This window comes from Pacificibacter marinus (assembly GCF_900109555.1).
Lineage (GTDB): Bacteria > Pseudomonadota > Alphaproteobacteria > Rhodobacterales > Rhodobacteraceae > Celeribacter > Celeribacter marinus_C.
The window spans coordinates 114,000-171,515 of record NZ_FNZV01000002.1 but is presented as its reverse complement, the minus strand read 5'-3'; the positions used below and the strand labels follow the sequence as shown (position 1 = coordinate 171,515).

53 protein-coding genes, 1 tRNA gene and 1 pseudogene (2 of these 55 running past the window's edge) are annotated in these 57,516 nt (G+C 52.8%); 32 read left to right on the top strand and 23 right to left on the bottom strand.

From position 1 onward, the window contains the following. The 11 genes from BM025_RS04025 to argE form a co-directional block, all read left to right on the top strand. A protein-coding gene (locus BM025_RS04025) for a 2-hydroxyacid dehydrogenase (protein ID WP_085847808.1) crosses the window boundary here: on the top strand, positions 1–437 show its end. 499 nt of this gene lie to the left of the window's left edge; 437 of the gene's 936 nt are visible here — the last part of the coding sequence; its start codon lies beyond the left edge, outside the window; it ends in the stop codon at positions 435–437. A 240-nt stretch (positions 438–677) separates the two neighbouring features. Then, on the top strand, positions 678–1,703 hold the full coding sequence (locus BM025_RS04020) for an ABC transporter substrate-binding protein (protein WP_085847809.1): 1,026 nt from the start codon (positions 678–680) through the stop codon (positions 1,701–1,703). Between the two features lie 67 nt (positions 1,704–1,770). Further along, complete coding sequence (locus BM025_RS04015; protein ID WP_085847810.1) at positions 1,771–2,625, top strand: ABC transporter permease; 855 nt, start codon at positions 1,771–1,773, stop codon at positions 2,623–2,625. Beyond that, positions 2,625–3,434 carry an ABC transporter permease gene (locus BM025_RS04010; protein ID WP_085847811.1) on the top strand — a complete coding sequence of 270 codons (810 nt, stop codon included), beginning with the start codon at positions 2,625–2,627 and terminating at the stop codon, positions 3,432–3,434. The genes BM025_RS04015 and BM025_RS04010 overlap by 1 nt, the downstream gene beginning before the upstream one ends. After that, positions 3,424–4,545, top strand: a complete 1,122-nt coding sequence (locus tag BM025_RS04005) for an ABC transporter ATP-binding protein (protein ID WP_085847812.1) — start codon at positions 3,424–3,426, stop codon at positions 4,543–4,545. The genes BM025_RS04010 and BM025_RS04005 overlap by 11 nt, the downstream gene beginning before the upstream one ends. After that, positions 4,542–5,543: an NAD(P)H-quinone oxidoreductase gene (locus tag BM025_RS04000; RefSeq protein WP_085847813.1), complete on the top strand. Its 1,002-nt coding sequence runs from the start codon at positions 4,542–4,544 to the stop codon at positions 5,541–5,543. The genes BM025_RS04005 and BM025_RS04000 overlap by 4 nt, the downstream gene beginning before the upstream one ends. Continuing rightward, positions 5,540–6,151 carry a glutathione S-transferase gene (locus tag BM025_RS03995; RefSeq protein ID WP_085847814.1) on the top strand — a complete coding sequence of 204 codons (612 nt, stop codon included), beginning with the start codon at positions 5,540–5,542 and terminating at the stop codon, positions 6,149–6,151. Before BM025_RS04000 ends, BM025_RS03995 begins: the two co-directional genes overlap by 4 nt. A gap of 44 nt (positions 6,152–6,195) precedes the next feature. Next, entirely contained in the window at positions 6,196–6,612 is a 417-nt protein-coding gene (locus BM025_RS03990; RefSeq protein ID WP_085847815.1) for a RidA family protein, read from the top strand. 93 nt (positions 6,613–6,705) lie between these two features. Then, positions 6,706–7,380, top strand: coding sequence for a DUF1028 domain-containing protein (locus BM025_RS03985; protein WP_085847816.1), 675 nt, complete (start codon positions 6,706–6,708; stop codon positions 7,378–7,380). 61 nt (positions 7,381–7,441) lie between these two features. Next, positions 7,442–8,368 carry a LysR family transcriptional regulator gene (locus tag BM025_RS03980; RefSeq protein ID WP_085847817.1) on the top strand — a complete coding sequence of 309 codons (927 nt, stop codon included), beginning with the start codon at positions 7,442–7,444 and terminating at the stop codon, positions 8,366–8,368. A gap of 12 nt (positions 8,369–8,380) precedes the next feature. Beyond that, the gene (argE, locus tag BM025_RS03975; protein ID WP_085847818.1) at positions 8,381–9,565 is read left to right on the top strand and encodes an acetylornithine deacetylase; all 1,185 of its coding nucleotides are present in this window, start codon (positions 8,381–8,383) and stop codon (positions 9,563–9,565) included. Positions 9,566–9,846: 281 nt separating this feature from the next. Here argE and BM025_RS03970 read toward each other — a convergent pair. Then, positions 9,847–9,954, bottom strand: a pseudogene (locus tag BM025_RS03970) (transposase); the annotation flags it as partial. 29 nt (positions 9,955–9,983) lie between these two features. Between BM025_RS03970 and BM025_RS03965 the strand changes: the two are divergent. Beyond that, positions 9,984–10,433, top strand: a complete 450-nt coding sequence (locus BM025_RS03965; RefSeq protein ID WP_085847819.1) for a tyrosine-type recombinase/integrase — start codon at positions 9,984–9,986, stop codon at positions 10,431–10,433. Positions 10,434–10,460: 27 nt separating this feature from the next. Here BM025_RS03965 and BM025_RS03960 read toward each other — a convergent pair. From BM025_RS03960 to BM025_RS03925, 8 genes are all read right to left on the bottom strand, one after another. Next, a tRNA-Ser gene (locus BM025_RS03960) sits at positions 10,461–10,550 on the bottom strand. Positions 10,551–10,662: 112 nt separating this feature from the next. Continuing rightward, on the bottom strand, positions 10,663–11,379 hold the full coding sequence (locus tag BM025_RS03955) for an alanyl-tRNA editing protein (protein ID WP_085847820.1): 717 nt from the start codon (positions 11,377–11,379) through the stop codon (positions 10,663–10,665). Continuing rightward, positions 11,376–13,823: a DUF3772 domain-containing protein gene (locus BM025_RS03950; RefSeq protein WP_085847821.1), complete on the bottom strand. Its 2,448-nt coding sequence runs from the start codon at positions 13,821–13,823 to the stop codon at positions 11,376–11,378. The genes BM025_RS03955 and BM025_RS03950 overlap by 4 nt, the downstream gene beginning before the upstream one ends. After that, positions 13,823–14,854: a cysteine synthase A gene (locus BM025_RS03945; RefSeq protein WP_085847822.1), complete on the bottom strand. Its 1,032-nt coding sequence runs from the start codon at positions 14,852–14,854 to the stop codon at positions 13,823–13,825. Before BM025_RS03945 ends, BM025_RS03950 begins: the two co-directional genes overlap by 1 nt. A gap of 139 nt (positions 14,855–14,993) precedes the next feature. After that, the gene (locus BM025_RS03940) at positions 14,994–16,355 is read right to left on the bottom strand and encodes a cytochrome P450 (protein WP_085847987.1); all 1,362 of its coding nucleotides are present in this window, start codon (positions 16,353–16,355) and stop codon (positions 14,994–14,996) included. An 11-nt stretch (positions 16,356–16,366) separates the two neighbouring features. After that, a complete protein-coding gene (locus BM025_RS03935) occupies positions 16,367–17,590 on the bottom strand; it encodes a hypothetical protein (RefSeq protein ID WP_085847823.1) in 1,224 nt (407 codons plus the stop codon). A 72-nt stretch (positions 17,591–17,662) separates the two neighbouring features. Next, positions 17,663–18,412: a cytochrome c biogenesis CcdA family protein gene (locus BM025_RS03930; protein WP_085847988.1), complete on the bottom strand. Its 750-nt coding sequence runs from the start codon at positions 18,410–18,412 to the stop codon at positions 17,663–17,665. Positions 18,413–18,589: 177 nt separating this feature from the next. Then, a complete protein-coding gene (locus BM025_RS03925; RefSeq protein WP_085847824.1) occupies positions 18,590–21,616 on the bottom strand; it encodes an Rne/Rng family ribonuclease in 3,027 nt (1,008 codons plus the stop codon). 663 nt (positions 21,617–22,279) lie between these two features. Here BM025_RS03925 and BM025_RS03920 point away from each other — a divergent pair. Beyond that, on the top strand, positions 22,280–23,497 hold the full coding sequence (locus BM025_RS03920) for a glycerophosphodiester phosphodiesterase family protein (protein WP_085847825.1): 1,218 nt from the start codon (positions 22,280–22,282) through the stop codon (positions 23,495–23,497). 106 nt (positions 23,498–23,603) lie between these two features. Here the strand turns inward: BM025_RS03920 and BM025_RS03915 are convergent, their stop codons facing one another. The 6 genes from BM025_RS03915 to purC form a co-directional block, all read right to left on the bottom strand. Beyond that, complete coding sequence (locus BM025_RS03915; protein ID WP_085847989.1) at positions 23,604–24,302, bottom strand: HAD family hydrolase; 699 nt, start codon at positions 24,300–24,302, stop codon at positions 23,604–23,606. Between the two features lie 7 nt (positions 24,303–24,309). Next, positions 24,310–25,647: a sigma-54-dependent transcriptional regulator gene (locus tag BM025_RS03910; RefSeq protein ID WP_085847826.1), complete on the bottom strand. Its 1,338-nt coding sequence runs from the start codon at positions 25,645–25,647 to the stop codon at positions 24,310–24,312. A gap of 97 nt (positions 25,648–25,744) precedes the next feature. After that, positions 25,745–27,514, bottom strand: coding sequence for a sensor histidine kinase (locus BM025_RS03905; RefSeq protein ID WP_085847827.1), 1,770 nt, complete (start codon positions 27,512–27,514; stop codon positions 25,745–25,747). Between the two features lie 169 nt (positions 27,515–27,683). Continuing rightward, a complete protein-coding gene (purQ, locus tag BM025_RS03900) occupies positions 27,684–28,352 on the bottom strand; it encodes a phosphoribosylformylglycinamidine synthase subunit PurQ (RefSeq protein ID WP_085847828.1) in 669 nt (222 codons plus the stop codon). Between the two features lie 245 nt (positions 28,353–28,597). Further along, positions 28,598–28,828, bottom strand: a complete 231-nt coding sequence (gene purS / locus BM025_RS03895) for a phosphoribosylformylglycinamidine synthase subunit PurS (RefSeq protein WP_085847990.1) — start codon at positions 28,826–28,828, stop codon at positions 28,598–28,600. A gap of 71 nt (positions 28,829–28,899) precedes the next feature. Next, a complete protein-coding gene (purC, locus tag BM025_RS03890) occupies positions 28,900–29,658 on the bottom strand; it encodes a phosphoribosylaminoimidazolesuccinocarboxamide synthase (protein ID WP_085847829.1) in 759 nt (252 codons plus the stop codon). A gap of 283 nt (positions 29,659–29,941) precedes the next feature. Between purC and BM025_RS03885 the strand changes: the two genes are divergently transcribed. From BM025_RS03885 to bmt, 3 genes are all read left to right on the top strand, one after another. Continuing rightward, positions 29,942–30,247, top strand: coding sequence for a DUF1476 domain-containing protein (locus BM025_RS03885; RefSeq protein WP_085847830.1), 306 nt, complete (start codon positions 29,942–29,944; stop codon positions 30,245–30,247). Between the two features lie 203 nt (positions 30,248–30,450). Continuing rightward, positions 30,451–32,568, top strand: a complete 2,118-nt coding sequence (locus BM025_RS03880) for a phosphatidylglycerol lysyltransferase domain-containing protein (RefSeq protein WP_085847831.1) — start codon at positions 30,451–30,453, stop codon at positions 32,566–32,568. 175 nt (positions 32,569–32,743) lie between these two features. Then, positions 32,744–33,760 (top strand): betaine--homocysteine S-methyltransferase, encoded by a 1,017-nt coding sequence (gene bmt, locus BM025_RS03875; RefSeq protein WP_085847832.1) that lies wholly within the window; start codon positions 32,744–32,746, stop codon positions 33,758–33,760. Positions 33,761–33,798: 38 nt separating this feature from the next. On the opposite strand, the gene BM025_RS03870 is transcribed toward bmt, so the two are convergent. After that, positions 33,799–34,902, bottom strand: coding sequence for a PA0069 family radical SAM protein (locus BM025_RS03870; RefSeq protein ID WP_085847833.1), 1,104 nt, complete (start codon positions 34,900–34,902; stop codon positions 33,799–33,801). 109 nt (positions 34,903–35,011) lie between these two features. Here BM025_RS03870 and BM025_RS03865 point away from each other — a divergent pair, with 109 nt between their 5' ends. Then, positions 35,012–35,707 (top strand): corrinoid protein, encoded by a 696-nt coding sequence (locus BM025_RS03865; RefSeq protein ID WP_085847834.1) that lies wholly within the window; start codon positions 35,012–35,014, stop codon positions 35,705–35,707. Positions 35,708–35,716: 9 nt separating this feature from the next. After that, on the top strand, positions 35,717–36,355 hold the full coding sequence (locus BM025_RS03860) for a DUF1638 domain-containing protein (protein ID WP_085847835.1): 639 nt from the start codon (positions 35,717–35,719) through the stop codon (positions 36,353–36,355). Positions 36,356–36,371: 16 nt separating this feature from the next. Here BM025_RS03860 and BM025_RS03855 read toward each other — a convergent pair whose 3' ends face one another. Continuing rightward, positions 36,372–36,800, bottom strand: coding sequence for a SufE family protein (locus BM025_RS03855; protein WP_085847836.1), 429 nt, complete (start codon positions 36,798–36,800; stop codon positions 36,372–36,374). A 156-nt stretch (positions 36,801–36,956) separates the two neighbouring features. Here BM025_RS03855 and BM025_RS03850 point away from each other — a divergent pair, with 156 nt between their 5' ends. The 3 genes from BM025_RS03850 (at position 36,957) to BM025_RS03840 (ending at position 39,922) form a co-directional block, all read left to right on the top strand. Continuing rightward, positions 36,957–37,457 (top strand): hypothetical protein, encoded by a 501-nt coding sequence (locus tag BM025_RS03850; RefSeq protein WP_085847837.1) that lies wholly within the window; start codon positions 36,957–36,959, stop codon positions 37,455–37,457. A 67-nt stretch (positions 37,458–37,524) separates the two neighbouring features. Continuing rightward, entirely contained in the window at positions 37,525–38,463 is a 939-nt protein-coding gene (locus BM025_RS03845) for a nucleoside hydrolase (RefSeq protein WP_085847838.1), read from the top strand. Between the two features lie 46 nt (positions 38,464–38,509). Beyond that, entirely contained in the window at positions 38,510–39,922 is a 1,413-nt protein-coding gene (locus BM025_RS03840; RefSeq protein ID WP_085847991.1) for a protein adenylyltransferase SelO, read from the top strand. 1 nt (position 39,923) lies between these two features. Here the strand turns inward: BM025_RS03840 and BM025_RS03835 are convergent, their stop codons facing one another. Beyond that, positions 39,924–40,586, bottom strand: a complete 663-nt coding sequence (locus tag BM025_RS03835) for a DUF2238 domain-containing protein (RefSeq protein WP_085847839.1) — start codon at positions 40,584–40,586, stop codon at positions 39,924–39,926. Between the two features lie 82 nt (positions 40,587–40,668). On the opposite strand from BM025_RS03835, the gene BM025_RS03830 reads away from it, so the two are divergent. Both BM025_RS03830 and BM025_RS03825 read left to right on the top strand, forming a co-directional pair. Further along, complete coding sequence (locus BM025_RS03830; RefSeq protein WP_244515439.1) at positions 40,669–41,415, top strand: endonuclease/exonuclease/phosphatase family protein; 747 nt, start codon at positions 40,669–40,671, stop codon at positions 41,413–41,415. 66 nt (positions 41,416–41,481) lie between these two features. Then, positions 41,482–42,756 carry a cation:proton antiporter gene (locus BM025_RS03825; RefSeq protein WP_085847841.1) on the top strand — a complete coding sequence of 425 codons (1,275 nt, stop codon included), beginning with the start codon at positions 41,482–41,484 and terminating at the stop codon, positions 42,754–42,756. 50 nt (positions 42,757–42,806) lie between these two features. Here the strand turns inward: BM025_RS03825 and BM025_RS03820 are convergent, their stop codons facing one another. Then, positions 42,807–43,448 carry a TetR/AcrR family transcriptional regulator gene (locus BM025_RS03820; protein WP_085847842.1) on the bottom strand — a complete coding sequence of 214 codons (642 nt, stop codon included), beginning with the start codon at positions 43,446–43,448 and terminating at the stop codon, positions 42,807–42,809. A gap of 280 nt (positions 43,449–43,728) precedes the next feature. Between BM025_RS03820 and BM025_RS03815 the strand changes: the two genes are divergently transcribed. Both BM025_RS03815 and eno read left to right on the top strand, forming a co-directional pair. After that, complete coding sequence (locus BM025_RS03815) at positions 43,729–44,142, top strand: Fur family transcriptional regulator (RefSeq protein WP_085847843.1); 414 nt, start codon at positions 43,729–43,731, stop codon at positions 44,140–44,142. A gap of 187 nt (positions 44,143–44,329) precedes the next feature. After that, a complete protein-coding gene (gene eno, locus BM025_RS03810) occupies positions 44,330–45,607 on the top strand; it encodes a phosphopyruvate hydratase (RefSeq protein ID WP_085847844.1) in 1,278 nt (425 codons plus the stop codon). A 359-nt stretch (positions 45,608–45,966) separates the two neighbouring features. Here eno and BM025_RS03805 read toward each other — a convergent pair whose 3' ends face one another. Beyond that, positions 45,967–47,061, bottom strand: coding sequence for an anhydro-N-acetylmuramic acid kinase (locus BM025_RS03805; protein WP_085847845.1), 1,095 nt, complete (start codon positions 47,059–47,061; stop codon positions 45,967–45,969). A 70-nt stretch (positions 47,062–47,131) separates the two neighbouring features. Here BM025_RS03805 and tyrS point away from each other — a divergent pair, with 70 nt between their 5' ends. Then, on the top strand, positions 47,132–48,382 hold the full coding sequence (tyrS, locus tag BM025_RS03800; RefSeq protein ID WP_085847846.1) for a tyrosine--tRNA ligase: 1,251 nt from the start codon (positions 47,132–47,134) through the stop codon (positions 48,380–48,382). Positions 48,383–48,527: 145 nt separating this feature from the next. Here the strand turns inward: tyrS and BM025_RS03795 are convergent, their stop codons facing one another. Beyond that, positions 48,528–49,088 (bottom strand): peptidylprolyl isomerase, encoded by a 561-nt coding sequence (locus BM025_RS03795; protein WP_085847847.1) that lies wholly within the window; start codon positions 49,086–49,088, stop codon positions 48,528–48,530. Further along, positions 49,081–49,587, bottom strand: coding sequence for a peptidylprolyl isomerase (locus tag BM025_RS03790; RefSeq protein WP_085847848.1), 507 nt, complete (start codon positions 49,585–49,587; stop codon positions 49,081–49,083). The genes BM025_RS03795 and BM025_RS03790 overlap by 8 nt, the downstream gene beginning before the upstream one ends. 181 nt (positions 49,588–49,768) lie before the next feature. Between BM025_RS03790 and BM025_RS03785 the strand changes: the two genes are divergently transcribed. The 6 genes from BM025_RS03785 to BM025_RS03760 all read left to right on the top strand — a co-directional run bounded on the left by BM025_RS03785 (position 49,769) and on the right by BM025_RS03760 (position 56,624). Beyond that, positions 49,769–50,944 (top strand): phosphoglycerate kinase, encoded by a 1,176-nt coding sequence (locus BM025_RS03785; RefSeq protein WP_085847849.1) that lies wholly within the window; start codon positions 49,769–49,771, stop codon positions 50,942–50,944. Positions 50,945–51,242: 298 nt separating this feature from the next. Continuing rightward, positions 51,243–52,136: a fructose bisphosphate aldolase gene (locus BM025_RS03780; RefSeq protein ID WP_085847850.1), complete on the top strand. Its 894-nt coding sequence runs from the start codon at positions 51,243–51,245 to the stop codon at positions 52,134–52,136. A gap of 239 nt (positions 52,137–52,375) precedes the next feature. After that, positions 52,376–52,678: an FtsB family cell division protein gene (locus tag BM025_RS03775; RefSeq protein ID WP_085847851.1), complete on the top strand. Its 303-nt coding sequence runs from the start codon at positions 52,376–52,378 to the stop codon at positions 52,676–52,678. A 228-nt stretch (positions 52,679–52,906) separates the two neighbouring features. Further along, on the top strand, positions 52,907–53,908 hold the full coding sequence (gene pdhA / locus BM025_RS03770) for a pyruvate dehydrogenase (acetyl-transferring) E1 component subunit alpha (protein ID WP_085847852.1): 1,002 nt from the start codon (positions 52,907–52,909) through the stop codon (positions 53,906–53,908). Positions 53,909–53,929: 21 nt separating this feature from the next. Further along, positions 53,930–55,312 (top strand): pyruvate dehydrogenase complex E1 component subunit beta, encoded by a 1,383-nt coding sequence (locus tag BM025_RS03765; RefSeq protein ID WP_085847853.1) that lies wholly within the window; start codon positions 53,930–53,932, stop codon positions 55,310–55,312. A gap of 13 nt (positions 55,313–55,325) precedes the next feature. Next, a complete protein-coding gene (locus BM025_RS03760; protein WP_085847854.1) occupies positions 55,326–56,624 on the top strand; it encodes a pyruvate dehydrogenase complex dihydrolipoamide acetyltransferase in 1,299 nt (432 codons plus the stop codon). 92 nt (positions 56,625–56,716) lie between these two features. Here BM025_RS03760 and cysE read toward each other — a convergent pair whose 3' ends face one another. Further along, on the bottom strand, positions 56,717–57,516 hold the 3' portion of the coding sequence (gene cysE, locus BM025_RS03755; RefSeq protein ID WP_085847855.1) for a serine O-acetyltransferase. Its footprint extends 13 nt past the window's final position; only the last 800 of its 813 coding nucleotides appear in the window; its start codon lies off the right edge, out of view; the stop codon is at positions 56,717–56,719.

Here is a 57,516-nt window from a genome sequence, read left to right as displayed (position 1 = left end):
AACCTCAAGCCCTATCAGGGGTAACCGTCCACTGTGGCGATGATGCCCTCGACGCACTACTGAGGGATGCTGATATCGTGGTTTGTATGCTGCCTTTAACGCCAACGACCCGCGAACGTCTTGACGCGAGCAGCTTTGCCGCAATGAAGCCGGGAGCTGCTTTTATTAATGTGTCACGCGGCGAAGTCGTGGCGGAATCCGCACTCATAGAGGCGCTGCGCTCTGGCCACCTGTCAGGCGCGACATTGGACGTTTTTCAGACTGAACCGCTTGGGTCTGACCACCCTCTTTGGTCGATTCCTAATGTCCTCATTACCCCGCATCTTGCTTCCGTCGCGCTGCCCAAAAGTGCCGCACCACAAATTGCTGCCAACATTAAAGCTATCCAAAACGGCGATGCATTGAGCAACGAGGTTTCCAGAGTGCGTGGATATTAGGCACTCTAAATATACCTTTGTGATTGCGCTCTTGCACCGCAGCGCCAAGTATAGGTATTTCTATTTAAAATCACAATGTTAAGCTCCTAGAGTGGTAAAAACTTTGTAGAGGATTGAAATTTGTGATTTTTATAAACGTCGTCATTCACACAGGCTCAGGTTAAGAGACGGCCCCTCCTCGGATAGGCAGTCACCCCAGTTTCGAAAGACGCAATGTCACTTACCCAACCGGAGTTTAAAATGAAAAAACTACTCTTAACCGCCGCTGCGATAAGCATGTTTTCCCCTGCCGCATTTTCTGAAACATTGACAGTCAGCAGCTGGGGCGGAAGCTTTCGCGACTTGATTGATCAAACCATTGCTAAGAAATTCACTGAAGAAACAGGCGTCGAAGTCGAATTCATCACTGGCGGCACCATCGACCGCCTGAACCAAGCAAAGCTGAACCGGGATATGCCGGAAAGCGACGTCACTTTCACCACATCACACATTGGTTGGCTTTATACCAATGACGGGTTGTTTGAAGAGTTGGACATGTCCAAAATTCCAAACGCAGAAAACCTTGTGGAACAAGCCAAAATCAGCCCTGCTCACATCGGCGCATGGGCATATGTCTACACAATCGGCTATCTGCCTGATTCAGTGCCAGAAGGTATGACATTCGACAGCTGGAATGACCTATGGTCGCCAGAGTTAGAAGGCAAAATCGCGGCACCTGATTTTGATCCCTCGCACATCATTTCAGTCGCAGCAAAGCTTGAAGGCGTCGACATTGAAAACTGGCAGGATGCTTCCGAAAAGTTATTGGCCCTCAAGCCTAACTTTAAGGCCTTTTACACCAATGATGCGAACTCTCAGCAATTGCTGTCAACAGGCGAAACACCTGTGCAAATCATGCTCTCTATGAACGCTTACCACATGCAATCAGAAGGCTTAGACGTGCAGATTGCTATTCCCTCCGAAGGTGCTGTTCTGGGGGTCGATACCATGGGCATCACAGCAGGCACGGATCAAGAAGAGTTGGCATACAAGTTCATCAACGCGGCTCTAGACCCTGAAGTTCAAGCACAAATAGCTGAAATCAAAAAAGGCAGCCCGGTTGTATCAAACGCCGTACTCCCTGACGAGATCGCAGCGCTCCCTGGCATTTTCACGACGCCCGAACAGTGGGAAAGCGAAACGCTTATTATCCCGCATGATCTTCGTGCTGAAAAAACAGCCGAATGGCGCCAGTGGTTTTCGGAAAACATGATTTCCAACAACTAAGACTGACCGATACGACAGCCCAGCAGTCTAAACTGCTGGGCCCCCTCAAACAGAGTAGCCTTTTTTAATGTCGAAACGCCCTTTTCTTGGATGGTTTTCCCTACCCTCGGTCTTGATTGCATTTGCGATCGCCGCCTCTTTTATTGCGATCGTGCAATACAGTTTCAGGGCCTATGTACCCGGATCTCTCGATCCTGGCGGTTTCACTTTGGATAACTTTACGACGCTTTGGAAAACTGTCTACGGGCAAGCTTTTTTGAACACTGTATTGCTCTGTTTATGGACCGCAATATTCACCTTATTGATCGGCTATCCGCTTGCCTATGCAATGGTGCGCGCGCAATCGGTGAAGCTTCGCAGTGCCATTCTGTTGATCTCACTGACCCCGCTATTCCTAGGCGAGATTGTACGAACCTATTCGTGGATTATCGTGCTGGGCAATCGTGGCTTTGTAAACGCGACGCTCATGCAGATGGGGTTCATTGATGCCCCCATCAACTTTATGTTTACCATGACAGGCGTTGTCATCGCTTTGGTGCATTTTACATTGCCCATTGTGGTGGTGATGTTGGCCGCCGCCTTGTCCCATATCGACATGAACCTTGAGCGTGCCGCGACCTCTCTTGGCGCTGGCCGTGTGCGCGTCTTTGCAAGCATCACCTTGCCCCTGTCCATACCCGGTATCGCCGCTGCCACGTCAACTGCATTTGCCTGGACATTCTCGGCGTTTGCAACGCCGCAGATGATTGGCGGCGGCAAGGTACAGACCATTTCCACATTGGTTTACCAAGTTGGCTTTGCGTCGTTCAACTTCCCGCTCGCGGCATCGCTGTCGTTGGTCGGGCTGCTGTTCACCATTGCAGTGCTTGCAATTTTTAATACCGGCATTCGCCGTTTGGAAAAATTCGGAGCACATTCATAATGAAAAAGTCTCTCTTTGATCATCTGCTAGACTGGAGTGGTCGGGTCCTTTTGACCATGATCCTCGGCTTTGTGCTGCTCCCCTTTTTAGTGGTTTTTATCGCCTCCTTTAACGACAGTGCAATCCTATCCTTCCCACCCAAAAACTGGTCTTTGCGCTGGTATTCTAATGCTATTGAGTATCGAGATTTCGGCAAAGGACTGATCAACTCTCTTAAGGTTTCAGCCATTGCAGCAACGTTTGCGATGATCGCAGGCTCAGGCTTTGCATATGTTTTGAACCGCTATGATTTCTCACTGAAATCTTTGTTGAACAGCATACTCATGTCGCCTTTGATCATTCCAAATTTCACCATTGGTCTTGGCTTGCTTATCCTATCGACGGCAGCATCTCTGCCGAGAACAATTTGGCTGGTGGTTGCCGTGCATGTCATCATTGTGCTGCCTTTTGTGATCCGTTCTGTCTACGTTTCACTGCAAAACTTCGAACGCCGCTATGAGCAGGCCGCTGAGAGTCTCGGCGCAGCACCGCTACGTGTTCTGCTGACCATTACGCTTCCGCTTTTGGTGCCGGGTCTGATTTCTGGCGCGCTCTTTGCTGCCATTTTGTCCTTCAACGAGTTTACGGCCTCACTGTTTGTCGTGAACCAAGGCACCCAAACATTCCCCGTCGCGATGTATAACTACGTCCGCGAATACGCCGACCCAACGCTGGCCGCTGTCTCTGTCATTTACGTGATCGCCGTCGCAGCCCTGCTCCTCGTCGTGCATAAATTCTTCCGTCTTGAAAAGGTCCTCAATGTCGAATGAGATTTCCCCCAGTGTTCTGCAGAACAACACCCAACATCCAGCCGTTCAAATCGATGGTGTTGGCAAGTCTTTCTCCGGAACCGTCGCGCTAGAACCTGTCTGGCTGAAAATTCGCCAAGGAGAGTTTCTCACCTTGCTGGGCCCATCAGGCTGCGGAAAAACCACGCTGCTTAATCTGATTGCGGGCTTTCTTGAGGCGGATTGTGGCGAATTGTTTATCAACCGCGACCTTGTAACCCAAGTGCCACCACACCGGCGCGAAATTGGCATCGTGTTCCAAAACTATGCTTTATTCCCGCATATGAATGTGGCGCAAAACGTTGGCTACGGCCTACGCACACGCCATGTTTCCAAAGCTGAAACTGCAGAGCGCGTGCGTGAAGCATTGGAACTGGTCAAGCTCGGGGACTTTGCAGATCGCAAACCCAATCAACTCTCGGGCGGTCAACAGCAACGTGTTGCGCTTGCGCGTGCCTTGGTTATTCGCCCAAAGGTCCTGCTTTTGGATGAACCTTTTTCTGCGCTTGATCGAAATTTGCGCACAGCAATGCAAGTCGAGCTTAAAGAAATTCAAACCCGTCTCGGCCTCACGACAGTGTTTGTCACCCACGACCAAAGTGAAGCCCTCAGCATGTCAGACCGCATCGCAGTGATGTCTCGCGGGCAGATCCGTCAAATCGGGTCTCCGACGGATATTTACGACCGGCCTCAAAACCAATTTGTGTCAACCTTTGTCGGCGATGCAAACCTGTTTTCTGTCACTTTGCTGGACCGCGATGAAACCTTTGTGCGTCTCACGGTCGGCGAAACACAATTGCAGTTAGAGACGTACCAAGATGATCTTCCCGAACCTGGCCCAGTGACATTATTTGCCCGTCCCGAGCAATGCAAATTGACGCAAGCCGGACAGGCCGGAAGCATCCCCGCAACCGTTGCTTTGACCGTCTATCAAGGCAGTTATGCCGAAGTGCATCTCGACTGCGCCGCCGCGGATAATCGCGTGATGCAACGTGTTCCAGCAAGCGAAGCGCCAAGCGCAGGCACCAAGGTTGGTATCGCGTTACCGTCCCGTGGCCCTGCAATCTATAAACTGAATGGAGAGGTCGAATGACCAATACAATGCGTGCAGTGATTGCAAGCAAAGCTGGCGGCCCAGAGGTTCTCGAACTTGTTGAGCGCCCCATTCCTGTACCTGCAGCTGGAGAGGTCCTTATTCGCGTTGCCGCATCAGGTATTAACCGACCTGATATTATGCAGCGCTCAGGCGCTTTGCCTGCACCTGCCGATGTGTCCGACATCCTTGGGCTAGAAGTCTCAGGAACCATCACACGCCTTGGTAAAGGTGTGGATGGTCTGTCCGAAAATACAGATGTGATGGCCTTGGTCAAAGCTGGCGGATATGCTGAGTACGTTCTTGCTAAGGCGGATCACTGCCTTCCAATTCCTGAAGGACTAACCAAGGCAGAGGCTGCCGCACTTCCTGAAGGACTATTCACGATTTGGCACAATCTCTTTGATCGTGGGGCCCTTAAAGCTGGCGATCGTGTTTTAATTCAAGGGGGTGCCAGCGGTATAGGAACACTGGCATCGCAACTCACGACGGCTTGGGGGGCTGACGTTTTTGTCACCGCAGGCGGCACTGAGAAATGTGCGAAATTAAGTCAGATGGGCATACATGCCATTGACTACCGTACAGCGGATATCACCGAAGAAATTATGCGCGTGACTGACGGTCACGGTGTAGACGTCGTTCTCGACATTCTTGGTGGCGATATGATCAACAAGCACCTTGCCTGCATGGCGCAAGGTGGACGCCACATCGGCCTTGCATTTATGACTGGCATGATAGCGCCAGTGGATCTTGGGTTGGTTATGCGAAAAGGTCTTTGGCTCAGCTCATCCACGCTTCGGCCGAAAAGTGATACGGAAAAGGCCGAGATCGCACAGAGCGTTCGTGAAAAGCTTCTGCCCCTGATTGCCAGCGGAGACGTCCGCCCAGTGACATCCCAGACCTTTGCGTTAGATGATGTGGCGCAGGCGCACGCGCTTTTGGAAAGTGGCAACAATATTGGTAAGATCGTCTTGGCGATGCAAACGGCCGCGTTATGAAGCTTTCACTCTATTGGGGATCGGCGTCACCATTCGTACGTAAAGTGATGGTTGTCGCGCATATGTTGCAGATTGAGGACTCCATCGAGGTGCTCGACAGTGCAGCGCACCCCACGGACAGAGACACACGCATTCAGGCCTTTAATCCGCTGGCGAAAGTCCCAGCGGCTCGGACTGAAGACGGTGTTGTTTTGTATGATAGTCGCGTGATTTGCGAATACCTCGACACTGAAAAAAATGGTGGGATAGTCCCGCGCGCAGGTGCCCCCCGTTGGACTGCGTTGCAACGCCAAGCCCTCGCCGATGGATTACTGGATGCGGCATTGCTGATCCGTTACGAAACGCTGGTGCGCCCTGAACCGCACCGCTGGCCACTGTGGATCGAAAAGCAAACCGAAAAAATCATGGATGCGCTCGACGCTATGGATGCCGACATTCCAGATGATGGATGCCAAGACATCGGCGCAATCACCTATGCCTGCGCCCTTGGCTGGCTAAACTTTCGCTTTCCTGAGCTGAATTGGCAAGAAAAGCGGCCTGCGTTGGCGCATTGGCACGCCGAGTTTGAGAAAACCCCTGCCTTGATAGCCACCCGCCCCACGGCCTGACCCCCTTCAGCAATGACCTCTGCGATATAAAAAGGAGCATTCCGATGCCACACATCCGCCACAGAAAATTCAACACAAAAGAAACGTACCCTGAGCAAAACCTTGATAACGATTTGTCGCAAGCCGTTATCGCCAAAGGCGGAACGACAATATTTTTGCGTGGTCAGTGCCCCCAAGATTTGGATACGGCAGAAAACATCCAAGGCAACGACCCTGTTGAGCAAACCCACAAGGTCATGAGCAATATTCGCCAACTTGTAGAAGAATGTGGTGGCGAGATGCGTCACGTTACGAAACTGGTCGTGTATTTGACGGATGTACGCCACCGCGAGGCCGTTTACAAAACCATGGGTAGCTATATCAAAGGCGTTTACCCAGTCTGCACTGGGCTGGTGGTTGTCGCCTTAGCGCGCCCTGAGTGGCTGGTCGAAATTGATGCCACAGCAGTCATTCCCGACTGATTTCAATTGTGTAACTTTAAGGCTTAGCGCCATTTTCCGCACTAAGCCTGAACACAATCGCATTCACCTTGAGCCCTTCCCCTTGGAGATCACATGACTTTTTCTATCATTGGCCACTGCCCTGACACCGGTATGTTTGGGGTCGCAATATCATCGTCATCCCCAGCAGTTGCTGCACGGTGCTCCTTTGCACGTGCAAAGGTTGGTGCTGTTGCGACACAAAACATCACGGATCCGCGATTGGGTCCACATGCTCTTGATCTGATGGAACGCGGCGCAAGCCCATCAGAAGCCCTATCAATCCTTGAGCGTAGCGGGCCACATATGGGCTACCGACAAGTTCTAGCCGTCAATCGATCAGGCCAAAGCGCAATCGTCTCAGGCACTCACGTTTTAGGTCTATGGTCTGAAGCCACAGGACGCGACACAGCCGCCGCAGGTAATCTATTGGCGGATGCAGGCGTGCCAGAAGTCATGGTGCAATCCTTCATTAACAGCACGGGTCACTTAGGCCAGCGGCTCTTGGGGGCTTTGCGCGCAGGCTTAACGGCTGGCGGCGAAGCTGGGCCAGTCCATTCTGCGGGTTTGCTGTTGGTTGATCAAGAAAGTTGGCCTCTGGCGGAACTGCGCTGTGACTGGACAGAAGAGTGCCCCATTACAGCCTTGGAAGCCTCGTGGGTCGTTTTTCAGCCCCAAATGGAGACATATGTCACCCGTGCGCTCGACCCGCGTGATGCGCCCTCTTATGGTGTTCCGGGCGACGAGTAACTACAGTTTACGAGCGTAAATCCAAAGCAATCGCAGCTTCCAAGAAAGGTCCAGTTACATCATGCCGTTACGATTTACTTTGAGACAACTTGAATATTTCATTGCGGTTGGCGAAGCTGGAAGCATTGCTCTAGCTTCTGAAATGGTCAATGTCACAGCGCCCTCAATGTCATCAGCCATTGCGCAGCTTGAGGCTGGATTTGGCGTTCAACTGTTTACCCGTCGCCATGCCCAAGGATCAGTCCTGACACCTGCGGGCGTGCGCTTCACGGAACAAGCCCGCGAAGTTTTGGCCAATGCTGCGCAGCTCAACGATATGGCCAATATCTATACAGGCAGCGTTCGCGGTCCGCTCAGGGTTGGTTGCCTGAAGACATTCGTTCAAGTCATGGTGCCACAGTTGCGTCGTGGTTTTGAGGACAAGCATTCCAACGTCGATTTCAACCAAATCGAACTGGATCAAGCACAGATATTCGATGCCTTAGGCTCTGCCAGAATAGATATAGCATTGACCTACGACCTTTCATTACACAGTGATATCGACTTTCAGCCACTGCAACCCTTGCCACCTTATGTTATGGTCGCAGTCGATCATCCCTTGGCCGGCTTTAGCGAATTAACAGCGTCTGATTTGATTGATCACGAAATGGTACTGCTCGACATGCCGCATAGCTCCGATTACTTTTTGTCGTTTTTTCGCAGTTTAAGCCGCCGTCCCAGCATTGCAGAACGGACGTCCGAGATCACAATTCAGCGATGTTTGGTCGCAAATGGCTTTGGCTTTGGTATTTCAAATATGCGCACAGTTTCAAAGACTTCTATGGATGGAATGCCGCTTAAATTTATCCCGTTGAAAACCGATGTGCCACCACTTCAACTCGGTATTGCCCTGCCCAAAGCGAGCCATGTTTCGCGTACGATTCAAGCCTTTATTGATCACTGCCACGAAGCCGCCGATGCCAATAAACTCCCCGGCCTCGTGATATAATAGGAAAGCTAAATGAGCTCCGAGATTTTAGACATTCTGACAAAACTGGTCTCATTTCAGACTGTGTCACGCCAATCCAATCTGGCCTTATTGGAATACGTAGAAGGCTTACTCGGCCCGCTTGGTGTACGGCTTGAACGGTTTACCAGCAGTGATGGCACGCGCGCAAACCTCTGGGCCAGTCTCGGGCCGCAAGGGTCTGGCGGCGTGGTCATGTCTGGGCATTGCGACGTGGTGCCTGTGGCAGGCCAAAATTGGAGCAGTGACCCATACACATTGCGCCGCAAAGATGGCAATCTATACGGGCGCGGCACGGCAGACATGAAGGGTTTTTTGGCAGTGGCCATCCACACGATGATGCAAGCAGCCCAATCCCCATTAAAGCTACCTTTGCACCTCGCCATTTCATATGACGAAGAGATCGGCTGCCTCGGTGTGCGCGGGATGCTGGACTCTCTTGCCCAACGTCCAGAACGCCCCGCGCTTTGTATTATCGGTGAACCAACCGGAATGCGCATCGCAACGGGCCATAAAGGCAAGCGCGCGTTACACGCCCGTTGCCATGGGCAAGAGGCGCATTCTGCATTGGCACCGGATGCCCTGAATGCCTTACACCTTGGCGCGGCCTTGATTGCGCGCATTCAAGATCAACAAGCTGAGCTTGAACAGCATGGTGCCCGCGATATGGTCTACGATATTCCTTATTCCACACTTCATGTTGGCACGATGCAGGGGGGCACAGCGCTTAATATTGTGCCTAACTTGTGTGATATCGAATTTGAAATACGCAACATTGCGGCGGATGACCCTGACACACTTATTGACAGCATCACTGACGACGCGACTGCAATCGTAGAACCGCATAAAAGCCGCTTTCCGAATGCACGCATCGAGATCAAACAAGTCTCCGGCTACCCTGGCTTAGATACGCCGCTAGACACCCCAAGCGTCACCTTTCTGAACACGTTGATGGACCCAGAGAGCGCTCTCATTAAAGTCGCTTTCGGCACGGAAGGCGGCCTGTTCCAAGAACGCCTCTCAATACCGGCAGTGATTTGCGGACCGGGACACATGACACAAGGGCATAAGCCCGATGAGTTCGTCAGCGAAGCACAGCTTGCCAAGTGTGATCAATTCCTTTCAGCGATAACCGCGGCCCTACAAGACGGTATGGAACCAACCCTTCAAGCCTTCTAACCTTGCCCACTCTAGTGTGGACCTGCCGCGTTTTCGGCCTCCTCCATTGATCGTCCCTAACCAACGTACCTAGCAAAAGCGACGAAACTAAACGCTGAGCACCGTCGTGTGGGTCGCCTTAGGCAGCCCCCCAGATCGTTATTAGACCTCGCCTCACTGCGTTAGAATGGCATCAAGATAATCAGACCCCAGAGGAATAGGGCGATAACGGACAGCAGTCACATGTTCAACATTGTACCCATTAGGACTTCTCAGCTGATGACTTAAACCAGAAATGGACCTGTCGCTGAGCTGATCCCATGCATGCGGCATACATCAGCAGTCTTCTCGCCAGCTTCCTGTTCCTTGATCAGCGCAATGATCTGCTCGTCCGTAAATCGTGCCTTCATTTGTCCGTCCGTGTCTGACGTCAGCGCCTATGGGTCCAAAAAACGTCAAAAAAGGCTGGCTAGCATGCAAGCACGCAAAGACAGGCACAACAAGCATCGTACCGCTGTTTATTGACAACCCACCCCACTACTATCCGAGCAATACATATCTTCAGGCCTGTATCGACGCATCGCCCCGCCATCTAACATACCTAAGCACCGCCCAAGGTGGATCGCGCAGCCCCAAAGCTGCCGGACAGTGGTTTGCACAAGCAGCGCGCACAGCAGGCATTCAAAAGACAGCCCACGGCGTCAGGAAACTATTAGCATCCTACATGGCCGAACATGGGGCAACAGACGGCCAACGCATGGCGATCCTTGGCCACGATACAACCTCACAAGCGCAAGACTACGCAAAATCCGCAGATGCCCGCATGATCATATCAGGAACAAAATTTGACAACTCACCCCAACAAGTTGTCAAACTTGTCCGTAAGTAGCTGTAAACAATAACAAAAAATTGATAGTGGCGGACAGACAGGGATTCGAACCCTGGAGACGGTCTCCCGCCTACACACTTTCCAGGCGTGCGCCTTCGACCACTCGGCCACCTGTCCGTTGGCGGGTTTCTAACGAACCGCTGCAAGGGGGGCAAGCCCTCAATCGTACCAAAATGAAGGTTTTTGAAAAATAGATTTAAAGGACTGTTTTTATTGTATTTCTATCAGATTAATCGAGGTGAATAGTGACACGCCGGTTCATGCGGCCCTTTTTCTCGATCTTACCAATCCGAATACGTCCAATTTCCGAGGTACGCGCCACATGAGTGCCACCACAGGGCTGTAAATCCACCTGATCTGAGGTATCGCCAATCCGTACAAGACGCACATGTCCCTGCCCTGTTGGCGGCATCACAGACATGGTTTTTACGATTGAAGGATCGGCAAGCAATTCAGCGTCGGTGATCCATGTGTCGCTGACTTGTAAATCTTGTTCAATCAAGGCGTTAAGCGCATCTTCAAGGACAGTTTTATCGTCAAGCGGCATATCCATCGCGAAATCAAGACGGCCCTTTTCTGAACCGATCGCCCCACCCGTGACAGGCAAGGGAATGACCACAGACAAAAGATGCAGCGCAGTGTGTATCCGCATATGACGATGACGCCGCACCCAGTCCAGACGCTGCAAAACCTGTGTTTTCAAGGGCGGCAAAGCTGAGGGTTCAGACGGCACCAGCACAATGGTGGTATTGTCGCCTTTGATCGTCGTGGCAACATTGATCGCGCCGCCGTCCCATTCAAGACGTCCACTGTCTCCGGGTTGGCCGCCCCCTGTGGGGTAAAAAATCGTTGCATCCAAAATGATGCCGCCCTCTGGCGTGTGGCCGACAACCTCGCCTTTGACATCCTGCAAATAAGCATCATCGCGAAACAAGGCTTGGGTCATGTTGTTTCTGCCTCGCTGGAACTGCCATCGCTCGGTACGTCGTGGGCGTCTTGATTTTGGGTTGTGACAGGTTTTATTTCAGCTTTGATGTCATCCTTGACTGTTGCGGCTTGCGTGCGGCCCGCATGCAAAGCTTCTGGATTTCTAAGCCAAATATCACGTTGCGCGAATGGGATTTCTATACCGTTCTCTGCAAATTTTTGCGCGATTTCGTGGTTTACATCACTGGTCACCTGCAAAATCGTAGAGACATCTCGCAAAATGGCGCGCACTTCAAAATCCATTGAATCTGCGCCAAATCCCACAAACCAAACCTGAGGTGCGAGACCATAGGCGATGCCGGGCTGCGCTTCGATAATTTCACGCAAAATGGCGTCAACACGGCGCGTATCTGTGCCATAAGCCACCCCGACTTTCAACGTCACCCGCCCTAAAGAATTGCCGCGGGTGTAGTTGGTAACCGAGTTTGAAATCAGATCCGCATTGGGAACGATGACGTCGGTGCGATCAAAGGTTTCAACACGGGTCGAGCGCACTGAAATATTGCGAACAAAGCCCATTTGACCGCCAACTTCGATCCAATCCCCTTCGGAAATGGGGCGTTCAATCAGCAAGATGATACCAGACACAAAGTTTTGTACGATGTTTTGCAGGCCAAAACCGATACCAACGGACAAGGCCCCCGCGACCAGTGCGAGCGCAGACAGATCAATGCCTGCAGCCATAATCGCGCTGATCGTGGCTAAAAATACGCCGACATATCCGGTGCCTGATACAAGCGCGTTTTGACCGCCTTTGTCGATTTTTGTCTTTGGCAAGATGGTTGAAGACAAAGCGGCTTTGATCAACCGCGTCAAACCGAATCCTATAGCGAAAACAATGAGAAACGTTAGAACGTTGGTGATGGACAGATGCGCATCCCCCAAGGGAATCCCCTGTTTCATCCGCGCCCAAATTTCCCAAAGCTGCTCAACACGTGCGCCCCAAACCAAGGCGAAAGCCGGCAATGAGGCTGTGAACAAAGCAATCGAAACCAACACCGGAACAAGGCCTTCGCCTGCGTCCTCATCGCGCTTGATCAGCGCACCATGAAGATCAGAGGCGAACCGAGAAGTCACCAAAAGCGTGCAGAGCAACCCGATGGTCAAAACCGATGGGTAAACAATGCCGCTGGCCGCGGGCATGTACCCCACAGCCCCCAAAAGAATGGCAAGCAATGCAGCGGGGCGTAAAATTTTGACCGCGGAACGCGCCACCAAGGCAACAAAGCCCGCGCTGGCACTGGTTTCTTCAACGGGACCAAAATTGGCTTTTTGCGCGCGATCCAGAGCAAACAAAATTTGTGCCAATCGAAACAACGACAGCGCAGTGAGCACCACCAAAGGGAAGCGCAAAACATTGAAAGACCCTGCATCATAACCGTCGATTTTGGCCAAATCACGCAGCAGCAGATCAACACCAAACATGACAGCCATAAGAGCCAAATGGCCCGAAGCTTCGCGTGCTTGCACAGGGGATAAATCAAAGGTCGCGTCAGAGGTTTCTGTCGCAAAAAACACCCGCGACGCCAACCAGCGCGCGGTGAAATAACACATGCCAATGACAGGCAAAGCCGAGAACAACGCACTGCCACGTTCCCCGAGCACGGTTGAAATTTGTGCAGCTTCACTGAGGGTAAACAGCCCTGCAACAGGCAAAACGACCTGTCCCAAAGAGCCAACAAACCCAGAGACGCCCTGCCCCGAAATACCGCTAACCAAGCCTTTGACCTTGCGCGATGCTAAATCGGAAAAATGACGCCCCCGCAGGATCAAAAACAACGCAACTATGACCAACAAAAGCCCCGTGGCTGCGTTAGATTTCAGTGTTTTTTGCACGGAATCGCTGTTGATATTATCAACCATCGCGGTCCATGCCGTCAGCCCAGTATGGGATAAATCCGCAATGGCTTTGGGCCAAATTACAGGGTTCAGCGGTGTTGGCCCAAGCTCCATCAAAGCATCCGCTTGGCGCGATTGTAGTACGCCATCGATTTCGCCAATCAGTCCATCTGCACGGGTGTATGATTCATCAGCGCTGCGGACAGGCGCAAGTGCCGCGTCCAATTGTTTAGACAACTCGGCCCGCCGTGCGGCCACATCGCTGGGCTCTTCTGCACCATCTGTCGGCGCGGGGCCCAGTGTGGCGACTTGCGCGCGGATCGTTTCAATCCGCGCGGCATTGGTGGATTGCGCAAGCAAAAACCGTTGCCGCCATTCCACCAAATCACTGCGCGCCGATTCAAGGTCTACATCCGCAGTGGCGACATTTTCTAAAGACGTTTCAATGTCTTGCGCAAATGTTTGCCACGCTTTGTAATCGGGTGCCGTCGTGTCTTGCCCCAGAACTGCCACTGGCAGGCACAGGGTTAAAACCAAAATAAGGCGGCAGATTAGATGGCGCATTAGCCCTCGTATACGTCTGGCAAAGCCCGTGGTCCGCGATCAAGCCACGTTGGTACAGGCAAGCCTTTTTCTTTCAAAAACTCAGGGTTAAACAGCTTTGATTGATACCGCGTACCATAGTCGCACAGAATGGTTACGATTGTATGCCCTGGTCCCATTTCGCGCGCCATTTTCATTGCACCCGCAACGTTGATACCAGACGATCCACCCAAACACAGACCTTCATGTTCGAGCAAGTCAAACACAACAGGCAAAGCTTCGTGGTCGGTGACTTGGAACGACATATCGGGTGTGAACCCCGCGAGGTTGGCGGTGATACGCCCTTGGCCGATGCCTTCGGTGATCGACCCACCTTCGGATTTCAATTCACCCGTGGTGTAATAGCTGTGCAAAGCCGCGCCCATGGGATCGGCCAGACCGATTTTCACGCCTTTGGGCTGCAATGCCATACCAACGCCTGCCATGGTGCCGCCAGACCCGACAGCACAGATAAAGCCATCGACTTTGCCATCTGTTTGGTCCCAAATCTCAGGTCCCGTGGTTTCAATATGCGCTTGGCGGTTGGCGGTGTTGTCGAACTGGTTGGCCCAGATCACGCCCTCATTGGTCTCGCGTGCAAGCTGTTCGGCCAAGCGACCAGAATACCGCACATAGTTGTTTGGATTCTTATAAGGTGCCGCAGGTACTTGAACCAATTCGGCCCCAGCCAAACGCAGCATGTCTTTTTTCTCTTGGCTTTGTGTCTCGGGGATCACGATCACAGTGCGAAAACCCAACGCGGAACCGACCAACGCAAGCCCGATGCCTGTGTTGCCTGCCGTGCCTTCGACAATCGTGCCGCCCTTTTTCAACAGCCCTTTGGCCATCGCATCTTTGATGATGTAAAGCGCTGCGCGATCTTTGACAGATTGGCCAGGGTTCATGAACTCGGCCTTGCCCAAAATCTCACAGCCAGTCGCCTCAGACGGGCCCTTTAGGCGGATCAATGGCGTGTTGCCGATTGTGTCGATGAGATCTTGGTTCACGCGCATATCAGGGCGCTCCTTTTAATTTCGTGCTGTTTGAATATGTAGAACGAAGGTTCGCCACACTCAAGCCTCGCCGCACTATTCAAGGACACTGTTTTGCAAAAGCGGCCCGCCTAAGAACAGAAAGCCAAACCACGATGTGTTATGACGTGCCGCGTTTTTCCAATTCAAGCCAAATGCCATCTTGTGATCGCACCGTTAAATGCGCCACGGGCACGGGCATCTTGTTTGCAACCACGCGCAACTTGTAAGCCTGCGCAATCATCGCCAAAAGCATCGGTCCCTCAACCATGGCAAAGCCCGCCCCAGTGCACACACGCGGCCCTGATGAGAACGGAATATAGGCATCGCGCAGGCATTGTTTTCCGTTGTCGGTTTTGAACCTGTCAGGGTCAAAGGCATCGGGATTATCCCAAAAACGTTCGTGGCGTTGTAGATGCCAAGGCGACAGCACAATCTGACTGCCAACAGGCACATCACGCGCACGAAACCGCTCAGGACAGGTGGTTTCGCGCACCATCATCGGCACAGGCGGGTACAACCGCAACGTTTCACGAAACACATCTTTGGTGTAGCGCAGCTTGGACAGGTCCGAGAACTGCGGATCATCGCCAAACGCCGCGCCCTCGGCTGCGACTTTTTCTTGCACGTCAGGATTAGCCGCCAAAAGCCATAGCCCCCACGCCAAAGCTGAGGCAGAAGTTTCATGCCCCGCTAAGAAAAAGATCGCCACCTGATCGACCATTTCCTCAGCCGTAAAGGTCTGCCCCGTTTCGGGATCGGCAGTGGTCATGATCTTGGTCGCCAAATCATCGGGTGCTGTGCCCGCATTGATTTCGACCATCCTGTCGTCCGTCAACTTGCGGATCAAAGCACGGATGACCTTGGCGGTTTGTTTGGTACGCTTGCGATGAAACCGTGGCATCCATTTCGGCAATGGCACAAAGGCCGCGATGTTTAAAATCGGTTGTTCGCGCTGATGATCTTGAAACTGGGCAAACACATCACGGGCAATTTCATGTTCGATGGGAATGGAAAACAATGTGCGAAAAATCACGTCGGCTGCGGCATGTGACGTGTGTGGCTCCATGTCGATCGGGCCAGTTTGCCCCTCAAGACGTGCCACGGCAGAACGCCCCGAGGCCACCATAGCGTCAAATGTATCGCGCAGACGCCCGCCCTCAAACGCAGGGTCAATAATGCGCCGCTGGCGTTTCCATGCTTCGCCATTGGTCAAAAATACCGACCCATCGCCCAACAGCGGCCTAAGCCCCTCAGCGATGCGCGATGACTTTGGAAAATCCATGGGCCGCTCATTCAGAACCCGTTTGATCAAATCTGGTTGGTTGACCAAATATGACCGAAAAAACGGCGTACGAAATTCGGCCATCCAAGCGCGGTACAACTTGGCAGGCTGCGCCGATAAAATGTCTTTGCGAAACAATTTCACATAGTTGCGCAGACTGGTTTTGTCGGCCCGCGCGGTGGGTTTTGGCGGGATCATTTTTGAACCCTTCATGACGCCATCTCCGTATATCTGTTGGCGGCTGTTTCAATGCGACTTGGGCTTGGCGCGTGGTCTTTAAAACGTGTTTTCAGCGTCTGAGGCCCTGCCGTGATTTTGAAATAATCGTACTGTGCAGGCCGATCAAACGCGCATAAATATTGAAAATGCAGCCGGAAAAACCGCCGTTTGAGTGTGGCTTGCATGTCCAACGACAAGGTTTGGGTGAAGGCGGCAGAAATAACCAAAGGCCACTTTTGCCCTTCAGGCGCAACACCGGACACTTTCACAGGATCACACAGTGCAAACGAACAGGGGTCACCGGGCGCTGTGACATCAAGCCAAAACAATTCGTCTCGTGCTGACAGATATGCCAAATCACGGCGCAAAACCTTGGCGTCGGGCAAATAGCTGACCATCGGCACGACCTGCCCCAACGATAAAAATGCCAATCGCGGCCCGTCTTTTGGCACCTGTCCTGCGCGGATCAAATCCGCCAAAACCGTCACGCCCAAATGCGCGCCTGAAGAATGCCCGACCAGCAAAACTTCGTCCCAATCTTGTGTCAAAGCCTCGGCAATATCGGATTGAAACGCAGCACGACGCGCGATCATCGCGGGCGGATCGGCCCCACGCCACCGCGCCGAAAACCCGTAGTCATGCATCAAATAATAGGCGAAAAATTTACCATCTTTGATTTTGAACCAACTCAAAACCCCGTAAGAACACCCTAGAGAAATAATTAAAAACAGTGACTTAAACAGATAACCTTGCGTAATCAATGAAAGCAAATTGTAAATCCCGCTCCCCAAAGCAATCGCAATCAAAAGCTGAACCAAAAGGATCGCCACGGGGTAAAGCGCTGCCAAAACAGGACCACGGCGCAGCTTCATCAACCCGCTCAAAGCGCCTGTTGAGATGTAAATCCAAGCGGTGCGCAGCAAGATCCAATAGGTCTGAAAAACACCGACATCCATGCTGGATTGTACGATATCGGACCAGACCAAAACATCGATGTCACTGCGGGTTTGAACACCATCGATTGTACTGTCAACGTGCCAGCCAAAGCGCGGGCCTGACTTGGCGGACAACGCAATGTCATAACCAGAAATATCGGCCTGTTTGGTGCTTTCAGTGCGGTAAAGTTCACGATATCTGCGCGGTGGAATCGGGTCATAGCCGGGAATATAAAACACCCGTCGACGCGTGACCGTTTCACCATTTGAACTGTTCATACGCGAAACTCGCTGCCCTACATCCTGTCTCTACAGCATGTTAGCGCATGTTTTACGATTGCGTAAGCGGTATCACCCCAAAGCGCTCAGACTGGGAAATGTCTCTAAAAGCCAATAGCTGAGCCGTGAAAACGCGCCTGTCAGCAACATAAGGCCCACAAACACCAACAGAGCGCCCATGACCTTTTCAATCAGCCCCATGTGACGCTTGAGACGGTTCATAACAGACATCGCGCGGGTGATGAAAATAGCGGACAGCAAGAAAGGCAGCCCCAGCCCAATGGCGTAAATACCCAGCAATGCCGTGCCGCGCGTGACCGAGCCCTCAGTGGCGGCAATCGACAAGATCGCGCCAAGTTGCGGACCTATGCAAGGCGTCCAACCAAAGGCAAAGGCCAGACCAAGCACATATGCGCCAAAAGACGATCCACCTTGATCGCCAGCGTCAAGCCGCGCTTCGCGGTCTAGAATGGGAATGCGAAAAACAGACAGAAAGTGCAGCCCCAAGATGATGATCACACCGCCTGAGATACGACTTAAAAGCACTTGATTTTGCAGAAAAAAACTGCCCAAAAATGATGCCGTAAACCCGAGAAATAAGAACACGGTCGACAGGCCAAGCACGAACATCAATGCGGGTACAATCGCTTTGCGTGTGCCGCGATCGTCGGTCAATTCCCCCATCGAAATACCAGACATATACGCCAAATACGGCGGTACAATCGGCAAAACACATGGGCTGATGAAAGATGCAATACCAGCGGCCAGCGCCACAAGCATGGCGGGAAGCAGGGTCGCGTCAAAGAGGTCAATTCCAAACATGCGTAAGTCATGCCACGGGTTTGGCGCGAAGAAAAGCGGCGCGTGGTCGCGGCTGGTCACATTCATGTGGGCGCTCGTAACATTGGCGGGCAAGCCGCTGCCAGTCCCGCCCCCAAAGCAAAAGGGCGGCCAGCATATACTGACCGCCCTTTGAATAAGGTGTTTGGGGTTGGCGTTTTAGCCGCCCATGCTCCACCAGCCTTTGCGCTTGGGTTTGACCGGCGCTTCTGGCGCAGGTTCCACAACCGTTTCTGGTGTTGCCGGAATTTCGACCACTGGCTCTGCCACTGGCGCAACAGGTTCTACGACAGGGACTTCCACCGGCGCAGGCTCTGGAGCAACCGGTTCAGACGCAGGAACCTCAGTTGGCGTTGGCGCTACAGCTTCAACAGCAACATTCTCAGCAGCTGCAGCTTTTGCGGCTTTATCTGCTTCAATTTCTGCTTTGGTCCGACGTTTGCGCGGGGCACGTTTCGGTTTTTCAGCAGGTGCTGCTTCTGAAGTCTCAGCGTCAGCCACAACTGGCGTTGCCTCGGCATCGGCATCGGCCTTTTTACGGCGCGTGCGTGTGCGTTTTGGTTTTTCCGCAACTGGTTCTTGCGCAACTGGAGCTTCGTCTGTTGAAGACTCTGTTGCAGAAGCATCAGGCCCCGCAACTTCAGCAATCGCAGCCTCATCCGCAGCAGGCTCAACCTTTTTGCGGCGTGTGCGTGTGCGTTTCGGCTTTTCTGCGGGCGTCTCTTCAGACGCCACCTCGGGGGCTGCTTCTGCGCCAGCGTCCGCTGGTGCCACCTCAGTCGTTGCGCCATCAGCGCCTTCGGTTACGTCAGCAGCCGCAGTTTTGTTGCGCCCCCCACGTGAGCGACGTGTCCGAGTGCGCTTTGGTTTGGCGTCATCATCGGATGTCGCATCCGCATCTGTAGATGGCGCATCGGATGTCTCGGTAGGCGCGTCAGACGACGTATCGCCATTTTCAGCGCCCTCTGCGGATGTTTCACCCTCAGATTGATCCTCGGCTTGATCGCCAGATTTGCGGCGACGACGACGACGACGACGTCGTTTTTTCGGTTGATCTTCGTCCCCTTCAGCGGCGGGCACAACAACGGCCTCTTCCACTTCAGCCTCAATAACCTCTTCCGCCTCGACTACGTCCTCATCGAGTTCATCCATAAACGAAGCAGAGGCAGAAATCACATTGGTCGCGACCTCTTGGATCACCCGTGTCGCGGTTTTGAATTTCTCCATAGAGAAGTCAGGCGAAATCAGATGTGGGTCGGCTTCGATCCGCACAGCCATGCCATAACGCGCTTCGATCTGAGCGATCTTTTCACGTTTCATGTTCATCAAGTAATTGACGATGGCAACAGGCGCTTTCAGCAACACTTCTTTAGAACGACGGCGGGTGCCCTCTTCTTCCAACTGGCGCAAAATGGTCAGAGCCATGTTGTCATCGGAGCGGATAAGACCAGTGCCGTGACAGATGTGACATGGCTGGGTTGTCGCCTCAAGCATACCGGGACGCAGGCGTTGACGTGACATTTCCATCAGACCAAAGCCCGAAATACGGCCCACTTGAATGCGGGCACGATCGGTTTTGAGTTTGTCTTTCAGACGCTTTTCAACCGCCGTATTGTTGCGACGTTCTTCCATGTCGATAAAGTCGATCACGATCAAACCAGCCAAATCGCGCAAACGCGCTTGGCGTGCCACCTCTTCGGCAGCCTCAAGGTTGGTTTTCAAAGCTGTGTCTTCAATTGATCCCTCTTTGGTCGAGCGACCAGAGTTCACATCGACAGAGACCAAAGCTTCCGTCACTTCGATCACGATGTAGCCGCCCGAGCGCAATTGCACCGTGGGATTGAACATCGAACCTAGGTAGCTTTCGACTTGGAAACGCGCGAACAGCGGCAGGTTTTCACGGTAGTTTGTGACGTTTTTCGCATGCGTTGGCATGATCATCCGCATGAACTCTTTGGCGGTGCGGTAGCCTGCATCGCCTTCGACAATCACTTCATCGATATCTTTCGAGTAAAGATCGCGGATGGAGCGTTTGATCAAATCGCCCTCTTCGTAGATTTTCGCAGGCGCGACAGATTTCAGCGTCAATTCGCGGATCTGTTCCCACATGCGTTTGAGGTAATCGTAATCGCGCTTGATTTCGGTCTTGGTGCGTTGCGCGCCAGCCGTGCGCACGATCAGGCCTGCGCCTTGTGGCACATCCATCTCGTTGGCGATTTCTTTGAGCTTTTTGCGGTCGGCAGCGTTGGTGATTTTGCGAGAAATACCACCACCGCGCGCTGTGTTTGGCATCAAGACGCAGTAACGCCCAGCCAAAGACAGGTAAGTTGTCAAGGCAGCGCCTTTGTTGCCACGTTCTTCTTTGACCACTTGGATCAACAGGATTTGGCGAACTTTGATAACTTCTTGAATTTTGTAGCGACGTGCACGAACTTTGCGACGTGGACGAATATCTTCTTGGATATCGTCGTCAGAAACGTTTTCGATGTCATCATCATTGTCGTCGTTTTCATCGCTGTCGTCAGAATCGTCTGATGTATCGACGTCGGAAGACTCATCATCCGCAGATGTTTCTGGTGTGTCTTCTGGTTCTTCAACAGGCGTTTCGTTCACTGTAAAAGCGGGCGATGTGCCCTCTTCAACATCAGCGAAATCTGCGATCATTGCATCTTCGGCGCTGCTTTCAGGCTCAACGACATCCATGCCGGACACGTCTGAAGCGCCAGTTTCGGTATCGCCAGTCTCGGCATCGTTCGTCTGGCCCTCAACAGTATCGATATCGGCAGTCGCCACCGCATCATCCGATACAGTGTCTTCCGCTTTGCTGCGTGTCCGAGAACGCGACCGACGACGTGAAGAGCGTTTGGGCTTTTCGTCTTCTTCTTCTTGCGCCTTTGCATCAGCCAGTTCTTCGGCCAAAATCGCTTCGCGATCCGCGATTGGGATTTGATAATAATCAGCATGGATTTCGGAAAACGCCAAAAATCCGTGACGGTTTCCACCGTAATCTACAAAAGCAGCCTGAAGGGATGGTTCGACGCGTGTTACGCGTGCGAGGTAAATATTGCCAGCAAGCTGGCGTTTGTTTTCGGATTCAAAGTCAAATTCTTCAACCTTGTTTCCGTCGACCACCACAACGCGGGTTTCTTCCGCGTGGGTGGCATCGATAAGCATCTTTTTAGCCATTGTTGTCTTTCAACACCCGCAATCGGCCCGTCTCTCAAAGAGGTAAGCGCACGGAACTGGGGGTGATTTTTGGGGGCAATGCCAGACGCGGGCAAAAGAGCGGGGGCGCTAGCGCCCTCATACAGCTCAAAATTTGCCTCTGCGCGTTGCATCGCGTTTTTTCTCCGGCGCGCTTAAAACAAAGTGTTTCACGCACCCATTCATAAATCCTGCGGCCATCGTTGGGGCCATCAGGTGTTGCTCTGCCACGCGGTTTTGTCGTGCCGTTGGCGCTATCGGTCTGCGGTGTAAGCGGGCGGCACACTATTATTTGGTGCCATCTCCAACGCTTGCTTGCAGCGAATTTGTCAAACGCAGTGCTAATCCAAGTCGATCATGGCACAGGCGTATCCTTTATCAGTAGTGGTCACTGTGGATGAATACAACATGCAATTTCATCGCAAGGCCCTTGTTTCCCCTTGGGCTGATAAAACTATTGTTGAACAGACATAAAAAGTTAACACTATATTGCACAAGACAGCCTGTTTCAAAACCCAACTGACGTGTGATCTGTCTGTCATATAGCTTTAAATGCAACGTTACCAAAACGTCGCCCGCACGTCATTAAACCTCGCGACTGTGCCGTTCATCACGTGATGATATTTTAGCCAATAGGATACCACTATGACACGCATGCCCCTTGGAATTTCTGTTCTAGCCTGTGCCGCAGCTTTGCCTGCTTTTGCGTCTGACGCCACTGACGCGCGCATCGAGCTTGGTCCACGCCCTGCGTATTTGATCTCAACAATGGATGACAGCCCGCTCAAAGACGCGCTGGAAGCCTGTGCCACAATGGAACCTGTGCGCACTGATTTCTCAATCGCGCACCGTGGTGCCCCTTTGATGTTCCCTGAGCACACAGAACAAGCCAACCGTGCAGGCGCTTTGATGGGTGCTGGCATCATGGAATGTGATGTGGCCTTTACGGATGATAAAGAACTTGTATGTCGCCACGCGCAAAACGATCTGCACACCACAACCAACATCATCGCGACAGATTTGGGCGCGAAATGCACCACGCCCTTTACGCCAGCAAACGGTGATGAAAAAGCGCAAGTGGAATGTCGCACATCAGACATCACATTGGCTGAGTACAAAACGTTGAACGGCAAAATGGATGCGGGCAATTCATCTGCGACAACTGTCGAAGACTACATGAACGCCACTGCAAACTTCCGCACCGATCTTTACGCAACAACAGGCACGCTTTTGTCGCATAAAGACTCCATCGCGTTGTTCAAATCCTTGGGTACTAAATTCACACCTGAGTTGAAAACACCTTCTGTTGAGATGCCATTTGACGGTTTCACGCAAGAAGACTACGCGCAGAAAATGATCAACGAATACAAAGACGCAGGCATCCCAGCCTCTGACGTATTCGCGCAATCTTTCAACTTGGATGACGTGCTGTACTGGATCAAAGCCGAGCCCGAGTTCGGTGCTAATGCTGTATTCCTAACAGAACCAGCAGAGGGCTTTGACCCACAAGATGCAAACACATGGCTCGAAGATTTCGCAGCTTTGAAAGCGGCTGGCGTCAACAACTTGGCCCCGTCCATCAACATGCTGGTTGTGAACGACGGCAACGACATCGTGGCCTCAAACTACGCAAAAGCCGCCAAAGAAGCAGGTCTTGACCTGATTTCATGGTCGCTTGAACGCTCTGGTCCATTGGCGACAGGTGGCGGCTGGTATTACCAATCCGTGACAGACGCAATCAACACCGATGGCGATTACTTTGAAGTTTTGGATGCTTTGGCAACCGACGCTGGCGTCAAAGGCGTGTTCTCTGACTGGCCTGCAACTGTGACATACTACGCATCTTGCATGGGCCTGAACTAAACGTGGCTTGAAATAAGTCTCGACACTAAATGACGAAAAGCGGGGCCATTTGGTCCCGCTTTTTTATGTAATCATCGTACATCCAAACGCGGTTTGCGCGTTATGACTACGCCTGCTTAGACGTGACGGTCATGCCAAACATTTCAACCGCATGTCGCAAATCTCGCGCCACGCGTTGACCTAGGTTTGGCAAAGGCGTGTTCGGCGTGCGCAGATCCGGGATTTGTACAGCCATGCACCCTGCCCTGATCGCCGCCGTGATGCCTGTGTCGCTGTCTTCAAACGCAGCGCAGTCTTTGGGATCAAGCCCCAAAGCCGCAGCGCCTTGCAGATACGGCGCAGGATCGGGTTTGTTCGCCGTGACCTCATCCCCCGCGATGACGTGATGGAAATGCGGCAACAGCCCCGCTTGGTCCAATTCATGCCGCGCCACCGCACCCACGGTCGATGTCACCACAACCATCCGCGTGCCTTGGGCGGCAAGCCCTGTGATCACTTCGCGCACATAGGGTCGCAAAGGAATGGCATCAGCCAACAGCGTGGCTTTGCCCGCAACCCATGCGCGTTCAAAACCGTCTATGTCCAAACGCCCGTGCAAAAACTCGGCAACCTTAGCCGAATTCACCGCTTTTGAACCGCCAATAAGCGACAAAAATACCGGATCGGACCGCTCGGGGCCGATATCAAGCTCTGCGCAAATCTGCGCAAACAGCTTTAAACCAAGACGCTCGGTGTCAAGCAACAGCCCGTCCATATCAAACAAAAACCCCTTGGGCGTTTGGTGTGTCTGGAGCGACGTTCTCATCAGTGCATCATCCAAGGTAATCAGACCTTTGCAGACTGTATTTGGCCATTTTTTCATTCAAAGTCCGACGCGGCAGGCACAGTTCGTCCATCACAGACACGATTGAGCCCTTGTGACGACGCATGGTGTTGTCGATCAACATCCGCTCAAACGCTTCCACATATTCTTTCAGCGGTTTGCCTTCAGTCGTCATGGTTTGCTGCTCGACATCATCGCTTTCAGACAACAACAAAGACGCAATTGATCCAGACCCCCGACGGTTTTGCAACACGGCGCGCTCAGCAACATTAATCAACTGACGAATGTTGCCCGGCCATGGCGCTTGCAACAATTGCGCGGCTTCCTGCGCGGCAATCTCGCGGGTGTCGCAACCGTATTCTTCAGAAAACTGTTGGGACAATTGTGTGAACAATAGCAAAATATCTTCGCCCCGCGCCCGCAACGGTGGCAAGGTGATTTTCATCGCGGCCAAGCGGAAATACAAATCAGGACGCAACGCGCTTTCACAGGTTTTGCCCTGCTCTTGCAGGTTACAAATCGCAATAATACGCGTTTCAGGCGGCGTGCCTTGGTCGTTCATCCACGACAACAACCGCGCTTGCAAATCTGCGGGCAGTGCTTCGATGTCTTCCAAAACAAGCGTGCCACCGCGCGCTTCTTCGATCAGCGGAATGATTTGCCCATCGGGGTCAGGCCCGAACAGGCGTTTTGCCAACTCATGTTCTTCGCGGCCCGCACAAGAAAAGGTGACGAACTTTTTTGATGCGCGCGCGCCAACCGCGTGCAGCGCATGCGCCACCAAGGTTTTGCCCGTACCCGTTTCGCCATCAATCAACACATGCCCGTCGGCTTGGCCAAGGTCCAAAATATCTTCACGCAGACGGTTCATCACGGGGGACGCGCCGATCAGTTTCTTCATCAAGCCTGTGCCATCGGACAATTCCCGACGCAGCGCACGGTTATCAAGCGTCAAACGCCGCGCATTGGTGGCCTTTTTCGCAAGCTCGGTCATACGATCAGGGTTAAACGGCTTTTCCAGAAAATCAAACGCACCGACCCGCATCGCTTCAACAGCCATAGGCACATCGCCGTGGCCTGTGATCATGATGACAGGCAGCCCTGAATCCACGCTCATCAATTTGCGCAAGAACTGCATCCCATCCATGCCGGGCATCTTGATGTCAGAGATAATCGCCCCCGGATAATCAGGGCTAAGCGCCTTGAGCGCCTCTTCGGCACTGGCAAAGGTTTCTGTGTCAAAGCCGGACAGCGCCAGCCATTGGCTGATCGATTGGCGCATATCTTGTTCATCATCAACAATCGCGATTTTCATTGCAGTGGCCATAGTGACACTCAACTCCTAGTCTTTCTCATTTGGCGTAATGCCAAAAATTATTACGGTCGGATTAATTCCAGACCCTGCGACGCGTGGCGTCTTATTCTTATTGTGCAGCAAGGCTGCCCTCTTGTGATATAGGAAGGATCATTTCAAATTCAGCCCCACCTGCGCTCCAATTGCGCGCTGTCAGCCTACCGCCAAGTTCATTGACGATGCCAGATGAAATGGCAAGTCCCAGTCCAACACCGTCTCCGGGGGCTTTCGTCGTGTAAAATGGTTCAAATAAAGTATCGAGATCTTCGATCCCTGCCCCGTTGTCACGCACCAAAACTGACGCCTGCGCCCCGCCTGATACCAAGATGCCAATCTGCGGATCGGCCACGTTTTTCGAGGCATCAAACGCATTGCGCAACAGGTTCACCAACACCTGTTCAAGCCGCACACGATCGCCTTGTACGATCACAGGTTCGGGTGGCAAAGTACGCGTAATTTCCACTGATCTTTGGCGCAATTGCGGTTCCATCATCGACAGAGCCGAGGCCACACAATCCCTTAAATCTATGGGTTCTAAGCTATCAGAGCCCTTGCGCGCATAGGATTTCAACTGACGGGTGATCGCGCCCATACGGTCGATCAAATCGTCAATCCGCCCGAACGATGCCAGCGCTTCATCGGGGCGCTTGCGTTGCAGCAAAAGCTTGGCCCCCGCCAGATAGGTTTTCATCGCTGCAAGAGGCTGGTTCAACTCATGTGACACCGCGGCAGACATCTCGCCCAAGATCGCCAATTTAGACGATTGCAACAAGGTTTGCTCGGCCACTTCAAGGCTGCGTTCGGCACGTTTGCGTTCGGCAATTTCTCGCTGGAGTGCCGCGTTAAGCTGGCGAAGCCCCGCTGACTCTTGTTGAAACAGGCCCGCACGCGACATAGCGCGGCGCGAGGTCAGATAGAAAACACCCGCCAAAAGAATGGCAAAGCCCATGATTTCCAGTGCCAAAACGCCGTTCACCGGCTCGCGCACAGAACTATACGTGGTGAAAGAGGCCATGCGCCAACCGCGAAACGGCAGTCGGCTTTCCAACCGCATCACAGCTTCGCCGCCCAAATATGCTTCGCCCGGAATGGCATTCCAATCAGATGTCAACCGAAACGCGCGCTCAATAGCTGTGGGCGCATCGGTGACGGACAAAGCCTGCGCTTCGGTTTTGGATCGCCAACGTGGCTCGGTGGACAAAATGATTTGCCCCTCGGAATTCATCACGATGACAGCGTCAGAAATGCCGGACCAGCTTTGTTCAAATTTGGCCAAATCCACTTGAACGACAATCACCCCCGCCAAAGCGCCGCTCACCTCAATCTTGCGGCTGTAAGTGAATTGGTATCCACCGCTTTCATTCTGCGTGGTGTTGAACAGCGTCTCATTGGACCGCAAAGCATCAATAAAGCTCGGCGATTGGCGGCGGTTCGATCCTAAAAACGAACGATCCGTCGCGGCAACCACGCGCCCGCTTTCATCCAACAGAAAAATCCCTGCGGCGCCGATTTCTTCGATGTAAGAAATCAAATGCTGCGAGGTCTGCGCATAATCATCAGTGTTGAGCGCCGACACCAAAACAGGATCGCGCGACAACAAAATCGGCACGATGGAATTGCGTTGGATTTCCGACAAAAGGTTACCAGAATACAGCGCTTGGCGCACTTCGGCGCGATTGCGCGTGAGAATGGTATGACGTTCAGTGAGCAACAAATTTGTCACCCAAACCACTGAAATTGCAGCCACGACAAAGGCCACAAGCGCAAGGCGACCACCCCAAGTCAGGGTGCGCGGTCGCGTTGAAGGCTGAGGAGGAAGGGCTAAAGAACGATCTTGCATAGTCTGAGTTTACGCCTGCCCTGTGCAGCGCTCAAGTGCAGATACATTCTGGCACTATGGCTACGCGGAATTAAGCTTATGAGCAGAACAAAAGAAAACCGCCCCCAAATGGGAACAGTTTTTAGTGCGCAGGGATAGAATTATAAATATTCCAGATCAAAGTCTTAGCTTACGCAGGCACAACAGCCGACACCAGTGAGTCAAAGAACCCCTTGCCGTCCTCATTGCCATGCGCCGCTTCAAATGCGCGCTCTGGATGGGGCATCATCCCAAGAACACGGCGGTTCGCAGACAAGATGCCAGCAATGTCGCGCGCAGACCCATTTGGATTGTCACCGTAACGGAACGCCACGCGGTCCTCGGCCTCAAGCATGTCCAGCGTGTGCGCGTCAGCGGTAAAGTTGCCATCGTGGTGCGCGATTGGCACGCCGATCATCTGACCTTTGGTGTAGGACGATGTGTAAGCGCTGTCTGAGGTCGCGACCTGCAAAGGCGTGGTTTTGCAGATGTATTTCAAACCAGCATTGCGCAGCAAAGCACCGGGCAACAGCCCCGCTTCGGTCAACACCTGAAATCCGTTACAAATGCCAAAGGCGTATCCGCCACGTTCCACATGGGCTTTAAGCGCCTGCGTGATTGGCGAATTGGCCGCAATAGCCCCGCAGCGCAGATAATCACCGTAAGAAAACCCACCTGGCACGGCCACAACATCAAGCCCATCCGGCAAAGACGTTTCTTTGTGCCAAACCATAGTGACATCAGCCCCAGAGTTGCGCAGGGCAACAGCCATGTCGCGGTCACAGTTCGAGCCAGGAAATTGCAATACGGCGGCTTTCATCAGGGGCTACTCCTAGGCAGATGATGGGCTTTAAGTTTCACGTGCCTGATACGCTGAGTAAGGCATTGGATCAAGCCCCATTGGCCGTGTAATTGGCCGCCTATGCGCGGTATGCCCCCAGTAGATTGGGCATCAGGTCCTGCATCAAGTTGAAAAAATTCAGTCCATTCACGGAACTGCGCAAAACCACAACAAAAAAGCCGCCCCAAACGGAGCGGCTTTCTAACAATCAATCGTCTGAAAGCTCAGAGAATTTCGATGGTGTAGCTTTCAATAACCATATTGGCCAATAGCTTTTCACACATGGATTTGATGGTGTCCTCGGATGTGCCATCGGCCAGATCAAGTTCGATCACTTTGCCTTGGCGCACGTCGTTGACGCCGTCAAACCCCATCGCGCCAAGCGCGTGGCGCACGGCGGCGCCTTGGGGGTCCAAAACACCGTTTTTCAGCATTACATTCACGCGGGCTTTCATAGTCATGAGCCTTTCTTTAGACGTCTAAGTCTTTGTAAGTCTTAAAGATGTGCAAGGAGTTTCCCCGCAGATCAGTTGATCACAGAGTTGGCAGCAGCAGGGCCATTTGTTGGCAAAACACCCAAACGACGCGCCACTTCGGTGTAGGCGTCTGTCAGGTTGCCAAGGTCACGTCGGAACACATCTTTGTCGAGCTTTTGCCCAGACTCGATGTCCCACAACCGGCAGCTGTCAGGTGAAATTTCATCTGCAACGATCAGGCGCATGAAATCGCCTTCCCAAACGCGGCCAATTTCGATTTTGAAATCGATCAACTTGATGCCAACGCCGTACATCACGCCCGCCATGAAATCATTGACCCGCAACGCCAGCGCCACGATGTCATCCATGTCTTGCTGAGACGCCCAGCCAAAAGCGATGATGTATTCTTCGGGCACCAAAGGATCGCCGAGATCATCGTCTTTGTAGGAAAATTCAATAATAGGGCGCGGTAAACGCGTGCCCTCTTCGATGCCCAAACGTTTGGACATAGACCCAGCGGCAAAGTTGCGCACGATCACTTCCAAAGGCACGATTTCACACTGGCGGATCAACTGCTCACGCATATTGAGACGCTTGATAAAGTGGTTCGGCACGCCAATGCTGTTGAGACCTTCCATGAAGAACTCGGACAAGCGGTTGTTCAAAACACCTTTGCCATCAACAACAGCTTTCTTTTCAGCGTTGAACGCAGTTGCGTCATCTTTGAAGTATTGGATCAAAGTGCCCGGCTCAGGACCCTCATAGAGTGTCTTTGCTTTGCCTTCGTAGATTTTTTTACCACGCGCCATGGGGTCTCCAAATAGATAAGGGGGCCGGGAATCATATGCCCAGCCTCTCTATGTGGCTCTTTAGGGCAAGCAGCGCGTTCAAGCAAGATCACGGGCCTCGCGATGCGCGCCAAATCTGTTACCAAATGGTCATAAATCGCCACAATTATTAACCGAAACCCCATGCGGGCGCGCTATATTGCCACAAACAGGTGCGACTTTCGCACACTGACATTCAATCACCTCTTGAAGCTCGTGCCTCGCACCGTCATATCTTAGGCCAAACCAGCTTGGAGGATACACCATGTCAACTTTTGATGATCGCGAATCTGCATTTGAAAACAAATTCGCCCATGACGCAGAAATGCAATTCAAAGCCGAAGCCCGCGCCAACAAACTTTTGGGCATCTGGGCGGCTGGAATTTTGGGCAAAGACGATGTCGACGCCTATGTGCTTGAAGTGATCAAATCTGATTTCGAAGAAGCTGGGCATGACGACGTGATCCGCAAAGTTGTTGCAGATCTTGGTGACAAATCTGACGAGGCCACAGTACGCGCCAAACGCAGCGCTTGTTTGATCGAGGCCAAAGGCCAACTCGCAGCAGACTAAGCGCTCAAGCGCCCCTCTCAAAAATACGATCACAAAAATACAATCAACGGCCCGCATCCACGGGCCGTTTCGTATATACGCATGTGAAACAAAGCCACGAGGTGCAGACCTGCGCGGGCCGACTTTTCGACCTCAAATGCTTCAAACCTTTCATAAATGTGGCCTCACATTAATGATATCTTGGCACTCTGGACGTTAAACCTATGACCTCAAAACTTAGCAAAACGCCCTGTGCGCCAGCTCAAAAGGTCCCGATCGCCCTCATGCGCCATGCCCGTTTCGATATAGACACGAATGACAGCTCTGCGCACGGCACCGCAGCGCCACGGCAGACCGCGCGCCCCAAACTGACAGCAGGTAAAAGCGTGACACGGCCCCCCAAACCGGACGGGCTGCAAAAATTACTGGTCAAACAAGCCGTGCCCTTGATGATGACACTCATCATCGTCTGGCTGCTTTGGGGCAAGGTGTCTCATCTCGACGCAAAAGCCATTTTAAGCACCGTTTCCACAGTGACACCGCTGCAATGGGGTTTGGCGATGCTCGCAACCACGGGTAGTTTTTGGGCCGTGGGACAATATGACAACGTGCTGCATGCGCAACTTGGCACAGGTATTTCGCGAAAATCCGCAAAAAGATCAGGAATCGCTGCGATTGGATTATCGCAATTTTTGGGATTTGGCGCACTCACTGGCGCTCTTATTCGGTGGCGCATGCTGCCTGAAATGACACTTTGGCAAGCCACACGCCTGTCTGCCGCTGTGGCGCTCTCATTTCTGGCGGGCTGGGCAGTTGTCGCTGCCTGTGCCGTTTTGATTTTGCAGCCTGATATTCCGTGGATGAAATCTCTGGCTATTTTTGCCATCTCGCTGGTGGGTGGCATGGCCATTTTATCTATTTATCCCCCTGCTCCACTGGTCAGATTGCCTTGGCCTGCGTTGCGCACAATGGGCACAGTCGTCATGCTTGCAGCCATAGATACGGTGCTTGCGGGAGTGACGCTTTACATTCTTTTGCCGCCACAGATTGATATCGGCATTGGCCAATTGATCGCGGCCTATCTGTTTGCCCTTGGGGCTGGGCTTGTTGGGGCAACCCCTGGCGGCATCGGCCCGTTTGAAGCCATGCTCGCCTCGCTTTTGCCGTCTGTGCCGCTGGAACCTTTGCTGGGCGCGGTGGTCGCATATAGGATTGCATATTACGGCGTGCCTGCCTTCATTGCGGCCTGTATTGTGTTGATTGGACCGCGCAAATGCAATCTGTCGACGAAAGCACAACTGACCAAAACGGCCCAATCGCCTTATCTCACACCGCAACTTGAACGACAGCTGTTTGCCGCCACACGTGCTGAAACCAATTTGCTGCGCACCCGTGATTTTTCTTTGCTCACAGACAAACGCGGTCACCATGTGGCGCTTGCTGCCCCCATCGGACAATCCTTGGTGATGATGTCAGACCCGCTCATCGCCAAAACGGGTCTAACCGAAGCCCGCCTTGCCTTAAGCCAAACGGCACGGGCGCGATTTCGTATGCCTGCGATTTACAAATGCGGTGCGCGCATGGCCGCTAATGCCCGCATTGCTGGCTGGACCATCATTCCAACCGCCGAAGAAGCGTGGCTTGTTCCTGCACAGTTCACTCTTGAGGGGGCTGAACGCCGCCAATTGCGGCGGGTTTTGCGGAAAGCACAAGAGGCGGGCATCTCGGTGCAAGAAGGTGGGCGCAATTTACCCCTTGCCGACATGGACCGTGTCGCAAAAGATTGGAAAGCCCTTCGTGGTGGCGAACGCGGATTTTCAATGGGCACCTACACCCGTGACTATATTTCGTGTCAGCGCGTGTTTTTGGCCTACAAAGACACGCGTCTTGTGGCCTTCATTTCGCTACATGAAACCCGTAATGAAATGACATTAGATTTGATGCGCCATTCCAAAGAGGCGCCAGATGGCACCATTCAAATGCTTATCATCGCGGCCATCCATGCCGCGACGGCCTATGGATGCCCCCGCCTATCATTGGCGGCTGTGCCGTGGTCTGGTGTCGATCAAAACCCGATCCTGCGCGCCTTGCGTCAGCGGTTTTTGTGCAAATCCGGTCACACGGGTCTCAAACGGTTCAAAGCGGCCTTTGGGCCAAACTGGGAAACCCTTTACTTTGCAGCGCCGTCGCGCATAGCCCTTGCAGTGGCGGGCATGGACATATTGCGCCGCGTGACAGCCCCGCCGCGCACCGTCCGCGATAACCCGATGAAAGCCCACCGCTTTGCGACCCACGCCACTTTGCGATTGTTTGGCAAGACATCACGCAAAAGTAACCCCTAAGCCTTATAAAAGCGCTGTCTTGCATGAATTTCATAATCGTTATGATTTGAATGAATTTGCTTCATCGCCCGTAGTCTGGCAAACAGCCCTCAAAGAATGCGGGTGACTCCCGAGCCTTGCGCACATTCAAAAACTGCCTGTCCCTTGGATTTGGCCTCAAAAACCGGATTAGACCATGACCGATGCCCTCACCCGCCTGCTCAGTGAACGCGATTGGCTTTTGGCCGATGGCGCGACGGGAACCACCTTGTTCAACATGGGATTGCAATCTGGCGACGCGCCAGAGCTGTGGAATGTTGAGAAAACCGAAAACATCACAAAATTGTACGAAGGTGCTGTCAACGCAGGATCAGATATCTTTCTAACCAATTCATTTGGTGGTAATGCATCGCGCCTTAAACTGCACGATGCTCAGTCGCGCGTGCATGAATTGAACAAAGCAGCTGCCGAAATTGGCCGCGAAGTGGCAGACAAATCTGGCCGCACCGTGATCGTTGCAGGGTCGGTTGGCCCAACCGGCGACATCATGGAACCCACAGGCACATTGTCCTTTGCCGATGCCGTTGAAATGTTCCACGAACAGGCTGAAGGCCTCAAAGCTGGCGGCGCAGATGTGCTGTGGATCGAAACAATTTCTGCCCCCGAAGAATACCGTGCCGCCGCCGAAGGCGCGCGTCTTGCGGGCATGGCTTGGGCTGGCACGATGTCATTTGACACGGCAGGGCGCACCATGATGGGCATCACGTCATCACAATTGGCACAATTGGTTGAAAAAATCGAAAACCCACCTGTAGCGTACGGTGCAAACTGTGGCGTTGGATCTTCAGATTTGCTGCGCACGGTTTTGGGATTTTCGGCGCAAGGTACAGACCGCCCGATCATTGCCAAAGGCAACGCAGGCATCCCGAAATATCACGACGGGCACATTCACTATGATGGCACGCCTGAATTGATGGCCGATTACGCCTGCATGGCGCGCGATGCGGGCGCCACCATTATCGGTGGGTGCTGTGGGACAACCCCAGATCACCTACGTGCTATGCGCGAGGCTTTGGAAACACGCCCACGTGGCGAACGCCCAACACTAGAAGCCATTACGGAAAAGCTCGGCGGGTTTTCATCGCCCTCGGATGGCACAGATGACAAAGGTCCTACACGCGACCGGTCTTCATCACGTCGCCGTCGCACCTAAAGCCATCACAGATTTGCGGTCAAATGAATCAACCACGCTCAAAACAACGACAATTGGTCGCCCGCCTTTGGCGGCACGCGAAACATGTCCGTCCGCAAGGGCGGCAGTTTCGCGACCAATCCTGTGCGGTTGAGCGTGATTTCAAACCGCTTTGCCATCAAGTCGGCCCATTCGCCCTGCCCTTTCATGCGCGTGCCAAATCGGCTGTCATAGTCTTTCCCGCCGTGCAATTCGCGCACACGATTCATCACCCGCGTCGCGCGATCGGGCACGTGTTCGGCAAGCCATTCTTGAAACAACGGGGCGACTTCGCGGGGCAGACGCAGCATAATATAAGAGGCCGCCTTGGCCCCATTTCGCGCACACGCGGTCATGATCGCTTCCAATTCATGATCGGTGAGCGCGGGGATGACTGGGGCCACCATGGCGCGCACAGGAATACCCGCATCGCTCAACATGCGAATGGTTTTCAAACGTCGCGCAGGGGCCGGAGCACGCGGTTCCAATTGACGCGACAAGGTCGAGCCCAAGGTGGTCACCGAAATGCAAACATGCACCAAACCTTTGTGCGCCATGCCACGCAAAATATCGATATCGCGTTCAATCAAGGTGCCTTTCGTGGTGATGGCCACCGGATGATTGTGATCGCTCAAAACCTGCAACAGGTCGCGCATCACGCGGTCACGGGCCTCAATCGGTTGATAAGGGTCGGTGTTGGTGCCAATCGCAATAGGACCAACGCTATAGGATTTGGCCGACAATTCCCGCGCCAAAACATCTGCAGCGTCCTTTTTTCGGGTCAATCGCGTTTCGAAATCAAGCCCCGCCGACAGGCCAAGATACGCATGACTCGGGCGCGCATAACAGTAACTGCACCCGTGCTCGCATCCCCGATAGGGATTTACAGAGCGATCAAACGGCAAATCAGGGCTGGTGTTGCGCATGATGATTTTACGCGGCCGCTCGTCAACAGTGGTGGTGCGCAGGATCGTTTCTTCGAACGGCGTGTCCCACCCATCAATGTAGGTTTCGCGGGCCAAGCGTTCAAACCGGCCAACCGCATTGCTGGCAGCGCCGCGTGCCTTGGTTTTCAGGCCAAGCGGAAGTGCGGGCCCAAGGGGGAGTGTGGAATCATATACCATGCCCTAAATGTAGAACAAAATAAGAACATTTGCCAAGCCCCTCAGCGTAGGCTAGGCACAAATAAAACAGCGAACACTTTCAAAGCTGCATCCACAAAAGGAATTGCATATGTCTGATCAAGGTGACGATCTCGTCCTGTCCGAGCTCAATGATTCCGAGCTTGTCGAACAGATGATGGATGACCTGTATGACGGTCTCAAAGATGAAATCGCAGAAGCGGTGCGCATTTTGCTAGATCGCGGTTGGGTGCCTTACGACATCTTGACCAAATCTTTGGTGCTCGGCATGCAAATCGTTGGTGATGATTTCCGTGATGGCATTTTATTTGTGCCAGAAGTGTTGCGGGCCGCCCAAGCGATGAAAGGTGGCATGTTTATTCTCAAGCCGCTTTTGGTCGAAACCGGCGCACCCAAGATGGGCAAAATGGTCATCGGTACCGTCAAAGGCGACATCCACGACATCGGCAAAAACCTTGTGGCGATGATGATGGAAGGCGCAGGTTTTGAAATCATCGATCTGGGCATCAACAACCCCGCAGAGGACTACATCAACACGGCGATTGCTGAAAATTGCGACATCATCGGCATGTCCGCGCTTTTGACCACAACGATGCCGTACATGAAGGTTGTGATCGACCAGTTGACTGAAATGGGCAAACGCCAAGATTACATCGTTTTGGTCGGCGGCGCGCCGTTGAACGACGAATTTGGCAAAGCCATTGGCGCAGATGCCTATTGTGATGATGCAGCGATTGCTGTGGAAACAGCGAAATCCATGATTGCGCGCAAACACAACCAAGCGTGATTTGGGCCAATGGCCGAAGTGATACTTGATATAACAGACAAAGCCCTGCGTGATACGGGGCTTTGTCGGGTTGGCGCAGGCAAAACATTGGTGATTGCTTGTGGTGCTTTGGCACGCGAAATTTTAACCATTATCGAAGTGAATAGCCTAGACCACCTGACACTCACCTGCCTGCCTGCCATTTTACACAACACACCCAATGACATTCCACAAGCCGTTGCAACAGCTGTTGAAAAACACAGAAATGAGTTTGAAACGATCTTGGTGGCTTACGGAGATTGCGGCACAGGCGGGCGGTTACAAACGACATGTGCGCGCCTTGGCGTAACTATGATTGACGCGCCGCATTGCTACGCGTTTTTCGACGGAACCCAAGATTTCATAGATCGCGGCGAAGTTACCAGCTTTTTTCTAACAGACTTTTTGGCCCGCCAATTTGATGCCTTTGTCTGGCAACCGCTTGGCCTAGACCGCTATCCTGACCTGTTGGACATGTACTTTGGCAACTACGAAACGTTGGTCTATTTGTCGCAAACAGATGATGCAGATCTCATGCGCAAAGCCAAAGACTGCGCCGATAGGCTTGGGCTAAAGTTTGAACATCGCCACACGGGCTACGGCGAACTTGCACCATTTTTGCGACCCTGATTTTACAGTCCCGGAATTAAGCCGCCAGATGCGCTGCGGCCGTTTCGTGAATACGCGCCACCATCGCACGCACGCCATTTGAGCGCTGTGCAGACAAATGATCGTTCAAACCAAGACGTCCAAGTTCAGCAACGGCATCGACTTTGCTGACCTGTTCTGCCGTCAATCCCGCATATAAAGCGTGCAAAACCGCGATCAGACCTTGGACGATCATCGCATCTGATCCGCCTTTAAAATCGAACACCGCGCTTGGCCCCTGCCCGTCAAACGACGGCACCAACCACACCTGCGATGCACAGCCTTCGACCTTGGTGGCGGGCACTTGAAAGGCGTCATCAAGCACAGGAAAGGCTTTGCCCATGTCGATCACATGGCGATAGCGGTCTTCCCAGTCGTCCAAAAATTCAAAGGTTTCGGCAAGCTCTTCAAAGGTCTCATTGGCCATCGGGGCGCTCCTGTCTGATCTTGCGCCAGACATAAGGCTTTGATCGGGCAAGGTCCAGACACAGCCGCACAATGCTGGCTGGAAAGCCGCTTGAAACCCTTTTCAAACGCCGCGAAGTGCGATAGCCAATGTGCATAGATTTTGAAGGATGTAGACATGCGGCGTCAGGTGATCATTTCTGTTTTGGCTTTGTCCCTTTTGGGAGGCTGCGCACGCGTGAGCCAATCCAAACTTAATCCGCTCAATTGGTTTGGTCCCTCGCAAGAGGTTGCAGCCGCTCAAGCAGGTCCGCAAACCATCATCGTGCCATCGCTTGCCCCCAAACGCGGCTACCCAGATTTCCAAGACATCCGCACTTTGGTGCCCACATTGGATGACGTGTCTATCGTGAAATCTGCCTCTGGCGCGATTGTCACCGCCGCAGCCACACTTCCAAGTGTTGGATATTATGACGCAGAATTGGTGCACGTTGACACAGAGTCCCCCTCAGAACTGGTGCTTGATTTTCGCGTCCAAGCGCCAAGTGCTGTGACTGTGGTTGGTACAAAAGCGCAGCGTACAATCACCGTTGCACGATCAATTTCCACTGCTGATCTGGCCACCATTCGCACCATTACTGTGCGTTCGGCGTCAGGCGCACGGGCTGTGCGCCGCTAAGACTTTACATCCGATTTTTCCCGCGCCAATGTGACCCTCTGATTTGCTTTACTCAAAGGTTTCATTCATGGCGCACCCACGTAAAATCATCATCGACACGGACCCCGGACAAGACGACGCGGTCGCCATTTTACTGGCGCTTGCCGCCCCTGAAATTGATGTTTTGGGGATCACAGCCGTAGCGGGCAATGTCCCTGTCGCTTTGACCGCAAAAAACGTGCGCAAAGTGTGCGAAGTTGCAGGGTGCCCAGATGTTTTGGTGTTCGCAGGGTGTGATGGCCCAATGGTGCAGCCTTTGGTGACTGCAGAGCACGTTCACGGCGCGACAGGTCTGGATGGCATCGAATTGCCCGATCCGACAATGCCTCTACAAGATGGTCACGGCGTTGATTTTATTATCGAAACTATTCGAAATGAGCCAAGTGGTACTGTAACACTGTGCCCACTTGGACCGCTCACAAACATTGCCACCGCCTTTGAAAAAGCGCCTGATATCGTTGAGCGTGTGCAAGAAATCGTGCTGATGGGCGGGGCCTATTTTGAAGTGGGCAACATCACACCCGCCGCAGAATTCAACATCTACGTTGATCCAGAAGCCGCCGATATCGTGTTTAAATCCAGTGTCAAAATCACAGTCATGCCATTGGATGTGACCCACAAAGCCTTGGTGACACAAGCGCGCCTTGAGCCGTTCAAATCCATGGGACATGTCGGCGATGTTGTGATCGGATGGATGGATTTCTTTGAGCGATTTGACATCGAAAAATATGGTTCTGCAGGCGGGCCTTTGCATGATCCAACCGTGATTGCCTATGTGATTGATCCCGATATGTTCAAAGGCCGCTTTATCAATGTGGAAATCGAAACCAAATCCGAACTGACACGCGGGATGACCGTGGCTGATTGGTGGGGCGTGACAGACCGTGCCCCGAATGCCATGTTTATCGGCGACGTGGATGCGGATGCATTCTTTGCGCTGCTGACCAAAAACATCGGCACACTCTAACCCTTGAAGCCCTTTGAGCAATCCTTAGGTAAGGCGCATGGACATCATGACACAGTTTGACAACAGCTACGCGCGCCTGCCTGAACGGTTCTTTTCAAAGGTCGATCCGACCCCCGTGCCCACGCCAGAAATTATTTTGTTCAACACAAAATTGGCAGCGCAACTGGGGGTCAGTGAATGGTCTGAACGCCCGGATATTTTGGCGGGCAACACCGTGCCAACAGGCGCTGACCCACTCGCGCAAGTCTATGCCGCGCATCAATTTGGGGGCTGGGTGCCGCGCCTTGGAGATGGGCGTGCTATTTTGCTGGGCGAAGTCGTCACCGATCAAGGCCGCTTTGACATTCAACTCAAAGGCGCAGGGCGCACCCCCTATTCACGCAGCGGGGATGGGCGAAATTGGCTTGGGCCCGTTTTGCGCGAATACATCGTGTCTGAATTCATGGCGGCCATGAACGTGCCGACAACGCGCGCTTTGGCTGCGACCGCCACGGGCGCACGTGTGCAACGCGAACGCGCCTATCCTGGTGGCGTTGTCACCCGGGTTGCCGCCAGCCATATTCGTGTTGGTACCTTTCAATATTTCACGGCCCAAGGCGATACGTCTGCTGTTAAATTGCTTATCGATCATGTGCGCGAACGCCACTTTCCGCAGGCAGCAGACACCCTTGGCGTCTACGAATCCATTGTCGCGGCACAGGCAAAATTGATCGCAAAATGGATGGGCCTAGGGTTTGTACACGGCGTGATGAACACCGACAATATGGCCATTTCAGGCGAAACAATCGACTATGGCCCCTGCGCGTTTATCGACAGCTATGCATCCAATGCGTGTTTTTCATCTATCGACCATCAAGGGCGCTATGCCTTTGATCAGCAATCCAATATTGCCGGATGGAATTTAGCGCAGCTTGGCTCATGTTTTGTGCCACTGCTCAGCGAAGAGCTTGGCGGGCAAGAGGCCGCAGTTGAAAGCTTAACGGATGTTTTGAACAGTTTTCCTGCCATCTTTCAGGCAGAATGGCGCAGTGTTTTTGGCGCGAAACTTGGCATTACATCGCCTGATGAGACGGATTTAGAGTTGGCTCAAGAGCTATTGGATCTAATGCAAACCCAGCACGCAGATTTCACCAATGTCTTTGCAGGGCTCAGCACGGGTACAGCACGCGATGAATTTACGGACCCCAGTGCCTTTGATCTGTGGTTTGAAAAGTGGCAGGCGCGCGTCACGTTGGATGACGACGCACGTGCTGCGATGAATGCGGCCAATCCGAAAATCATTCCGCGCACGCACCAATTGGAACAGGCTATTCAAGCCGCAATCGAGGGCGATTTTGCCCCTGCGCAACGCTTGGCGCGCGTTTTGTCTGACCCTATGCATCTCTCACCCGACGATATCGATCTAACGCGCCCGCCGCTGACACATGAAATCGTACCCAACACCTTTTGCGGCACCTAAATTACTTTGAGCGGTATTTGGCGAAAAGCCGTTTGTTGCGGGTGATGATATCGCGAAAGAACGTCGCAAAAGGGGCGTCGGAATCGCGGATCAGATAAATCACCCCAGCGCCACTGCCAACCAACCCGCCAATCGTATCCACAATCAGGTCCCACATCGTGTCTTGCAGCCCATTTTTTTGCATAGACGTGCCAAAAGTTTGGTCCATTGCGTATTCGAAAATTTCCCAAAGAGCACCGATGCTGATGGCGAAACAAAGCCCAAACACCCCGATGGCCAAAGGCGGCGCAGCGAACCTGTCACCCTGAAACATCATGAACACCGCAAGAAACCCGATCAAACCAAAGCCCAAAGCGGACCCGCCGTGCAGCACCACATCCCACCACCAATAGCGGTTGTAAAAATCGACCACCTCGCCCAAGAACAACGTGGCAAAGATGAACAAAATGATCGCGCCCATAAACCGGCGCGGCACATAAACATCAAAGCGCCGTGCGACGACCAATGGCACCAATGTCAGAGCAAAAGTGCCCAACGCCAAAAATGCCGATGCATACCGCCCCGTGAACACCCCCGCGACAAAAGCAAGGATAAGCAAAAACCAGATAATTTTGGTGGAAAATGTCGCGTCTGGTAAAACATTTCGGGGGCGTTTAAAGCGCATGGGGCATCTTTCCTAGAACTGCTTTGACGATTTAACCCCGTTTTAGGGTGCAAATCCGAATGTGAGACCCCATATTAAACCTATGACCCACAAAGAGATAGAGACAGTCGTATCAACTCCGCTTGAGATGCGTTTGGCATCTTACAACCTGCGCAAATGTCGTGGCACCGATGGAAAACGCGCTCCGGGGCGTGTTTTGGACGTGATCAACAGCATCGACGCCGACGTCGTGGCGCTACAAGAGGCCGATATGCGCCTTGGCCCGCGCCCTGCCGCATTGCCGCCACGCATGATTGAAACGCATACTGATTTCACGGCCGTGCCTGTTGCCACCTCTGCCGTGTCTGTCGGTTGGCATGGCAACGCGGTGTTGATCCGCAAAGGCGTTATGGTGGAACAGGTCACACGTTTGGATTTACCGGGGCTAGAACCGCGCGGCGCTGTTGCCGTCGATCTGGCGCATCTGCGGGTGATCGCGGTGCATTTAGGGTTGCTACGCCCCAACAGGCAACATCAACTGCATGCCATTCGCGCAGCTCTTGCGCAGATGGATGATCGCCCCACTGTGATCTTGGGCGATTTCAACGAATGGTCGCGCACTGGCGGCTTGTCCCCGCTCAAAGATGCGTTTGATGTCATCGCCCCCGGTCGTTCGTTTCATGCCGCACGCCCCGTGGCGGCGCTAGACAGAATTGCGCTGAGCCGCGAGCTGGAAATGCGCGATGCTGGTGTGGTTGAAACGGACCTGTCGCGCCGCGCCTCTGATCATTTGCCGATCTGGGCCGACCTTGCGATGCGGAACACACCGAATACAACGGCGCAAACCTGAGAATAGGTGTGCCTTTGAACATTGCGTGATAGACTGTTTGAAACAGGCTATCAAAAGGCAGCGTCCATGACATTTTTGCAAATTGCGTCCCTTCTTATTGTTCTAGCGGGCGCATTCGGCGCGATCAACTATCTGTTTTTGAAGCTGCCCAGCTCTATTGGCATCTTGGTTGTGGCTTTGATTGCCTCTGTCGTCGTGATCGGTCTTGATGCCATTTGGCCTGCAATGAGCGTCGAAGAAACCATTCGCGCCACGGTCCTATCTGTCGATTTTTCAGGCGCACTGCTGGAAGGCATGTTGGGGATGTTGCTGTTCGCCGGCGCGATGCATGTGAAAATTTCCGATCTGCGGGCGCAGTGGCGCGTTGTGGTTTTGATGGCCACAATGGGCGTCGCCCTATCGACTGTGATTTTCGGCATCGGGTTTAGTTGGCTCACGGGGATGCCAATCTTGATTGCCTTGACCTTTGGTGCCCTGATCTCGCCCACAGACCCTGTCGCAGTTTTGGGTGTTTTGCGCCAAGCGTCTTTGCGCAAAAGCCTAGAGACCAAAATTGCAGGGGAAAGCCTGTTCAACGATGGCGTTGGCTATGTGGTGTTTTTGGTTCTCTCAGGGCTGGCCTTTGCCACAACGACAGGCCACGCAGATGTACATGGATCAAGTGAAAGCGCGGTCATGGGCGCATCCATTTTGTTCGCACAAGAGGCCATGGGCGGTGCGATTTTAGGCATCGTTCTTGGCTGGTTAACCTTTCGCGTGATGCGACTGATCGATGATTATTCATTGGAAGTGTTGATCACACTTGGCCTTGCTTTGGGGGGCTATGCTTTGGCAGTTGCCTTGCATGTTTCTGCACCGATTATGGCCGTCTGCGCGGGGCTTTTGATCGGCGATGTGGGGTCTCAATATGGCATGTCAGATGAGACCCGCAAATATGTCGACGCTTTTTGGAAAATGATTGATGAAATTCTCAACGCTGTGCTGTTCTTGATGATCGGCTTTGAAGTCTTTGCCATCGCCTTAGACAGTGCATCCGTCATTGCGGGGGCCGCCGCGATTGTTTTGGCTTTGATCGCACGGTTTGCAGCGGTTGCAGTGCCCGTGACCGTACTCAAACCCTTTCGCAGCTTTTCCCCAGGCGTGATCCCCATCATGACTTGGGGTGGTTTAAAAGGTGGGATTTCCGTCGCCTTGGCTTTGTCTTTGCCGGACGGCGAATGGAAACCTTTGATCCTTACAGCGACTTATATGGTGGTGATTTTTTCAATTATCATCCAAGGGTTGACCGTCGCGCCACTCGCCAAACGGGTTGGGCGTGAACCCGAATTGGACATGGATTGAACCAAAGGGCATGAGCCGAAAAAAACGATGAGATGCACGACGTCAGTACTTTAAGAACTGGCTGCGCCGCGCAGGATCATACGTGCGACCCGTGCAAAAGCTTCGTCAAAATCTGTCAACGAGTAGAGCGCTTTGACATCGTCGGGCAACCCTTCAAAGTGCTCGGGCTTTTCTGCGGCCAAATGCGACGCGCCCTGCAGCGCGACAAATAGCGCTTGGGCCAAATCCATAGCCCGTTCGTGTTCCAACCCGCGGGTTTTGATCAGACGGGCCGCAAAGCGTTCCATTTGCACTGCGACCTGACGCTTGGTTTCAATCAAGCCATCGCGGGGCAATGTTGGTTCAATGGTTGTCGTGAAACGCGCCAGCAACGGTAAAAACAACGGGACTTCTTTGGCGGCGATCAACATTTCCGCCGTAAGGGCGGTGTCCATAGCCGCATGAGGCATCACGATTGAGATATATGCCTCTAACGATTTAAGATAAATTTCCGCAAACAGTTCTTCTTTGGTTTCAGCAAAGAGATAAATCGCCCCCTTTGCCAATTCAACGCGCCGCGCCAGTTCTGACATGGAAAAATTTGAAAACCCTGTTTCATCGATCAGTTTGCAGGCGCCCTCCAAAATCTTTTCAATTTGACTTGCATTCGTAGCCTCATCAAAGGCGCGTTTCGAGTTTTCCATCAAAGACATTCAGGCAATCTCCATAAGTTCTACGCACCATTCGCCATAAGGTTTGGGTACCTACACATTCGGTTTTAAAGTCGAGGCAGGATTCGCATGAAAAGGTTAAAAAGAACTTTGGTTTTGCAACTCGCATCAAATTCTAATGATAACGTCCACTTCATCTCTTGCCCTTAGAGAGACCACACAGAGGTTTGAGCATTTTTCAAACGGGTTTGGGTTTGGTAAGGTGGCAAGATGACCGCCCCTGCCTCGATACCCCATTTCGCCAAGACCACTGGAAAACATCATGCCTGATACGATTTTAGACCGCTGCAAACAAAACGGGCTACGCATGACGGGCCAACGTAAAATCATTGCTCAGGTTTTGGATCTGGCAAAAGATCATCCTGCCGTAGAAGAACTGCATGCCCGTGCCCATGCGCAAGATTCAAAGATTTCATTGGCGACCGTATATCGCACAGTGAAAACGCTCGAAGCCTGTGGGATTTTGGAAAAAGTCGAATTTCGGGATGGGCGCGCACGATACGAAGCCGCAGGACGCGCCCATCATGATCACTTGATTGATGTGGATACAGGCAAGGTGATCGAATTTGTTGACCCCGAAATTGAAGCCTTGCAAGACAAGATCGCAACCAAGCTTGGCTATCGGTTGACGGGGCATCGGCTTGAGCTGTTTGGGGTTAAAATAACGTCTGAGTGACAAAACGTTGACACGTTTGGCCAAAGTTGGCCCCAGACTGTCACATTTACACAGGGAGTCCCAAAAAGTGTTACCGCTAACACCCAAAGTGACCTTATGTTAGCGCTCAATTGTTGACGCGCTGTTCTGGCCTGCTATCAAGCGCATGAATGGCCCGTAACCAACCACTTTGAAAAGGGACGCCTACATGAGCACCATCATTGATATCCTAGGTCGCGAAATTCTTGACAGCCGCGGCAACCCAACTGTTGAAGTCGACGTTATTCTTGAAGACGGCACAGTCGGCCGCGCTGCGGTCCCATCTGGTGCGTCCACTGGCGCGCACGAAGCTGTTGAAAAACGCGATGGCGACAAGAACCGCTACCTTGGCAAAGGCGTGTTGGAAGCAGTGGCCTCGGTCAACGGAGAGATTGCAGAAGCGCTTGTCGGCATGGATGTGACCGAACAAGAAGCCATCGACGCTGTGATGTGTGAACTTGACGGCACACCAAACAAAGCGCGCCTTGGCGCCAACGCAATTTTGGGCGTGTCTTTGGCGGCTGCAAAAGCGGCTGCTGATTTCTCTGCCCTGCCTTTGTACCGCTACATCGGTGGCGCATCTGCGCGCGTTTTGCCTGTGCCAATGATGAACATCATCAACGGTGGCGAACACGCAGACAACCCGATCGATATCCAAGAATTCATGATCATGCCTGTGTCAGCCACCAGCATCCGTGAAGCCATTCGCATGGGCGCTGAAGTGTTCCACACTTTGAAAAAAGAGCTGTCCAACGCGGGCTACAACACAGGTATCGGTGATGAAGGCGGCTTTGCCCCTGCGATCAACTCTGCCCGTGAAGCACTTGATTTCATTATGAAGTCTATCGAAAAAGCAGGCTACACTCCGGGCAAAGATATATACCTTGCTCTGGATTGCGCGTCATCTGAGTACTACAAAGACGGCAAATACGAACTCAAAGGCGAAGGCAAATCTTTGTCATCAGCCGAAAATGCTGACTACTTGGCGGCCCTGTGTGACGACTACCCAATCATCTCGATTGAAGACGGCATGGACGAAGACGATTGGGCTGGTTGGAAACTTTTGACCGACAAAATCGGTGACAAAATCCAACTCGTCGGCGATGATTTGTTTGTGACCAATCCTGTGCGCCTGAAAGACGGCATCAAACAAGGCGTGGCCAATTCTATGCTCGTCAAAGTCAACCAAATCGGCACATTGTCCGAGACTTTGAAAGCCGTCGATATGGCTCACCGCGCGGGCTACACCAACGTGATGTCACACCGTTCCGGCGAAACCGAAGACGCAACAATCGCGGATTTGGCCGTGGCAACAAACTGTGGCCAGATCAAAACAGGGTCGCTCTCGCGTTCTGACCGTATGGCGAAATACAACCAGCTGATCCGCATCGAAGAAGAACTCGGCGCTACAGCAGAATACGCAGGAACATCCATCCTCAAATCATGAGGCCGCGAGCCGCGGCGGGCATTATTGGTGCCATGCTGAGGTCGAATGACTAAATTACGAAAGCCCCGCCAATTTGGTGGGGCTTTTTATTAGAAAAAATACCTGCATTCGTAAGATCATCATCAAAAGATGCAAATCTCACATAAACAGTCAGGTCTAATCGCGAGCAACGGACCATATAACAGCCTAATTTACGAAACGCTGGCCTCGCTTCATTTCAATGCTCTCATAGCTTGGAGGCTTACAGCCAAGCTTGATGCCTAGAACGGCCTATTTATTAGGGCCCTAATGATTTGTAATCTCTTCGCCTCAAGCGAAAATTCAACCTACGGGTCACACTCACCTCTAGCTCACCCTTGTCACCCCCGCGACACCCGCCCGCCCCCAATCGCAGCCGCGACGCCTGTGGTCGTCGGGCACGACGTTGGCAGGCCACGGGTGACGCGCATGGCGAGGTAGGCAAAGGCTTGGGCTTCCAACATGTCGCCGTCCAAACCGACCGTCTCGATCGGCACAACGGGGCAATCCACGCCAGCGGCGATCATCGCCATCAGTGTCGCGTTTTTGCTGCCGCCACCACAGACCAGCACCCGTGCAGGCGGGCGGGGGCAATGCTCCATCCCTTGCGCCACAGATGCGGCCGCCATAGCCGTTAAAGTGGCTGCAGCATCGGCGTCGTTTAGATGCGCGACCTGCGCTAAGACATCGTGAAAATCGTTTCGATCAAGCGACTTAGGTGGCATTTTCAAAAAATAAGAGTGACGCATGAACTGACCCAAAAGGGCTGCATCCACTTGACCTGTCGCGGCCAAATCGCCATTTTCATCGTATGATTTGCCCAACCGTGTCTGCATCAGATCGTTGATCGGCGCATTCGCAGGCCCTGTGTCAAATGCCAGCAAAGCGCCCGTATCGGCGGGATTTTCGATCAAGGGATCAACCCACGTCAGATTGCCAACACCGCCAAGGTTCAAAAAAACAACAGGCTCAGTCGCTTTGATATAGCGCGCACAAGCGTGGTGGAAAAACGGTGCAAGCGGCGCACCCTGCCCGCCCATTTTCACATCGTTCGAGCGAAAGTCCCAAACCACAGGCTTGCCCGTGATCTGCGCCAAGACCCCGCCATCGCCCGCTTGATATGTACCAAGCCCTTGGGGATCATGAGCAAAAGTTTGCCCGTGAAACCCAACCATTTCAAACCCTTGCACCTGTGACAATGCTTCAGAGTGCGCCGTTTCGATCAATTCAACCGCAGCCTCGGATGCGGCCCAAAGCCCCAATTGCGACCGTAAAAGGGCTTGTTCAGATTTAGAATAGGCGCGGAAATAACTGTCGCCAAAGTCAAAAATGGTCTCGCCATCTGTGTGCAAAAGCGCCACATCGACCCCGTCCAAAGACGTGCCAGACATGCAACCCGCGACCCAAATCGGCGTAGCTTTGTTTTTCGCTGACATGACACTCTTTCCCTTTGGCGTTTGGCCAGATATATCAGGCATCGCACGCCCTACAAATGGATAATGAGCAATGACATACCACCCAAAATCAGACTTTATGGCAGTGATGATCGAGCGCGGCTTTCTGGCCGATTGCACGGACTATCAAGGCCTTGATGAAGCCCTGAGCAAAGGTGTTGTTTCAACCTATATAGGCTATGACGCCACAGCAGCGTCATTGCATGTTGGGCATTTGCTGAACATCATGATGCTACGTTGGTTGCAAAAAACGGGCCACCAACCGATCACCTTGATGGGGGGCGGCACCACTAAAGTGGGTGACCCAAGCTTTCGCGCCGATGAGCGTCCGCTTTTGACTGACGCAAAGATCAACGAAAACATCAACGGGATGCAAAAGGTCTTTGCAAAATACCTGTCTTATGATGACACGCCCACAGGCGCGAAGATGTTGAACAACGCAGAATGGCTGGATGGGTTGAACTATCTTGAGTTTCTGCGCGACATCGGCAAGCATTTCTCGGTCAACCGGATGTTGTCGTTTGAAAGCGTGAAATCACGGCTGGATCGCGAGCAATCGTTGTCGTTCCTTGAGTTTAACTACATGATTTTGCAGGCTTACGACTTTTTGGAACTCAACCGTAGGTACGGCTGTGTGTTGCAAATGGGCGGGTCGGATCAATGGGGCAATATCATCAACGGTATCGACCTGACGCGCCGCGTTTTGGACCACGAAATCTATGGCCTGACCTCGCCTTTGCTGACCACATCTGATGGTAAAAAGATGGGCAAATCCCAAGGCGGCGCGATTTGGTTGAACGAGGAAATGCTCAGTTCTTATGAGTTCTGGCAGTTCTGGCGCAACACCACAGATGCAGACACGGGGCGTTTCTTGAAGCTCTACACAGAGTTGACCGTCGAGGAATGTGATCGTTTGGGCGCGCTGGAAGGCTCTGACATCAATGAGGCCAAAATCATTTTGGCCAATGAAGTCACAGCGCTTTTGCACGGACGTGCGGCAGCTGAAGCGGCTGAGAAAACCGCCCATGAAGTGTTTGAAAAAGGCGGCACAGGCGATGACCTGCCAACGCTGGAACTCACCGCCGATGATATTGGCGATGGCATTTCTATCGTGCAGCTTTTCGTACGGGCAGGTCTGTCTGGCACAGGTAAAGAAGCAAAACGCCTTTTTGCCGATAACGGTGCGAAAGTGAATGACGCGGACCACAAAGATGCTGGATTTTTGGTAACGGCTGCGGATTTGGCCACCCCAATGAAACTGTCAGCGGGCAAAAAACGTCATGCTTTGATTGTGCTAAAGTAACAAAACTGAGCAGACATAAACGAAAAGGGGCTGCATTTGCGGTCCCTTTTTGCATTCAAATAACGCAAACAAAGCTTATGCCCTTCAAACGCAAAAGGCCCCGCAAACTGCGAGGCCTTGAGCAAAAAATCTATGGCAAATCGACTTAGTCGGTGACAGTCACAGAGACCATTTTATCAGGTTCACCAATCACAGAGCCGTTCGGGCCAGTGCCCTTTTTGATCGCATTGACGATATCCATGCCCTCAGTCACACGGCCTACAACGGTGTATTGCCCGTTCAGATGTGGCGCAGGTGCGAACATGATAAAGAACTGCGAGTTGGCGGAATCTGGGCTTTGCGACCGCGCCATTCCGACAACGCCTGTATCGAAATTCTCATCTGAAAACTCAGCTTTCAGATCAGGGTACTCAGACCCACCACGACCAGCGGCTTGCATTGAAAAGGCATCGCTGCCCATTTTGCCGAATTCGACATCACCCGTTTGCGCCATGAAACCATCGATAACACGGTGGAACACCACGTTGTCGTATGCGCCTTCAGTCGCCAATGTGGTGATATGCGCCACGTGACCTGGGGCCACATCGTCGAGCAAATCAATGTGGATCACGCCGTTGGCGTCCCCTGCAACGGTGATATCAAGCCCGCTGGCAAAGGCTGGTGCTGATGCGAGCACAGCCAAAGCTGTTAGGGTTGATTTAAGCATCAGCCGCCACTTTCATTGAAATCATGCAGTCAGGGTATTGTGCTGGCTCGCCGCGTGTCACTTTGTCGACAGCTTCCATGCCAGAGATCACGCGCCCGTAGACTGTGTACTGGTTGTTCAGGAAGTGGTTGTCGGAAAAGTTGATGAAAAACTGCGAGTTGGCAGAGTCTGGGTTTTGTGAACGCGCTGCACCAAGTGTGCCGCGATCATGTGGCAAGCTGGAAAATTCCGCAGGAACGTCTGGCAAATCAGAGCTGCCTGTGCCGGCGCGGCGAATTTCGAAATCTTTGTTTTGGTTGCCAAACTGAACATCGCCAGTTTGCGCCATAAAGCCATCGATCACGCGGTGAAAGACAACGCCGTCATAAGCGCCTGAGCGTGCAAGCTCTTTCATACGTGCGCAGTGTTGCGGCGCAACGTCTGGCAAAAGTTCGATCACAACTTGGCCATGCTCAAGCTCAATCAGGATTGTGTTTTCTGGATCTTTGATATCGGCCATGGTGTCGTTCCTTGTCTAAAAATAGGTCTGTTTGGCGCGCAATCTAAGGTGCAAAGACGCCAAGGGAAAGAGCAAGTTTCACCTTAGGCGTCCCCCTGCCAAAGATGTGACCATTGACGCGGACGACATGGGCGGGCAAACAAGGGGAAATTCATCCAATAGACCCTGTAAGGATACCCTCATGGCTTGGAAAACGCTCGACGACATGGATTTAGGCGGCAAGATTGTTCTCACGCGTGTGGACATCAATGTGCCCATGGAAAATGGCCGCGTCACAGACGCCACCCGCATTGAGCGCATTAAGCCGACAATCGATGACATCATCGCCAAAGGCGGCATTCCTGTGATGCTCGCGCATTTTGGTCGCCCCAAAGGGGAATATGTCGCCGAACTGTCGCTGTCGCACATTATGCCTGCCGTGACCCAAACACTTGGGCGCGATGTGACATTCATTGAAAAACCAACCCGCGAAGCCCTGGATGCTTTGCCAGCCGGTTCTGTGGTTTTGGTGGAAAACACCCGCTTTACCGCGATGGAAACCGACAATGACCCACGTATGGCGCAGTTTTTAGCCTCGTTGGGCGACATTTTTTGCAACGACGCGTTTTCTGCAGCGCACCGCGCCCATGCGTCGACCACTGGCGTGGCCAAGCTTTTGCCATCCTGCGCTGGCCGTTTGATGCAAGCTGAATTGTCCGCATTGGAAGCCGCATTGGCGCGCCCTGAACGCCCTGTTGTTGCGGTTGTGGGCGGCGCGAAAGTGTCGACCAAACTGGAGCTTTTGGGAAACCTTGTGCGTAAAGTCGATTACCTTGTGATTGGTGGCGGCATGGCCAACACGTTTTTGGCAGCGCAAGGCATCGATGTTGGCAAATCGCTGTGCGAACACGATCTGGCCGACACTGCGCGTGACATCTTGAAAAAAGCGGGCGAAGCAGGGTGTGAAATCATTCTGCCGACCGATGTGGTGATTGCTTGGGAATTTGCCGCCAACACCAAACATGAAACGGTGAACGTCGATGCCTGCCCTGCAGATGCGATGATTTTCGATGCAGGCCCTGCGTCCGTGGCGCGGATCAATACGGTCATCTCAGAGGCGAAAACTCTGATCATGAACGGACCGCTTGGTGTGTTCGAACTTGAGCCCTTTGGCACTGGCACCTTTGCGATGTTGGCGCAAATTGCCGCGCAAACCGAGGCGGGAAAATTGATTTCTGTCGCGGGTGGTGGCGATACTGTTGCAGCGGTGAATGCCGCAGGGGCCGCAGACAAATTCACCTATATTTCCACCGCAGGCGGCGCGTTTTTGGAATGGATGGAAGGCAAAGTTCTTCCAGGTGTTGAAGCGCTCGGGTAGACGCCCGATAACACCAGCCAGACAACACCAAAATAGATCGATAAAGACAGAACACCCGCCTCGTGAGAGCGCGGGTGTTCGTGCGACTCACCCTGTGACTCAGCCCGCGCATACTGGCCCAAAAGAGTGTCAAATTTGACAGTGCCAACAAACCGTTAGCGCAAACAAGACGACTGTTAGCGTAACCATTTGCCCTGTTAGCGCGACCACAATTGCAGGACATCAAAAGCCGCGTTACGCACATCTCAAACTGATGGCTTGCCTCGCCCGTGAGGCCCAGATCAAATGAGGAACTTCCATGTCGATCCAAGAAATGACAGCAAAAATCCGTGACGGACAAGGTTTTATTGCAGCGCTTGATCAATCAGGAGGCTCCACCCCGAAAGCTTTGGCGCAATACGGGATCAAGCCGAACGAATACAACGGCGATCAAGAGATGTTCGACATGATCCACGCCATGCGGTCACGGATCATGATGTCGCCTGCATTCACCTCGGACAAAGTGATCGGCGCGATCTTGTTTGAAATGACAATGGACCGCGACGTGAATGGCAAACCGACACCACAATATCTGTTTCAAGAAAAAGGCATCGTGCCGTTTTTGAAAATCGACAAAGGCTTGGAAGACCCTCAAGACGGCGTCAAATTGATGAAACCCATGCCGGGTCTTGACGATCTTTTGGCCCGCGCCGCGTCATTGGGCGTGTTTGGCACCAAAGAACGGTCTGTGATTGATGCGGCAAATCCTGTTGGCATCAAAGCAGTTGTCGCCCAGCAATTTGAAATCGGCGCTCAGGTGATCAAAGCGGGTCTTATGCCCATGCTAGAGCCAGAAGTGACCATCAGCATCGCAGACAAAGCCGAAGCAGAGGCGATCTTGCGCGATGAAATCATGGCACAGCTTGATGCGATGGATGACAGCAAACAAGTGATGCTGAAACTGTCCCTGCCCACCGTGCCCAATTTCTACAAACCGCTGGTGGATCACCCGCGCGTTTTGAAAGTTGTGTCTTTGTCTGGCGGTTATTCGCGGGAAGAGGCCAACGCAAAATTGGCGCTCAACACCGGTATGATCGCGTCTTTTTCTCGTGCTTTGATACAAGGGTTGAATGCAAAACAGGCAGATATCGATTTTGATGCCATACTTGGCACAGCAACGACAGAAATTCACGCAGCTTCGGTTGCTGGATAAAAATACTCTATTTAGAGACTTCAGACGGGCGCAACACCAAATGTTGCGCCCGTTTTGCATTTAAAAGGTCGACACCTAAATCACTGACTCCAAAGGTTAATACCCAAGCAGGGCCTCATCAGAAAAATTTCGCTTAATGATTCGAAAGGGGATTCACAAAGCGATTCGCCTATGACATAGTCATCCAACGGACCGCCCATAAGAGGTGGCCGCAGCAGAAAATACAGGCAACCCCTATCATGGCGTCTCAACGCAAACGTCCCTCTGTCGCTGTTCTGATATATACAGCCGTAATCGTCACTTTGGGCGGTTACTTCACCTTTGCTTCTGTGCAGGGTGAGTACGGGCTGTTCCGCCGCATTCAAATTGCAGCGGAGCTTGAAGACCTACAAGCGACAAGTGCGACTCTTGCGTCGGATCTTGAAGTCATGCGCAATAAAACGTTGCGCATGTCGGATGATTATCTGGACCTCGATCTTCTCGACGAACAAGCTCGAGATGTTCTTGGGTATGTGCGCGCCGATGAGTTGGTCATTCGCTAAGAGTGTTTCTAGAGCACTCTTAGCGAACCCAATCCTCACACTGCCCTGATTTTTACACTCGGCAACCACCCCAATTCCATATAAAATGGTATCAAATCCATAGCTTTGCGTTCCGCGCATAGCTGCTGCACGCCACGCATGGTAAATTATCCGTGCAATTGAGCGCGCAGTGCTATATAATATAGTTTAACACTAAACTATATCTGCGACTTTGGAGGAGGAAGCCGAATGGCGCCCAAAAAGACCACCGCAAATACAGCGAGCACAGCAAACGTTTCAAAAGACGAGTTGCTCAAGTATTACAAGGACATGCTCCTTATCCGCCGTTTTGAAGAAAAGGCGGGTCAACTTTACGGCATGGGCCTGATCGGCGGCTTTTGTCACCTGTATATCGGCCAAGAAGCCGTTGTTGTCGGGCTTGAAGCCGCGACCAAAGAGGGCGACAAGCGCATCACATCTTACCGCGACCACGGGCACATGCTCGCTTGTGGTATGAACCCTGACGGGGTGATGGCTGAACTCACAGGTCGCGAAGGTGGCTATTCCAAAGGCAAAGGCGGCTCCATGCACATGTTCTCGAAAGAGAAACATTTCTATGGCGGTCACGGCATCGTTGGCGCGCAAGTGCCGCTTGGGGCTGGTCTGGCGTTTTCCGACAAATACAAAGGCAACGACAACGTGACCTTTGCATACTTTGGTGATGGCGCGGCCAACCAAGGTCAGGTCTATGAGACCTACAACATGGCGCAGCTTTGGGACTTGCCGGTGATTTTCGTCATCGAAAACAACCAATACGCTATGGGCACATCAGTGCAGCGCTCAACCAAATCCCCATCCTTGTGGGAACGCGGCGCGGCTTACGGCATCAAAGGCGAAGAAGTCGACGGCATGGATGTGCTGGCGGTGAAAGAAGCGTCCGAGAAAGCTGTGGCACATTGTCGTGCGGGCAAAGGCCCCTACATTTTAGAAGTGAAAACATACCGTTACCGTGGTCACTCTATGTCTGATCCTGCCAAATACCGCTCACGCGAAGAAGTGCAGAAAATGAAAGACGAACGCGATCCGATTGAAGCTGTGCGGTCTTTGTTGCTGACTGGCAACCACGCCACAGAAGAAGATCTCAAAGCGATCGACAAAGACATTAAAGTTGTGGTCAACGCCTCAGCCGAGTTCGCCAAAGCAAGCCCAGAGCCCGCTTTGGAAGAGCTTTGGACAGACATTTACGCCTAATCCCGAGAGAGGAATTCACTCATGGCAATTGAACTACTTATGCCCGCCCTCTCCCCGACGATGGAAGAAGGCACACTTGCAAAATGGCTCGTCAAAGAGGGCGACACCGTTAAATCAGGCGATATCATCGCTGAAATTGAAACCGACAAAGCGACGATGGAATTCGAAGCTGTGGACGAAGGCATCATGGGCAAAATCCTGGTGGCTGAGGGCACAGAAGGCGTGAAAGTAAACGCTGCCATCGCGATCTTGGTTGAAGAAGGCGAAGACGCATCAAACCTGAGCGCGTCTGAACCAGCGGCAGCCCCTGCGGCGGCGGCACCAGCAGCCGTCGAAGATGCACCAGCGGCATCTGTTCCTGCAAAAGCAGCCGCGCCAATCGTGTCAAAAGCGGTTGAACCGGACTACCCTGAAGGCACAGAAATGAAATCCACCACGGTGCGCGAAGCAATCCGTGATGCGATGTCAGAAGAAATGCGTGCCGACGAAAATGTGTTCTTGATGGGCGAAGAAGTGGGCGAATACCAAGGCGCTTACAAAATCTCCCAAGGCATGTTGGACGAGTTTGGTGCCAAGCGCGTGATCGACACACCGATCACCGAGCACGGCTTTGCCGGCATCGCTACAGGCGCGTCATTCGGCGGCCTGCGTCCTATCGTTGAATTCATGACCTTTAACTTTGCGTTGCAAGCGATCGATCACTTGATCAACTCTGCGGCCAAAACATTGTACATGTCTGGCGGTCAAATGGGCGCGCCCATGGTGTTCCGTGGTGCAAACGGCGCTGCGGCTCGCGTTGGCGCACAGCACTCGCATTGTTTCGCCGCATGGTATGCGCAAATTCCCGGTTTGAAAGTCGCGATGCCTTATTCAGCAGCCGATGCCAAAGGTCTGATGAAAACAGCAATCCGCGACAACAACCCTGTGATTTTCTTGGAAAACGAAATCTTGTACGGCAAATCATTCGATGTGCCTGTTCTGGACGATTTCACCATTCCATTCGGCAAGGCGCGCATCTGGCGTGAAGGCTCTGATGTCACCATCGTGTCTTTCGGCATCGGCATGACCTATGCTTTGGAAGCGGCTGACAAATTGGCCGAAGAAGGCATCTCAGCCGAAGTCATCGATCTGCGTACCTTGCGCCCGATTGACTATGACACGGTGCTGACGTCTGTGATGAAAACCAACCGCTGCGTGACCGTCGAAGAAGGCTTCCCAGTGGGCGCAATCGGCAACCATTTGTCTGCGACAATCATGGAACGTGCGTTTGATTACTTGGACGCGCCAGTGATCAATTGCACAGGTAAAGACGTACCAATGCCTTATGCTGCGAACCTCGAAAAACACGCCTTGATCACCACCGACGAAGTCGTCGCTGCGGTCAAAGCCGTGACATACCGTTAAGGAGACTGATCACATGGCTATCGAACTTCTCATGCCCGCGCTTTCTCCGACAATGGAAGAAGGCACATTGGCCAAATGGCTGGTGAAAGAGGGCGACACAGTGAACTCTGGCGATATCATCGCCGAGATCGAAACAGACAAAGCCACGATGGAATTTGAGGCTGTCGACGAGGGTGTGATCGGTAAGATCACAGTCGCGGAAGGCACCGAAGGCGTGAAAGTTAACGCGCAGATCGCGATTTTGTTGGAAGAGGGCGAAGACGCCTCTGCGATGGACAGTGTTGGTGCGGCCCCCGCGGCTGCGGCACCTGTTGCTGACGCGCCTGCTCAAGCTGAAACAGCGGCTCCCGCTGCGCCGTCCCCTGCCCCTGCAGCCCCCGTGGCAGCCAGCGGCGAACGCATTTTTGCATCGCCACTCGCACGTCGCATCGCGGCACAAAAGGGACTTGATCTGTCAGGCATCTCGGGCTCAGGCCCCAAAGGTCGCATCGTCAAAGCAGATGTTGAAAACGCCACAGCAACACAAGCTGAGGCCCCGAAATCCGCAGCCCCAGTTGCAGCGGCAGCAGCAGCACCATCTGGCCCCTCTGCAGATGCAGTTGCCAAAATGTACCAAGGTCGCGCGTTTGAAGAAATCAAACTCGACGGGATGCGCAAAGTTATCGCGGCGCGCTTGTCCGAGGCGAAACAAACCATTCCGCATTTCTACTTGCGTCGTGACATCAAACTTGATGCGCTGCTCAAATTCCGCGCGCAACTGAACAAACAGTTGGAAGCACGCGGTGTGAAACTGTCCGTGAATGACTTTATCATCAAAGCCGTTGCCATCGCTTTGCAGCAGGTTCCAGAAGCCAACGCTGTTTGGGCTGGCGACCGTGTGTTGCAGATGAAATCATCAGATGTTGCCGTGGCTGTTGCGATTGAAGGCGGCTTGTTCACACCTGTTTTGGAAGACGCAGACATGAAATCTTTGTCCGCTTTGTCCACACAGATGAAAGACATGGCGAAACGTGCGCGCGAACGCAAACTTGCACCACAAGAATATCAAGGTGGCTCTTTCGCGATCTCCAACTTGGGCATGTTCGGCATCGACAACTTTGATGCGATCGTGAACCCACCACATGCGGGTATCCTCGCTGTTGGCGCAGGCAAAAAGCAACCTGTGGTTGGCGAAGATGGCGAATTGACAGTGGCGACAGTGATGTCTGTGACCATGTCTGTCGATCACCGCGTGATTGACGGTGCTGTTGGTGCGAACTTGTTGAACGCTATCGTTGACAACTTGGAAAATCCCGTGGCGATGCTCGCATAACAGCGCATTCCACGCACCAAATTAAACACAAGCCCCCGCAGAATTACCGCTGCGGGGGCTTTTTTATGTAATATACGCTAGATTTTAACGCGTTATTTTTCGCGTGCGCCAATCAATTGGTTCATCGACACAGACGGCTGCGAACAGCCCGCTTCGCCAACCACTTTGGCAGGAACGCCAGCCACGGTAGTGCACGGTGGCACGTCGTTGAGCACGACAGATCCCGCAGCAACACGTGAACAATGCCCGATTTTGATGTTGCCCAGAACCTTGGCCCCTGCCCCAATCAACACACCATCTTCGATTTTCGGGTGACGATCCTCGTCTTCTTTGCCTGTGCCGCCTAAGGTAACGGAATGCAAGATAGACACGTTGTCGCCGATCACACAGGTTTCGCCAAAGACCAGCGCATGAGCATGGTCCAAAAACAGCCCTTGGCCAATTTTACAAGCGGGGTGAATGTCGATGGTGAACTGTTCAGACACGCGCATTTGAATGAAATAGGCCAAATCCTTGCGACCATTGCGCCACAACCAATTGGCAATGCGGTAAGCTTGGATCGCTTGGAACCCTTTGAAATACAACAAAGGTTGAATGTAGCGGTGGCATGCAGGGTCGCGGTCATACACGGCAACTATATCAGCGCGCGCAGATTGACCCAAGGCGGGATCATCCGCGTAAGCTTCGTCAATCAATTCACGCAACAACTGTTCCGACATATCGGCAGAGGCCAGCTTTTGTGCCACGCGGTATGCCAAGGCATCTTCCAGCGTGCTGTGATGCAAAATGCAAGCGTGAATCAAACCGCCCAACAAAGGCTCGGCTTCGACCGCTTGGTGCGCTTCTTGCACGATTTGCGTCCAGACGGGGTCCAGTTCTGAAAGTTTGGTAC

What these genes read in the sequence shown, in the direction of transcription:
- BM025_RS04020 (WP_085847809.1), top strand. Translation starts at nt 678, where the DNA reads ATGAAAAAACTACTCTTAACCGCCGCTGCGATAAGCATGTTTTCCCCT.
- BM025_RS04015 (WP_085847810.1), top strand. Translation starts at nt 1,771, where the DNA reads ATGTCGAAACGCCCTTTTCTTGGATGGTTTTCCCTACCCTCGGTCTTG.
- BM025_RS04010 (WP_085847811.1), top strand. Translation starts at nt 2,625, where the DNA reads ATGAAAAAGTCTCTCTTTGATCATCTGCTAGACTGGAGTGGTCGGGTC.
- BM025_RS04005 (WP_085847812.1), top strand. Translation starts at nt 3,424, where the DNA reads ATGTCGAATGAGATTTCCCCCAGTGTTCTGCAGAACAACACCCAACAT.
- BM025_RS04000 (WP_085847813.1), top strand. Translation starts at nt 4,542, where the DNA reads ATGACCAATACAATGCGTGCAGTGATTGCAAGCAAAGCTGGCGGCCCA.
- BM025_RS03995 (WP_085847814.1), top strand. Translation starts at nt 5,540, where the DNA reads ATGAAGCTTTCACTCTATTGGGGATCGGCGTCACCATTCGTACGTAAA.
- BM025_RS03990 (WP_085847815.1), top strand. Translation starts at nt 6,196, where the DNA reads ATGCCACACATCCGCCACAGAAAATTCAACACAAAAGAAACGTACCCT.
- BM025_RS03985 (WP_085847816.1), top strand. Translation starts at nt 6,706, where the DNA reads ATGACTTTTTCTATCATTGGCCACTGCCCTGACACCGGTATGTTTGGG.
- BM025_RS03980 (WP_085847817.1), top strand. Translation starts at nt 7,442, where the DNA reads ATGCCGTTACGATTTACTTTGAGACAACTTGAATATTTCATTGCGGTT.
- argE (WP_085847818.1), top strand. Translation starts at nt 8,381, where the DNA reads ATGAGCTCCGAGATTTTAGACATTCTGACAAAACTGGTCTCATTTCAG.
- BM025_RS03965 (WP_085847819.1), top strand. Translation starts at nt 9,984, where the DNA reads ATGGGTCCAAAAAACGTCAAAAAAGGCTGGCTAGCATGCAAGCACGCA.
- BM025_RS03955 (WP_085847820.1), bottom strand. Translation starts at nt 11,379, where the DNA reads ATGACCCAAGCCTTGTTTCGCGATGATGCTTATTTGCAGGATGTCAAA.
- BM025_RS03950 (WP_085847821.1), bottom strand. Translation starts at nt 13,823, where the DNA reads ATGCGCCATCTAATCTGCCGCCTTATTTTGGTTTTAACCCTGTGCCTG.
- BM025_RS03945 (WP_085847822.1), bottom strand. Translation starts at nt 14,854, where the DNA reads ATGCGCGTGAACCAAGATCTCATCGACACAATCGGCAACACGCCATTG.
- BM025_RS03940 (WP_085847987.1), bottom strand. Translation starts at nt 16,355, where the DNA reads ATGATCCCGCCAAAACCCACCGCGCGGGCCGACAAAACCAGTCTGCGC.
- BM025_RS03935 (WP_085847823.1), bottom strand. Translation starts at nt 17,590, where the DNA reads ATGAACAGTTCAAATGGTGAAACGGTCACGCGTCGACGGGTGTTTTAT.
- BM025_RS03930 (WP_085847988.1), bottom strand. Translation starts at nt 18,412, where the DNA reads ATGTTTGGAATTGACCTCTTTGACGCGACCCTGCTTCCCGCCATGCTT.
- BM025_RS03925 (WP_085847824.1), bottom strand. Translation starts at nt 21,616, where the DNA reads ATGGCTAAAAAGATGCTTATCGATGCCACCCACGCGGAAGAAACCCGC.
- BM025_RS03920 (WP_085847825.1), top strand. Translation starts at nt 22,280, where the DNA reads ATGACACGCATGCCCCTTGGAATTTCTGTTCTAGCCTGTGCCGCAGCT.
- BM025_RS03915 (WP_085847989.1), bottom strand. Translation starts at nt 24,302, where the DNA reads ATGAGAACGTCGCTCCAGACACACCAAACGCCCAAGGGGTTTTTGTTT.
- BM025_RS03910 (WP_085847826.1), bottom strand. Translation starts at nt 25,647, where the DNA reads ATGGCCACTGCAATGAAAATCGCGATTGTTGATGATGAACAAGATATG.
- BM025_RS03905 (WP_085847827.1), bottom strand. Translation starts at nt 27,514, where the DNA reads ATGCAAGATCGTTCTTTAGCCCTTCCTCCTCAGCCTTCAACGCGACCG.
- purQ (WP_085847828.1), bottom strand. Translation starts at nt 28,352, where the DNA reads ATGAAAGCCGCCGTATTGCAATTTCCTGGCTCGAACTGTGACCGCGAC.
- purS (WP_085847990.1), bottom strand. Translation starts at nt 28,828, where the DNA reads ATGAAAGCCCGCGTGAATGTAATGCTGAAAAACGGTGTTTTGGACCCC.
- purC (WP_085847829.1), bottom strand. Translation starts at nt 29,658, where the DNA reads ATGGCGCGTGGTAAAAAAATCTACGAAGGCAAAGCAAAGACACTCTAT.
- BM025_RS03885 (WP_085847830.1), top strand. Translation starts at nt 29,942, where the DNA reads ATGTCAACTTTTGATGATCGCGAATCTGCATTTGAAAACAAATTCGCC.
- BM025_RS03880 (WP_085847831.1), top strand. Translation starts at nt 30,451, where the DNA reads ATGACCTCAAAACTTAGCAAAACGCCCTGTGCGCCAGCTCAAAAGGTC.
- bmt (WP_085847832.1), top strand. Translation starts at nt 32,744, where the DNA reads ATGACCGATGCCCTCACCCGCCTGCTCAGTGAACGCGATTGGCTTTTG.
- BM025_RS03870 (WP_085847833.1), bottom strand. Translation starts at nt 34,902, where the DNA reads ATGGTATATGATTCCACACTCCCCCTTGGGCCCGCACTTCCGCTTGGC.
- BM025_RS03865 (WP_085847834.1), top strand. Translation starts at nt 35,012, where the DNA reads ATGTCTGATCAAGGTGACGATCTCGTCCTGTCCGAGCTCAATGATTCC.
- BM025_RS03860 (WP_085847835.1), top strand. Translation starts at nt 35,717, where the DNA reads ATGGCCGAAGTGATACTTGATATAACAGACAAAGCCCTGCGTGATACG.
- BM025_RS03855 (WP_085847836.1), bottom strand. Translation starts at nt 36,800, where the DNA reads ATGGCCAATGAGACCTTTGAAGAGCTTGCCGAAACCTTTGAATTTTTG.
- BM025_RS03850 (WP_085847837.1), top strand. Translation starts at nt 36,957, where the DNA reads ATGCGGCGTCAGGTGATCATTTCTGTTTTGGCTTTGTCCCTTTTGGGA.
- BM025_RS03845 (WP_085847838.1), top strand. Translation starts at nt 37,525, where the DNA reads ATGGCGCACCCACGTAAAATCATCATCGACACGGACCCCGGACAAGAC.
- BM025_RS03840 (WP_085847991.1), top strand. Translation starts at nt 38,510, where the DNA reads ATGACACAGTTTGACAACAGCTACGCGCGCCTGCCTGAACGGTTCTTT.
- BM025_RS03835 (WP_085847839.1), bottom strand. Translation starts at nt 40,586, where the DNA reads ATGCGCTTTAAACGCCCCCGAAATGTTTTACCAGACGCGACATTTTCC.
- BM025_RS03830 (WP_244515439.1), top strand. Translation starts at nt 40,669, where the DNA reads ATGACCCACAAAGAGATAGAGACAGTCGTATCAACTCCGCTTGAGATG.
- BM025_RS03825 (WP_085847841.1), top strand. Translation starts at nt 41,482, where the DNA reads ATGACATTTTTGCAAATTGCGTCCCTTCTTATTGTTCTAGCGGGCGCA.
- BM025_RS03820 (WP_085847842.1), bottom strand. Translation starts at nt 43,448, where the DNA reads ATGTCTTTGATGGAAAACTCGAAACGCGCCTTTGATGAGGCTACGAAT.
- BM025_RS03815 (WP_085847843.1), top strand. Translation starts at nt 43,729, where the DNA reads ATGCCTGATACGATTTTAGACCGCTGCAAACAAAACGGGCTACGCATG.
- eno (WP_085847844.1), top strand. Translation starts at nt 44,330, where the DNA reads ATGAGCACCATCATTGATATCCTAGGTCGCGAAATTCTTGACAGCCGC.
- BM025_RS03805 (WP_085847845.1), bottom strand. Translation starts at nt 47,061, where the DNA reads ATGTCAGCGAAAAACAAAGCTACGCCGATTTGGGTCGCGGGTTGCATG.
- tyrS (WP_085847846.1), top strand. Translation starts at nt 47,132, where the DNA reads ATGACATACCACCCAAAATCAGACTTTATGGCAGTGATGATCGAGCGC.
- BM025_RS03795 (WP_085847847.1), bottom strand. Translation starts at nt 49,088, where the DNA reads ATGCTTAAATCAACCCTAACAGCTTTGGCTGTGCTCGCATCAGCACCA.
- BM025_RS03790 (WP_085847848.1), bottom strand. Translation starts at nt 49,587, where the DNA reads ATGGCCGATATCAAAGATCCAGAAAACACAATCCTGATTGAGCTTGAG.
- BM025_RS03785 (WP_085847849.1), top strand. Translation starts at nt 49,769, where the DNA reads ATGGCTTGGAAAACGCTCGACGACATGGATTTAGGCGGCAAGATTGTT.
- BM025_RS03780 (WP_085847850.1), top strand. Translation starts at nt 51,243, where the DNA reads ATGTCGATCCAAGAAATGACAGCAAAAATCCGTGACGGACAAGGTTTT.
- BM025_RS03775 (WP_085847851.1), top strand. Translation starts at nt 52,376, where the DNA reads ATGGCGTCTCAACGCAAACGTCCCTCTGTCGCTGTTCTGATATATACA.
- pdhA (WP_085847852.1), top strand. Translation starts at nt 52,907, where the DNA reads ATGGCGCCCAAAAAGACCACCGCAAATACAGCGAGCACAGCAAACGTT.
- BM025_RS03765 (WP_085847853.1), top strand. Translation starts at nt 53,930, where the DNA reads ATGGCAATTGAACTACTTATGCCCGCCCTCTCCCCGACGATGGAAGAA.
- BM025_RS03760 (WP_085847854.1), top strand. Translation starts at nt 55,326, where the DNA reads ATGGCTATCGAACTTCTCATGCCCGCGCTTTCTCCGACAATGGAAGAA.